General features: G+C 72.3%; 38 protein-coding genes, 1 tRNA gene and 2 pseudogenes. 25 read left to right on the top strand and 16 right to left on the bottom strand.

All coding sequences use genetic code 11. The features are described 5' to 3' along the window. Positions 1-145 precede the first annotated feature (145 nt). A complete protein-coding gene (locus tag ACIPK4_RS33090) occupies positions 146-3,427 on the bottom strand; it encodes a S41 family peptidase (protein ID WP_402319667.1) in 3,282 nt (1,093 codons plus the stop codon). 153 nt (positions 3,428-3,580) lie between these two features. On the opposite strand from ACIPK4_RS33090, the gene ACIPK4_RS33085 reads away from it, so the two are divergent. Beyond that, a complete protein-coding gene (locus ACIPK4_RS33085; protein WP_402319664.1) occupies positions 3,581-4,171 on the top strand; it encodes a TetR/AcrR family transcriptional regulator in 591 nt (196 codons plus the stop codon). A 114-nt stretch (positions 4,172-4,285) separates the two neighbouring features. Next, positions 4,286-6,487, top strand: a complete 2,202-nt coding sequence (locus tag ACIPK4_RS33080) for an MMPL family transporter (RefSeq protein WP_054226667.1) — start codon at positions 4,286-4,288, stop codon at positions 6,485-6,487. 123 nt (positions 6,488-6,610) lie between these two features. On the opposite strand, the gene ACIPK4_RS33075 is transcribed toward ACIPK4_RS33080, so the two are convergent. After that, the gene (locus ACIPK4_RS33075; protein ID WP_402319660.1) at positions 6,611-7,054 is read right to left on the bottom strand and encodes an SsgA family sporulation/cell division regulator; all 444 of its coding nucleotides are present in this window, start codon (positions 7,052-7,054) and stop codon (positions 6,611-6,613) included. Positions 7,055-7,235: 181 nt separating this feature from the next. Here ACIPK4_RS33075 and ACIPK4_RS33070 point away from each other — a divergent pair, with 181 nt between their 5' ends. From ACIPK4_RS33070 to ACIPK4_RS33055, 4 genes are all read left to right on the top strand, one after another. Further along, positions 7,236-8,339, top strand: a complete 1,104-nt coding sequence (locus tag ACIPK4_RS33070; RefSeq protein ID WP_402319657.1) for an energy-coupling factor ABC transporter permease — start codon at positions 7,236-7,238, stop codon at positions 8,337-8,339. 1 nt (position 8,340) lies between these two features. Then, positions 8,341-9,102, top strand: coding sequence for a cobalt ECF transporter T component CbiQ (cbiQ, locus tag ACIPK4_RS33065; RefSeq protein WP_402319654.1), 762 nt, complete (start codon positions 8,341-8,343; stop codon positions 9,100-9,102). Next, the gene (locus ACIPK4_RS33060) at positions 9,090-9,872 is read left to right on the top strand and encodes an energy-coupling factor ABC transporter ATP-binding protein (RefSeq protein ID WP_402319651.1); all 783 of its coding nucleotides are present in this window, start codon (positions 9,090-9,092) and stop codon (positions 9,870-9,872) included. Before cbiQ ends, ACIPK4_RS33060 begins: the two co-directional genes overlap by 13 nt. Positions 9,873-9,941: 69 nt before the next feature. Then, positions 9,942-11,111: a serine hydrolase domain-containing protein gene (locus ACIPK4_RS33055; RefSeq protein ID WP_402319648.1), complete on the top strand. Its 1,170-nt coding sequence runs from the start codon at positions 9,942-9,944 to the stop codon at positions 11,109-11,111. 233 nt (positions 11,112-11,344) lie between these two features. Here ACIPK4_RS33055 and ACIPK4_RS33050 read toward each other — a convergent pair whose 3' ends face one another. Next, entirely contained in the window at positions 11,345-12,982 is a 1,638-nt protein-coding gene (locus ACIPK4_RS33050; RefSeq protein ID WP_402319645.1) for a penicillin-binding transpeptidase domain-containing protein, read from the bottom strand. A gap of 135 nt (positions 12,983-13,117) precedes the next feature. Continuing rightward, on the bottom strand, positions 13,118-14,884 hold the full coding sequence (locus ACIPK4_RS33045) for a dolichyl-phosphate-mannose--protein mannosyltransferase (RefSeq protein WP_402319642.1): 1,767 nt from the start codon (positions 14,882-14,884) through the stop codon (positions 13,118-13,120). A 90-nt stretch (positions 14,885-14,974) separates the two neighbouring features. On the opposite strand from ACIPK4_RS33045, the gene rsmI reads away from it, so the two are divergent. From rsmI to ACIPK4_RS32980, 13 genes are all read left to right on the top strand, one after another. Beyond that, positions 14,975-15,883, top strand: coding sequence for a 16S rRNA (cytidine(1402)-2'-O)-methyltransferase (gene rsmI / locus ACIPK4_RS33040; protein ID WP_376203622.1), 909 nt, complete (start codon positions 14,975-14,977; stop codon positions 15,881-15,883). A 160-nt stretch (positions 15,884-16,043) separates the two neighbouring features. Continuing rightward, on the top strand, positions 16,044-16,562 hold the full coding sequence (locus ACIPK4_RS33035) for a hypothetical protein (RefSeq protein ID WP_402319638.1): 519 nt from the start codon (positions 16,044-16,046) through the stop codon (positions 16,560-16,562). A 9-nt stretch (positions 16,563-16,571) separates the two neighbouring features. Next, positions 16,572-17,450: a TatD family hydrolase gene (locus tag ACIPK4_RS33030; protein WP_402319635.1), complete on the top strand. Its 879-nt coding sequence runs from the start codon at positions 16,572-16,574 to the stop codon at positions 17,448-17,450. A gap of 115 nt (positions 17,451-17,565) precedes the next feature. Continuing rightward, positions 17,566-18,981 (top strand): ubiquitin-like domain-containing protein, encoded by a 1,416-nt coding sequence (locus tag ACIPK4_RS33025; RefSeq protein ID WP_402319632.1) that lies wholly within the window; start codon positions 17,566-17,568, stop codon positions 18,979-18,981. Continuing rightward, complete coding sequence (gene rsmA / locus ACIPK4_RS33020; RefSeq protein WP_402319629.1) at positions 18,978-19,889, top strand: 16S rRNA (adenine(1518)-N(6)/adenine(1519)-N(6))-dimethyltransferase RsmA; 912 nt, start codon at positions 18,978-18,980, stop codon at positions 19,887-19,889. The genes ACIPK4_RS33025 and rsmA overlap by 4 nt, the downstream gene beginning before the upstream one ends. Then, positions 19,886-20,803 carry a 4-(cytidine 5'-diphospho)-2-C-methyl-D-erythritol kinase gene (locus tag ACIPK4_RS33015; RefSeq protein WP_402319626.1) on the top strand — a complete coding sequence of 306 codons (918 nt, stop codon included), beginning with the start codon at positions 19,886-19,888 and terminating at the stop codon, positions 20,801-20,803. Before rsmA ends, ACIPK4_RS33015 begins: the two co-directional genes overlap by 4 nt. 107 nt (positions 20,804-20,910) lie before the next feature. Next, entirely contained in the window at positions 20,911-22,242 is a 1,332-nt protein-coding gene (locus ACIPK4_RS33010; protein ID WP_402319623.1) for an acyltransferase, read from the top strand. A gap of 27 nt (positions 22,243-22,269) precedes the next feature. Then, positions 22,270-24,066 carry an ABC-F family ATP-binding cassette domain-containing protein gene (locus tag ACIPK4_RS33005; protein ID WP_376203601.1) on the top strand — a complete coding sequence of 599 codons (1,797 nt, stop codon included), beginning with the start codon at positions 22,270-22,272 and terminating at the stop codon, positions 24,064-24,066. Positions 24,067-24,222: 156 nt separating this feature from the next. Further along, on the top strand, positions 24,223-25,881 hold the full coding sequence (locus ACIPK4_RS33000; RefSeq protein WP_402319620.1) for a PQQ-binding-like beta-propeller repeat protein: 1,659 nt from the start codon (positions 24,223-24,225) through the stop codon (positions 25,879-25,881). Between the two features lie 42 nt (positions 25,882-25,923). Then, positions 25,924-27,717, top strand: a complete 1,794-nt coding sequence (locus tag ACIPK4_RS32995) for a PQQ-binding-like beta-propeller repeat protein (protein WP_402319617.1) — start codon at positions 25,924-25,926, stop codon at positions 27,715-27,717. Positions 27,718-27,861: 144 nt separating this feature from the next. Then, positions 27,862-28,560 carry a response regulator transcription factor gene (locus ACIPK4_RS32990; RefSeq protein ID WP_402319614.1) on the top strand — a complete coding sequence of 233 codons (699 nt, stop codon included), beginning with the start codon at positions 27,862-27,864 and terminating at the stop codon, positions 28,558-28,560. Between the two features lie 109 nt (positions 28,561-28,669). After that, on the top strand, positions 28,670-29,617 hold the full coding sequence (gene galE / locus ACIPK4_RS32985; RefSeq protein WP_054222215.1) for a UDP-glucose 4-epimerase GalE: 948 nt from the start codon (positions 28,670-28,672) through the stop codon (positions 29,615-29,617). A gap of 496 nt (positions 29,618-30,113) precedes the next feature. After that, positions 30,114-30,881: a LuxR C-terminal-related transcriptional regulator gene (locus ACIPK4_RS32980; protein ID WP_402319611.1), complete on the top strand. Its 768-nt coding sequence runs from the start codon at positions 30,114-30,116 to the stop codon at positions 30,879-30,881. Here the strand turns inward: ACIPK4_RS32980 and ACIPK4_RS32975 are convergent. Beyond that, complete coding sequence (locus ACIPK4_RS32975; protein WP_030297045.1) at positions 30,840-31,337, bottom strand: MarR family winged helix-turn-helix transcriptional regulator; 498 nt, start codon at positions 31,335-31,337, stop codon at positions 30,840-30,842. The two genes, ACIPK4_RS32980 and ACIPK4_RS32975, sit on opposite strands and share 42 nt — an antisense overlap. A 175-nt stretch (positions 31,338-31,512) precedes the next feature. Here ACIPK4_RS32975 and ACIPK4_RS32970 point away from each other — a divergent pair, with 175 nt between their 5' ends. Next, positions 31,513-32,370, top strand: coding sequence for a trans-aconitate 2-methyltransferase (locus ACIPK4_RS32970; protein ID WP_402319609.1), 858 nt, complete (start codon positions 31,513-31,515; stop codon positions 32,368-32,370). 2 nt (positions 32,371-32,372) lie between these two features. Continuing rightward, positions 32,373-32,750: pseudogene (locus ACIPK4_RS32965) on the top strand (VOC family protein). 73 nt (positions 32,751-32,823) lie between these two features. Here the strand turns inward: ACIPK4_RS32965 and ACIPK4_RS32960 are convergent. The 3 genes from ACIPK4_RS32960 to ACIPK4_RS32950 form a co-directional block, all read right to left on the bottom strand. Next, positions 32,824-34,620, bottom strand: coding sequence for an FG-GAP repeat domain-containing protein (locus ACIPK4_RS32960; RefSeq protein ID WP_402319606.1), 1,797 nt, complete (start codon positions 34,618-34,620; stop codon positions 32,824-32,826). 195 nt (positions 34,621-34,815) lie between these two features. Beyond that, positions 34,816-35,487 (bottom strand): TetR family transcriptional regulator, encoded by a 672-nt coding sequence (locus tag ACIPK4_RS32955; RefSeq protein WP_402319677.1) that lies wholly within the window; start codon positions 35,485-35,487, stop codon positions 34,816-34,818. Further along, a complete protein-coding gene (locus tag ACIPK4_RS32950; RefSeq protein WP_402319603.1) occupies positions 35,487-36,503 on the bottom strand; it encodes an acyl-CoA desaturase in 1,017 nt (338 codons plus the stop codon). The genes ACIPK4_RS32955 and ACIPK4_RS32950 overlap by 1 nt, the downstream gene beginning before the upstream one ends. Before the next feature lie 329 nt (positions 36,504-36,832). On the opposite strand from ACIPK4_RS32950, the gene ppc reads away from it, so the two are divergent. Further along, complete coding sequence (gene ppc / locus ACIPK4_RS32945) at positions 36,833-39,580, top strand: phosphoenolpyruvate carboxylase (protein ID WP_402319600.1); 2,748 nt, start codon at positions 36,833-36,835, stop codon at positions 39,578-39,580. Positions 39,581-39,650: 70 nt separating this feature from the next. On the opposite strand, the gene pth is transcribed toward ppc, so the two are convergent. The 6 genes from pth to ACIPK4_RS32915 all read right to left on the bottom strand — a co-directional run bounded on the left by pth (position 39,651) and on the right by ACIPK4_RS32915 (position 44,799). Then, the gene (gene pth / locus ACIPK4_RS32940; protein ID WP_402319596.1) at positions 39,651-40,241 is read right to left on the bottom strand and encodes an aminoacyl-tRNA hydrolase; all 591 of its coding nucleotides are present in this window, start codon (positions 40,239-40,241) and stop codon (positions 39,651-39,653) included. Between the two features lie 90 nt (positions 40,242-40,331). Beyond that, the gene (locus tag ACIPK4_RS32935) at positions 40,332-40,919 is read right to left on the bottom strand and encodes a 50S ribosomal protein L25/general stress protein Ctc (protein WP_402319593.1); all 588 of its coding nucleotides are present in this window, start codon (positions 40,917-40,919) and stop codon (positions 40,332-40,334) included. Positions 40,920-41,132: 213 nt separating this feature from the next. Further along, positions 41,133-42,110, bottom strand: coding sequence for a ribose-phosphate diphosphokinase (locus tag ACIPK4_RS32930; protein ID WP_030297029.1), 978 nt, complete (start codon positions 42,108-42,110; stop codon positions 41,133-41,135). Between the two features lie 145 nt (positions 42,111-42,255). Further along, positions 42,256-43,701 (bottom strand): bifunctional UDP-N-acetylglucosamine diphosphorylase/glucosamine-1-phosphate N-acetyltransferase GlmU, encoded by a 1,446-nt coding sequence (gene glmU, locus ACIPK4_RS32925; RefSeq protein ID WP_402319590.1) that lies wholly within the window; start codon positions 43,699-43,701, stop codon positions 42,256-42,258. A gap of 110 nt (positions 43,702-43,811) precedes the next feature. Then, positions 43,812-43,882 (bottom strand) — tRNA-Gln (locus tag ACIPK4_RS32920). An 11-nt stretch (positions 43,883-43,893) separates the two neighbouring features. Next, the gene (locus ACIPK4_RS32915) at positions 43,894-44,799 is read right to left on the bottom strand and encodes a hypothetical protein (RefSeq protein ID WP_402319587.1); all 906 of its coding nucleotides are present in this window, start codon (positions 44,797-44,799) and stop codon (positions 43,894-43,896) included. A gap of 131 nt (positions 44,800-44,930) precedes the next feature. Here ACIPK4_RS32915 and ACIPK4_RS32910 point away from each other — a divergent pair, with 131 nt between their 5' ends. Next, positions 44,931-46,208 carry a histidine kinase gene (locus ACIPK4_RS32910; protein WP_054222218.1) on the top strand — a complete coding sequence of 426 codons (1,278 nt, stop codon included), beginning with the start codon at positions 44,931-44,933 and terminating at the stop codon, positions 46,206-46,208. A 544-nt stretch (positions 46,209-46,752) separates the two neighbouring features. Here ACIPK4_RS32910 and ACIPK4_RS32905 read toward each other — a convergent pair. Both ACIPK4_RS32905 and ACIPK4_RS32900 read right to left on the bottom strand, forming a co-directional pair. Continuing rightward, positions 46,753-47,265 carry an SUKH-3 domain-containing protein gene (locus ACIPK4_RS32905; protein WP_402319584.1) on the bottom strand — a complete coding sequence of 171 codons (513 nt, stop codon included), beginning with the start codon at positions 47,263-47,265 and terminating at the stop codon, positions 46,753-46,755. An 11-nt stretch (positions 47,266-47,276) separates the two neighbouring features. Further along, complete coding sequence (locus tag ACIPK4_RS32900) at positions 47,277-47,867, bottom strand: YwqJ-related putative deaminase (protein ID WP_082410678.1); 591 nt, start codon at positions 47,865-47,867, stop codon at positions 47,277-47,279. 230 nt (positions 47,868-48,097) lie between these two features. Here ACIPK4_RS32900 and ACIPK4_RS32895 point away from each other — a divergent pair, with 230 nt between their 5' ends. Further along, a complete protein-coding gene (locus ACIPK4_RS32895) occupies positions 48,098-49,093 on the top strand; it encodes an SMI1/KNR4 family protein (protein WP_402319582.1) in 996 nt (331 codons plus the stop codon). A gap of 7 nt (positions 49,094-49,100) precedes the next feature. After that, positions 49,101-50,122: pseudogene (locus ACIPK4_RS32890) on the top strand (hypothetical protein); the annotation flags it as partial.

The following is a 50,122-nucleotide window of genomic DNA, read 5'->3' as shown; positions in this document are numbered from 1 at the left end:
TACGCGGCGACCTGGCCCTTACATACCCCTTAGTCTGGATTAATGCCCGCACCCTACCCCCCCCCCCCCCCCCCCCCCCCCGGGGGGGGCGCCCCCCCCCCCCCCCCGGCCCCCCCCCCCTTCCGCACCACCTGTGTCCTGCGCCCTACGTCCTCGGCGGCAGCTTCGGGCGCCGCAGGTCCGGTACGTCCGCGTAACCCGGGGGCACCGCGGCCGGCTCCTGTTCCAGCAGCTCCAGGGCCAGCTCCACGGCGTCGTCCATCTGCGCGTGCCGCCCCTCCGCCCAGTCGAGCGGGGTGCGCAGGATCGCGAGGTCCGGTTCCACGCCGTGGTTCTCCACCGACCAGCCGTACTCCGGGAACCAGGCGGCGTTCATCGGCACCGTGATCACCGTGCCGTCGCCCAGGGTGTGCCGGCCGGTCATCCCGACCACGCCGCCCCAGGTGCGCTGGCCGACCACCGGGCCGAGCCCGAGCAGCTTGATGGCCGCCGTGATCATGTCGCCGTCCGAGGACGTGGCCTCGTCGGCCAGCGCCACGATCGGGCCGCGCGGCGCGTTGGAGGCGTACGACACCGGCTGGGCGTTGCGCGTCAGGTCCCAGCCGAGGATCGAGCGGGTCAGCTTCTCCACCACCAGCTCGCTGATGTGCCCGCCCGCGTTGCCGCGTACGTCCACGATCAGCGCGGGCCGGGACATCTCCATCCGCAGGTCCCGGTTGAACTGCGCCCAGCCCGAACCGCCCATGTCGGGGATGTGCAGGTAGCCGCACTTGCCGCCGCTGAGCTCCCGGACCACCGCGCGCCGCTTGGACACCCAGTCCTGGTAGCGCAGCGGCCGCTCGTCGATCAGCGGCACGATCGCGACCCGCCGGGGCCGGCCCTCGCCTTCGGCGGGTACGAAGGTCAGCTCGACCGTGGTGCCGCCGGCCGCCGCGAGCAGGGGATAGGGCCCGGCCACCGGGTCCACGGGCCGCCCGTCGATGTGGGTGAGCACGGCGCCCTCCCGGATGCCGGTGCCGGCGAGCGGGGAACGGGCCTTGGAGTCCGAGGACTCGCCGGGCAGGATCCGGGCGAGCGTCCAGCCCTCCTCGCGGTGCACGAAGTTGGCGCCGAGCAGGCCGATCGGCCGGTGGTAGTGCGGCGGTCCCTCGTTGCGGCGCGCGGGGGAGACGTACGCGTGCGAGGTGCCGAGTTCGCCGAGCACCTCGCGCAGCAGGTCCGCGAACTCGTCGGGCGAGGCGACCCGTTCGACCAGGGGGCGGTACTGGCGCAGCACCCCGTCCCAGTCGATGCCGCACATGTTCGGCTCCCAGAAGTACGCGCGGATCAGCCGCCCGGCCTCCTCGAACGCCTGGCGCCACTCTGCGGCCGGGTCCACCTCGTGCAGGATGCGCCGCAGGTCCAGGTAGACCGTGGAATCGCTGTCGCCGGACTCGGTCGCCGGGACCGCGCGCAGGTCCCCGTCGTCGTTGATCACCAGCCGGGTGCCGTCGCCGCTGACCGCGAACCAGTCGAGTCCGGAGGCCAGTTCGCTCTTGCGTGCCTTGGTGATCTCGAAGTGCTCCAGCGTGGGCTTGCCGCTGGTGTCGGTCGGGCTGGCGAACGTCTCGCCGAGCGCGCCGGAGATCGGCCAGCGCAGCCAGACCAGTCCGCCGCCGTGCACCGGGTACAGGGCCGAGTACTTCGACGCGGTCACCGGGAACGGGGTCACGCGGCTCTCCAGCCCCTCCACTTCCACCATGACCGTGCCCTCGCCCTCGGCGGCCTCGCCCTCGCCCGGGTCGAGTCCGCCCGCCGCCGGGCGCCCGTCGGGGGTGTACGCGAACGGCGAGGGGGTGGCCGAGGACAGCGGCACCAGGTACGGGCGGCAGCCCAGCGGGAACGACAGGTCGCCGGTGTGGACGTCGTACACCGGGTCGAAACCGCGCCACGAGAGGAAGGCCAGGTAGCGGCCGTCCCGGGTGAAGACCGGATTCTCGTCCTCGAAACGGCCGTTGGTGACGTCCACGATCGAGCGCGGGCCGGGGCCGGAGATCCGGGCCATCTTGATCTGGCGCAGCGAGCGCCCGATGCCCGGGTGCGACCAGGTCAGCCACGCCCCGTCGGGCGAGAACGCCAGGTCGGTGACGGGCCCGTTGATGGACCGGATCAGCTCGGTGACCTCGCCCCCCGACTCCTCGCTCGCGTCGATGAGCAGCAGCCGCCCGTCGTTGGAGGCGATGGCCAGGCGCTCCCCGTCCGGGTCGGAGAGCAGTTCCAGCACGCGGCCCAGCTCGCCGGAGGCCAGCCGGCGCGGCTCCCGGTCACCGGAGGCCCGCGGGAGGGAGGCGATCTCGATCGCGTCCTCGCCCTCCGCGTCCGTCACGTACGCGACCTGCCCGCTGCTGCCGAGCATCTCGGGCAGCCGGACCCGCACGCCCGGGGTGTCGGCGATCGTCCGGGCCGGACCGTCGCGGTGGGTGAGCCAGTACAGGCTGCCGCGGACGACGACCGCGCTGGCCCGGCCGGTGGCGTCGACCGACAGCGAGTCGACGTGGCTGGCGGCCGGCACCTGGTACGTACGGCGGCCCGCGCGGGGCCCGCCCAGGCGCACGTCGAGCCGGCGCGGGGCCGCGTCGGCGGACAGCGAGTCGACGAGCCAGAGGTCCCCGGCGCACTGGTAGACGACGCGGGTGCCGTCGCTGGAGGCGTGCCGGGCGTAGAACTCCTCGTGGTCGGTGTGCCGGCGCAGATCCGTGCCGTCGGGCAGGCACGAGTACAGGTTGCCGATGCCCTCGTGGTCGGAGAGGAAGGCGATGCGGCCGTCCACGAACATCGGGGCGTCGAGATGGCCCTCGATGTCCTCCAGCAGTTGTCGGCCGTGCAGCCAGAGCCGGCCGGTGGCGCCGCCGCGGTAGCGCTTCCACGCAGCGGGTTCGTGCGGTGGCTTGCCGGTCAGCAGCAGGGTGCGCCGCTCGCCGCCCGGCTCCTCGTGGACGGCGATGTCGGAGACCGGCCCCCAGGGGAGCTTGCCGCCGGGCGAACCGTCGGTCGGCACGCTGTAGGCCCAGGCGAAGTACGAGAAAGGCTGGCTGTGCGAGGAGACGGCGAGGATGTCGCTGCGCCCGTCCTTGTCGGGCGGGGTCCAGCCGCAGACACGGGTGTCGGTGGCGCCCCAGTAGCTGAGCTGGCGGGCCGGGCCGCCGTCGACCGGGGCCAGGTGGATCTCGGGGTCGAGGCTGCGCCAGGTCGTGAAGGCGATGTGGCGGCCGTCGGGGGAGAACCGGGGGTGGCCGACCCTGGTCCGGTCGACGGTGATCCGCCAGGCCCGGCCGGGGGCGTGGCCGTCGGGGACCAGCGGGGCGACCCAGAGATCGTCCTCGGTGGCGAAGCACAGCAGATCGTCGTGGAGGTGCGGGAAGCGGAGGTACGCGACGTCGTGACTCACCCCACAATGCTTTCCGGGCCGGAGGGGCCTGGCAACTCGTACAGGTGATCCATGCCACGCGGGCAAGCGAAACGGAACGGTTTCGTTTCGTTCGCGACCGGGGTATCGTCATTGGTGTACGAAACGGTTTCGTTCGGAAGGGAGGTGCCGGAGATGTCCGAAGAACTCTCGTCGCGGCGCAGCCGGATCACCCCCGAGCGGGAAGCCGAGCTCCACGAGGCGGTCCTCGACCTCCTCCGCGAGGTCGGCTACGAGGCGCTGACCATGGACGCGGTCGCCGCCCGTACCAGGTCCAGCAAGGCCACCCTCTACCGCCAGTGGGGGAGCAAGCCCGAGCTGGTCGCCAAGGCCCTGCGGTGCACCCAGCCGACCTCCCTGCGGGAGGTCGACACGGGCTCGCTGCGCGGCGACTTCCACCGCATGGTCGAGCTCTCCGACAACGCGCAGATGGCGAAGGACACCGCACTGCTGCGGGGCCTCGCCCACGCCGTCCACGAGAGCCCCGAACTGCACCAGGCACTGCGCAGACTGCTCATGGAGCCGGAGATCTCCGGACTCGACGAGATCCTGCGGCGGGCCGTGGAGCGGGGCGAGGTCGCCCCGGACTGCCCCGCGATCCGGTTCGTGCCGCACATGCTGATCGGCGCCTTCATCGCGTTGCCGCTGATGGAGGACCGCCCCGTGGACCAGGCGTTCCTCGCCGACTTCATCGACTCCGTGGTCTTCCCCGCCCTCGGAGTCTGAGTCCCCGCGACTCCATCCCGCTGCTCCTGACACGCCGCTCTCGTCGTCGGGCCGGCTTTCCACGCCCTGATCCATCCCGGATCCATCCCACGACCTGAACGGGAGACCGCCTCCGTGGCCACCTTCCTCTACCGACTCGGGCGGGGCGCCTTCCGGCGCCGCGGCCTCGTCGCCCTCGTCTGGGTGGCGCTGTTGTTCGCCGCCGGCTTCGGCGCGGCGACGGCGTCCGCGCCCACCTCCGGATCGTTCTCGATACCCGGCACGGAGGCCCAGAAGGCCTTCGACGTGCTGGACAAGAAGTTCCCGGGCATGGCCGCCGACGGCGCCACCGCCCGCATCGTCGTCAAGGCGCCCGCGGGCGCCTCGGTCAACGACCCGAAGTACAAGACCGAGGTCGAGAAGATCGTCTCCGGTCTGAAGGACGGCCCGGGCAAGGCCGAGGTCGCCTCGGTCACCGATCCGTACCAGGCCCACGCGGTGAGCCAGGACGGCTCCACCGCGTACGTGAGCGTCAAGTACGACGTCACCGGCATGGAGCTGAAGGACGACACGCGCGACGCGCTCAAGGACATCGGCACCGCGGCGAAGGACGCCGGGCTCACCGTCGAGATCGGCGGCGACGCGCTGATGACGGCCCCCGAGACGGGCTCCGGGGAGATCGTCGGCATCCTGATCGCGGCGATCGTCCTCGTCATCACCTTCGGTTCGCTGGTCGCGGCCGGACTGCCGCTGCTGACCGCGCTCATCGGCGTGGGCATCGGCGTCTCCTCCATCACCGCGCTCGCCAACGTGCTGGACCTCGGCTCCACCACCTCCACCCTCGCGATGATGATCGGCCTCGCGGTCGGCATCGACTACGCCCTCTTCATCGTCTCCCGCTACCGCGTGGAGCTCGCCGCGGGCCGCGAGCGGGACGAGGCCGCGGGCCGCGCCGCCGGAACCGCCGGCTCCGCCGTCGTCTTCGCCGGTCTCACCGTGGTCATCGCCCTCGTGGGCCTGGCCGTCGTCAACATCCCGATGCTGACCAAGATGGGCTTCGCGGCCGCCGGCACCGTCGTCATCGCCGTCCTCGTCGCCCTGACCCTGGTCCCGGCCATCCTGGGCTTCGCCGGCAAGAAGGTCCTGCCCGCCGGTACGAAGAGCAGGCTGTTCGGCAAGGGCAGGCCCGCCGGTGCCGAGCCCAAGCCCAACGGCGGCACCCGCTGGGCCCGCTTCGTCCTGCGCCGCCCGGTCATGGTGCTGCTCGTCGGCGTCATCGGCCTCGGCGCCATCGCGATCCCGGCGGGCAAGCTCGAGATGGGCCTGCCGGACGACGGCGCCCAGCCGGTCTCCACGACCCAGCGCAAGGCGTACGACCTGCTGTCGGAGGGCTTCGGCCCGGGCTTCAACGGCCCGCTGATGGTGGTCGTCGACGGCGACAAGAAGCTCGCCGACGCGACCGAGGCCCGGATCAAGGGCCTGGAGGGCGTGGCCGCGGTCATGCCGCCGACCCCGAACGAGGCCGGCGACGCCTCCGTGATCACCGTGATCCCGAAGGACCGCCCGTCCTCCGTGCAGACCGAGGACCTGGTCCACACGATCCGCGACGGCAGCGGCGACGACGTCCTCGTCACCGGCGCCACCGCGATGAACATCGACTTCTCGCAGAAGATGAACGACGCGCTGCTGCCCTACCTGGCGCTCGTGGTCGGTCTCGCCTTCCTGCTGCTGATGGTGGTCTTCCGCTCGATCCTGGTCCCGCTCAAGGCGGCCCTCGGCTTCCTGCTCTCGGTGGTGGCCGCCCTCGGCGCCGTCGTCGCGGTCTTCCAGTGGGGCTGGCTCGGCTCGGTCTTCGGGGTGGAGCAGACCGGTCCGATCATGAGCATGATGCCGATCTTCATGGTGGGCGTCGTCTTCGGCCTGGCCATGGACTACGAGGTCTTCCTCGTCACCCGGATGCGTGAGGCGTACGTCCACGGCGAGCGCCCGGGCCAGGCGGTCGTGACCGGCTTCCAGTACAGCGCGCGGGTGGTCGTGGCGGCCGCCGTCATCATGATCGCGGTGTTCTCCGGCTTCATCGGCGCCAGCGAGCAGATGATCAAGATGATCGGCTTCGGTCTCGCCATCGCCGTCCTCTTCGACGCGTTCGTCGTCCGCATGACGATCGTCCCGGCGGTGCTCGCACTGCTCGGGCACAAGGCCTGGTGGCTGCCCAAGTGGCTGGACCGGCTGCTGCCGAACGTCGATGTCGAGGGCGAGAGCCTGCGCAAGCACCTCGAAGGTGCCGACGGGTCCGGCCAGGGCCCGGACAAGGACCGCGAGCTCGTCAACGCCTGATCCCGTCCGTCCGTCCGTCCGCCCGGACGGCCGCCCGCCCGTCCGTCCGCCCGTCCGTCCGCCCGGACGTTCGCACCGGGAGGACCGGCCCCGCACCTGATCGTCAGGTGCGGGGCCGGTCCGTTAGGCCTGCCGGGTGACGGCGGCGTTCGCGCGGCGCAGGAAGCGGCGCAGCGCGGAGATGTCGAACTGGACCACCGCGACCCCCTCCGGGGAGTGGAACTCGACCACCGCCTGGACGCGCCCGCACGGCCAGACGCGTACGTCGCCGGTGCCGGTCGGGGCCTGGAGTCCCGCTTCGAGGAGGGCCCGGGGGAAGACCCACTCGTTGTCGGTGCCCTCGGGGGAGAGGCCGGCGGGGAAGACGATCCGTACGGCCAGCGGCTCCGCGGGGGCGAAGCGCAGGGCGACCGGGATCTTCCGGAAGAGCGGGTCGTCGCTGATCACGCGGGCGGTGACGCGGTCCTCGACGACGGCGGCGGCGACGGCGGCGGCGGTCGTGGCGACGGCGGTGGCGACGCCGGCGGCCGCTGCCGTCGTGGGGGGATTCTCGGCGGTGGCTGACACGACAAGACTCCTCTAATCGGAACATATATGTCCGTAGTGCCCCCAGCGTCGCACATTCCCACGAATCCGCGCGGCCGCATTTGTGGGGTGGACGCTCTTGCCAACCATTTGCAACTGGGCACTATTCTTGAGCGGCTAAAGATTTTGTCAGCTCAAAGACCGCAGGAAGCGGAGCACCCCCATGCATGTGCCCGACGGCTTCATCGACGCCCCCGTCTCCATCGCCGCAGGTGTCGCCGCCGCGGGCGCGGTGGCCGTCAGCCTCCGCGGCGCCCGCAGAGAACTTGGGGGTACCTCCCAGGCCGAAGGCTCTGGCGGAGAGCGGGCCGCCCCGCTCGCCGGGCTCGTCGCCGCGTTCATCTTCGCCGTCCAGATGCTGAACTTCCCCGTCGCCGCCGGCACCAGCGGACACCTGCTCGGCGGAGCCCTCGCCGCGATACTCGTGGGCCCCTATACGGGTGTCCTGTGCGTGTCCGTGGTCCTGCTGATGCAGGGCGTCCTGTTCGCCGACGGCGGCCTGACCGCCCTCGGCGTCAACGTCATGAACATGGCCGTCGTGACCGTGGTCGTCGCCTACGCCGTCTTCCGCGGGCTGCTGAAGCTCCTGCCCGACACCCGGCGCTCGGTCACCGTCGCCGCCTTCACCGGTGCACTGCTCTCGGTGCCCGGCGCGGCCGTCATGTTCACCCTCCTCTACGCCCTCGGCGGGACCACCGACGTCCCGCTCGGCAAGGTGTTCACCGCCATGGTCGGCGTGCACGTCCTCATCGGCATCGGTGAGGCCGTCATCACCGCCGCGACCGTGGGCGCCGTCCTCGCCGTACGGCCGGACCTGGTGCACGGGGCGCGCGGGCTGGCCGCGCCGCTGAAGCTGCGGGTCGGCGGCGAGCTGGTCGACGCCCCCGCCGCCGCGCCGGCCCCGGCCGCGGCACCCGCCGCCGCCCGGTCCGCGAAGCCGGTGTGGATCACCGGCCTGGTCACCGCCCTCGTACTGGCCGGCTTCGTCTCCTACTACGCCTCCTCCAGCCCGGACGGCCTGGAGAAGGTCGCCGCCGACAGGGGCATCGACCAGAAGGTGAAGGAGCACGCCGCCGCCGACTCCCCGCTCGCCGACTACAGCGTCAAGGACGTCGGCGACGCCCGTCTCTCCGGCGGCCTCGCCGGCGTCATCGGCGTCGGCGCGACCGTCGCCGTCGGCACCGGGATCTTCTGGACCGTACGCCGCCGGCGTGCGGAGGACCTCACGGCCGCCTCCGCCGCCCCGACCGCCTCCACGGCGCTCTGACATGGGCGCGGGTCACGCCCACAAGCTCTACCGGCACGGCCACTCGCCGGTCCACGCCCTGCCGCCGCACTGCAAGCTGGCCGCGGCCTTCGGCTTCGTCGTGGTCGTCGTGTCCACACCCCGCGAGGCGGTGTGGGCCTTCGGCCTGTACGCCGTCCTCGTCGCGGCGGGCACCGCAGCGGCCCGGATCCCCGCCGGCTTCCTGCTGCGGCGGCTGCTGATCGAGGTCCCGTTCGTGGCCTTCGCCGTGCTCATGCCGTTCGTGGCGCAGGGGGAGCGGGTGGAGGTGCTCGGCGTGTCGCTCAGCGTCCCGGGCCTGTGGGGCGCCTGGAACGTCCTGGCCAAGGGCACGCTCGGGGTCGCCGCGTCCGTCCTGCTCGCCTCGACCACCGAACTGCGGGCGCTGCTGCTCGGGCTCCAGCGGCTCAAGCTGCCGCCGCTGCTCGTGCAGATCGCCTCGTTCATGATCCGGTACGGCGACGTGGTCACCGACGAGCTGCGCAGGATGTCCATCGCCCGCCGCTCGCGCGGCTTCGAGGCCAGCGGCGTCCGGCACTGGGGGGTGCTGGCCAAGACCGCCGGAGCCCTGTTCATCCGCTCCTACGAGCGCGGCGAGCGGGTCCACCTCGCGATGGTCAGCCGCGGTTACGCCGGCTCGATGCCGGTGATCGACGACGTCGTGGCCACCCGCGCCCAGTGGGCGTACGCGGCCGTACTCCCGGCGGCGGCCCTCGCCGTCTGTCTGATGGGATGGACCCTGTGACTCCCTCTCCTGCCGCCCCCGCCTCTCCCGCCTCCCTAGAGGTCTCCGGCCTCGCGTACGCCTATCCGGACGGGCACCAGGCCCTCTTCGGGGTGGACCTGACCGTCGGACAGGGCGAGCGGGTGGCCCTCCTCGGGCCGAACGGCGCCGGCAAGACCACGCTCGTCCTGCACCTCAACGGCATCCTCGGCGGCGGTGTCGGCACCGTGACGGTGGCCGGGCTGCCGGTCGAGAAGCGGAACTTCGCCGAGGTCCGGCGCCGGGTCGGCATCGTCTTCCAGGACCCCGACGACCAGCTGTTCATGCCGACCGTGCGCGAGGACGTGGCCTTCGGCCCGGCCGCCGCCGGACTGCGCGGCCCCGAACTGGAGGCGCGGGTCCGCGAGGCGCTGGCCCAGGTCGGCATGGAGGCCTTCGCGGACCGGCCGCCGCACCACCTGTCCTTCGGGCAGCGCCGCCGGGTCGCGGTGGCGACCGTACTGGCCATGCGGCCCGAGATCCTGGTCCTGGACGAGCCCTCGTCCAACCTGGACCCGGCGTCACGGCGCGAGCTCGCCGACATCCTGCGGGCGCTGGACGTGACGGTGCTGATGGTCACACACGACCTGCCGTACGCGCTGGAGCTGTGCCCGCGCTCGGTGATCCTCAGCGAGGGCGTCATCGCGGCCGACGGGCGCACCCAGGACCTGCTGTGCGACGAGGAGCTGATGCGGGCCCACCGGCTGGAGCTCCCCTTCGGCTTCGACCCGCGGTCCGTGTCGGTGGCATGACGGGCGTGGCAAGCGGGCGAGCGTGGCGAGCGTCGGCATAAGTCGGACCAGGTGATTGTTGGACCGCTCGTGAACATCCAGGGTGAGGTGGCGGCGGGCTTCGAGGCCGTCCGGGACGCTTTCGTACGCAACTTCGAGGTGCTCGGGGACCGGGGCGCGGCGGTGGCCGTGTACCGGGACGGCCGGAAGGTCGTCGACCTGTGGGCGGGCCCCCGGGACGTCGACGGCGCAGCGGACGGGCCCTGGCAGGCGGGTACCGCGCAGGTGGTGCGCTCGGCCACCAAGGGCGTGGCGGCCGTCGTGCCGCTGCTGCTGCACCAGCGCGGACTGCTCGACCTGGACGCGCCGGTGGCGGCGTACTGGCCGGAGTTCAAGGCGGGCGGCAAGGAGCGGACGCTGGTCCGGGACCTGCTCGCGCACCGGGCGGGGGTGCCGGCGCTGGACGTGCCGCTGACGCCCGCCGAGGCCGCGGACGGGCTCTCCGGGGCGCGTGCGGTCGCCGAGCAGCGCGCCTTCTGGGAACCGGGTTCGGCCCACGGCTACCACGCGCAGACGTACAGCTGGCTGCTCTCGGAGCTGGTGCTGCGGGTGACCGGGGCCTCGCTGGGCCAGTGGCTCGCCCAGGAGGTCACGGGCCCCCGGGGGCTGGAGTTCTGGATCGGCCTGCCGCGGGCCGAGGCGGAGTCGGGCCGGGTGGGCCGGGTGGGTCCGGTGGATCCGCCGGAGACCGCGGGGGGTCTGCGGACCCGGCCCAAGCGCAACGTCGCGCAGGCGTACGCCGACCCGGAGTCCCTGACCCGGCGCGCGTTCGCCGCGATCACTCCGCTGCCGGACGAGAACGCCCCGGAGTACCGGGCGGCCGAACTCCCGGCGTCGGCGGGCATCGGCACGGCGCGCGGTCTGGCCGGGGTGTACGCGGCGCTGCTGGGCGACACCGAGGACGGCACGGGCCTGTTCACCCCGCAGACGCTCCGGCTGGCCGGTACGGAGCTCTCGGCCGGGCCGGACCGGGTGCTGGTCGTCAACACGCGCTTCGGCCCCGGGTACATGCTGCACAGCCCGGCGTCACCGCTGCTGTCCCCGGCGTCCTTCGGGCATCCGGGGCGCGGCGGCTCGCTGGCCTTCGCGGACGTGGAGGCGGGGATCGGCTTCGGCTACGTGACCAACGCCCACGCCAAGTCGGTCACGGCCGACCCCCGGGCCCAGGCGCTGGTCCGGGCGGTCAAGGCCTCCCTCTGAGGGCCGGGGGCGGGGCCCTGGCGGCCTCGGCTCAGGCCCGGCTTCGGCTTAGGCCCGGCCTCGGCTTAGGCCGGCCTCGGCTCAGGCCCGGCCTCGTCCACGGCCCGGCCTCGTCCCCGGGCCCCACCCCAGCCCGGCCCCTGCCCTAGCCCGGCCCCTGCCCTAGCCCGGCCCCTGCCCTAGCCTGGCGCCGGCCCCCGGCGCGGCGCCGCCTCGTCTCCGGGCCTGTTCCGTCAGGACGCGGACAGCACCGATGCCACGATCGGGCCCGCCGCGTCGCCGCCGTGGCCGCCGGCCTCGACCATCGCCGCCGCGGCCACGTCGTCGCTGTATCCGGCGAACCAGCTGTCGGGGCTGCCCGCGCCGTCGACCTCCGCCGAGCCGGTCTTGGCCCCCTTGTCGCCGCCGACCGAGGACATCGCGGCCGCAGCCGTCCCGCTGGTCGCCGTCAGCCGCATCATCGAGAGCAGCTGCCGCTGCACCGAGGCCTTCATGGGCCGCGCCGCCGTCGCGATCGTCCGGCCGTCGAGGTCCGCGGGCACCAGCAGCGGCTGGTGGAACCGGCCGCTGCGTGCTGTGGCCGTGATGGACGCGACGTTCAGCGGGTTCATGGTGACCTGGCCCTGCCCGATGTATGCGGCCGCCGCCGCGGCGCCCGAGGCCTCGGGGACCTTGCCGTCGACGGACTTGACGCCGGTCTTCCAGTCCAGGCCGATGCCGAAGACCTCCCTGGCCTCCCTGGAGAGCGCCGTGTCGTCCCTGACGTCGTCGATCTCCTTGATGAAGGCGGTGTTGCAGGACTTGGCGAAGGCGGTCGCGAAGCTCGCACCCGGCAGCTCGAAGTTGTTCAGGTTGTGGAAGGTGCGGCCGCCCCACTGGGCTTCCTTGACGCATTCCGCCGGCCGGTCGGCCGCCACGACGCCGCGGTCGAGCAGCATCGCCCCCGTCACGATCTTCATCGTCGAGCCGGGGGCCCGCGCGCCCCACATCGCCGCGTTGTAGCCGTCCGTACGGTGGTTGGCCACCGCGAGGACGTGCCCGTTGCCGGACTGGACGGCGACCACCGAGGACTGCGGGTACTTGGCGACGGCCCGCTCGGCCGCCGCCTGCACCTTGGCGTCCAGGTAGGTCTTCAGCGTGCTCGGCTCGCCCTCCGCCAGCGTCAGCAGCGTCCGCTTCGGCGCGCCCTCCGTGGCGGGCTCGATCCACAGTTCGGCGCCCGGCTTGCCGCCCGCCTTGCCGCCATACGTCTGCCGCAGCTCGTCCAGGACCGGCCGCAGCGACGGGTACTTCTCGGCGCTGAGCTCCTCGCCGTTGCGGTCCACGGCCTTGACCGGCGGGGCCGCCGGGGCGCCGGCGCGCAGCTTCTCGTCCTTCTGCAGCTGTGGGTGCAGTACCGAGGGCTGCCAGTCGACGAGCGGCTTCCCGCTGGTCGCACCGCGCACGATCGTCAGCTTCGACTCGTACGCCAGCGGCTTGGCGGCGCCCTGGTACGTGACCTCCGCGGCGACGCTGAACGGGATGGTCGTGCCCGTCTGCGTCCCCGGGGTGATCACGGCCTTGGACACGTACGCCTTGGCCCGGTAGTCGGCCACGGCGGTCTGCGCGGCCTGCACGTTGTTCGTCAGCTCCGCGGCCGCGCGCGCGTCCCCGGCCGCCCAGGCGGCGAGGAAGGCCTTCGCGGTCTGGGCGGCCTCCTTGTCGGTGACCGGCCCGCTGCCGGCCTTCGCGGCCTGGACGGTGGTGTCGCCCCTGGCCTCACCGCCGTCCCCGCCGGCGTCGTCGACCAGTGTGTACACCCCGTACCCGGCCCCGCCGACCATCGCGAGGAACACCCCGCCGACGATGGCACCCTTCGCCGCCCCGTTCACGTACTTTCCTCCCCGTGGTCCCCAGTTCTCTGAACGCGTTCAAAGAACCCCTGGTGCGGACCTTACGCTGCGCGAGGGTGACGTGTACACCTTGTTACCGGACCGGTACCCCCCGGATCCGGCCCCGGCCCGCTCCTAGACCCAGCTGTCCATCCACATCCGGCCCCGCCAGGAGTCCATCGGGAGGGACTGGCCCGTGTAGATCGGCCAGAAGTAGATGAAGTTCCAGATGATCAGCAGGACCAGCACGCCCGCCGCGATCGCGCCGAGGGCGCGCCTGCGCTCCGACGAGCCCGACGGGCCCAGCAGGGCGCCGATCATCATCGCCACCGCCAGACACAGGTACGGGACGAAGACCACCGCGTAGAAGAAGAAGATGGTCCGCTCCTGGTAGTTGAACCAGGGCAGCAGGCCCGCACCCAGCGCGCACGCGATCGCGCCCGCCCGCCAGTCGCGGCGGAAGAACCACCGCCACAGCACGTACAGCAGCGCGAAGCAGCCCGCCCACCACAGCATCGGGGTGCCCAGCGCCAGCACCTCGCGGGCGCACTTGCCCGCCTCCGTCGCCGGGCAGCCGGCCGCGCCGGGGTCGGGGGACTCGTAGAAATAGGAGACGGGCCGGCCCAGGACCAGCCAGCTCCACGGGTTCGACTCGTACGTGTGGCCCGAGGTCAGACCGACGTGGAACTTGTAGACCTCGGTCTCGTAGTGCCACAGGCTGCGCAGCCACTCCGGCAGGAACGACAGCGAACTGCCCTGGTCGTTCTTGGCGGCCCAGTCGCGGAAGTACCCGCCCTTGCCGTTGTCCGGGCTCAGGATCCAGCCCGTCCAGGAGGCCAGGTACACCGCCACCGCGACCGGCACCGTCGACAGGAAGCCCGGCAGCGCGTCGCGGCGCAGCATCGCCGCGTACGGGGCCCCCGCACCCGCCGTCCGGCGCGCGGCCGCGTCCCACAGGACCGTCAGCACCCCGAAGAAGGCCAGCACGATCAGGCCGTTCCACTTCGTGCCGAACGCCAGGCCCAGACAGACGCCCGCCAGGATCCGGTACGGTCGCCAGCCGAAGCGCAGCGTCTCGGCGACCGTGACGTCCGGGCGGGTGCGCCCCTCCTCGTCCACCGGGAGCGCGGCCGCGAGCGCGGCCCGGGCCTTGTCCCGGTCAATCAGCAGCGCCCCGAACGCCGCGAGCACGAAGAACATCAGGACCAGGTCGAGCAGCGCCGTCCGGCTCATCACCAGGTGCAGGCCGTCCACCGCGAGCAGCGCACCCGCCAGGCAGCCCAGGAACGTGGAGCGGAACAGGCGGCGCCCGATCCGGCACAGCATCAGCACCGACAGGGTGCCGAGCACGGCCGTCATGAACCGCCAGCCGAACGGCGTGAAGCCGAACATCCACTCGCCGAGCCCGATGACCCACTTGCCGACCGGCGGGTGCACGACGTAGCCGGGGTCCAGCGGAAGGGCCACCCCGTCCGGGTTGGCGAGGATCGACTTGTCGATGTCCTTGGGCCAGCTCGCCTCGTAGCCCTGCCGGATCGTGGCCCAGGCGTCCTTGGCGTAGTACGTCTCGTCGAATATCACCGCCTTCGGGCTGCCCAGGTGCACGAAGCGCAGCACCCCGGCCACCAGCGCCACCAGCACCGGCCCCGCCCACGCCAGCACCCGCTGCCAGGCCCCCGCCGCGGACGGCGGGACGCCGAGCGCCGTCCACAACTGCCCGGAGGGCCGGGCGTACGGGGGCACCAGGCGGTCCCGGACGTCCGGGCGGCGGGCGCCGGCGGGCGGCGCGTAGCCGAAGCTGCGCAGCCGGCGCAGCCAGGTGGACGGCTGTTCTTCGCGTCCCGCCGCAGGGGCGGGCGGGGCCCCCGCGGGGCTGGGCGGCGGCGTCGCGGTACTGGTCACCGGGTCATCGTAGGGAACGCAGCTGTGCGAACCCCAGTGCCGGGGACCGTCGGAGCGTGTGCCGGGTGGGACGGCTGAGAGGATGGGCGGGTGACGACTGACCAGCCCACCGGCTCCGAAACCCCCTCCTCGAACTCCTCCTCCGCGGGGGTGCTCGTGCTCGCCGGCACCCCCATCGGCGATCTCGCCGACGCCCCGCCCCGGCTCGCCGCCGAGCTGGAGCGCGCCGACGTGGTCGCCGCCGAGGACACCCGGCGGCTGCGCCGGCTGACGCAGGGGCTCGGCGTCCACACCACCGGGCGGGTCGTGTCGTACTTCGAGGGCAACGAGTCGGCCCGCACCCCGGAGCTGGTCCAGGCGCTGGAGGAGGGCAAGCGGGTGCTGCTGGTGACCGACGCCGGCATGCCGTCCGTGTCCGACCCCGGCTACCGGCTCGTCGCCGCCGCCGTCGAGAAGGACATCAAGGTCACCGCCGTGCCCGGGCCGTCCGCGGTGCTCACCGCGCTGGCCCTGTCCGGGCTGCCCGTGGACCGCTTCTGCTTCGAGGGGTTCCTGCCGCGCAAGGCGGGCGAGCGCCTGGGCCGGCTCCGCGAGGTCGAGGGCGAGCGCCGCACGCTCGTCTACTTCGAGGCCCCCCACCGGCTCGACGACACCCTCGCCGCGATGGCCGAGGTCTTCGGCGCCGACCGGCGGGCCGCCGTCTGCCGCGAGCTGACCAAGACGTACGAGGAGGTCCGGCGCGGCGGGCTCGGCGAGCTGGCGGCCTGGGCCGCGGAGGGCGTGCGCGGGGAGATCACCGTCGTCGTGGAGGGCGCCCCGGCCGCCGGGCCCGGCGACGTGGACGACGAGGAGCTGGTGCGCAGGGTGCGGGTGCGCGAGGAGGCCGGGGAGCGGCGAAAAGAGGCCATCGCGGCGGTCGCGGCCGAGGCCGGGGTACCCAAGCGGGACGTCTTCGACGCGGTCGTCGCGGCAAAGAATGCGGCTCGGAACATGCCGTAGGACGGTAAAGAGATAACCTGAAAAGCAAAGCTCAGACCGCGCACCGGGCGCTTTGTGCATGAGTCGCCCAAAGACCGTCCAACAGTAGACAGGGCCTGATGCGCTCCCGCCCGAAGAGGCGTCCACTGGCAATGGCACCAGTGGAACAAGAGGAGCTGGCATGAGTGAGATCGCAGACACCTCGATACCCGTATCCGGCCCCGTACCCGCGAGCGCGACAGCGCCCGCGGCACCCGTCACCGTGCCCCGGCCCGCTGTGCCGACCGTGCACGAGGCGTACTCCTTCGCCTGCATGAAGTGCGGGTACGCATGGGAGCAGGGCTACGAGATCGAGCACCACGTCGACGGCAAGGGCCAGCCCTTCATCATCTACACCGTCCAGGGCGAACGGGTGCCCTCCCCGCTGTCGAACCCCACCTGCCACAACTGCGGCGGCCACGTGGTGCGGATCATGCGGGAGGGCCAGGTGTCCTCGGTGCTCGGCACGATCGACAGGCTCTACCACCACCGCATCTCCCCGGGCATCGCCGGCCCGGTGCCGGCCGGAGCGAACGTCCCGCGGACCCCGAAGCAGCGCAGGACCCCGCCGCACGACGCCCCCGGACCCGTCGCGGTGGACGGGGCCACGGAGCGCGGGGGCCTGCTGTCCCGGCTGAAGAGGATCTTCCGCCGGTCATAAGATCGGCCCATGAGCACAGCCTCCAAGGACACTCCGCCGCCGCTGCCCGAGCCCCTGCGGGTGGCGGTCGCGGACTCCCACACCCATCTGGACATGCAGGGCGGCACCGTCGAGGAGGGCCTCGCCAAGGCCGCATCGGTCGGGGTGACCACCGTCGTCCAGGTCGGCTGCGACGTGAAGGGCTCCCGCTGGGCGGCCGAGACCGCCGCCGCGTACGAGAACGTCCACGCCGCCGTCGCCCTCCACCCGAACGAGGCGCCCCGCATCGTGCACGGGGACCCGGAGGGAGGATGGTCGCGGCAGGGCGCCCGGGCCGGCGGCGGCGAGGCCGCGCTCGACGAGGCGCTGGCCGAGATCGAGGAGCTCGCGCAGCTCACCCACGTGAAGGCCGTCGGCGAGACCGGCCTCGACTTCTTCCGCACCGGACCCGAGGGCATGGCCGCGCAGGAGCGTTCCTTCCGCGCCCACATCGAAATCGCCAAGCGCCGGGGCAAGGCCCTCGTCATCCACGACCGCGAGGCCCACGCAGACGTCCTGCGCATCCTGCGCGAGGAGGGCGCCCCCGAGCGGACCGTGTTCCACTGCTACTCCGGCGACGCCGCAATGGCGCGCGAGTGCGCGGCCGCCGGGTACTACATGTCGTTCGCCGGGACCGTCACCTTCAAGAACGCCCAGCCGCTGCGCGACGCCCTCGCCGTCGCCCCGCTGGAACTGGTCCTCGTCGAGACCGACGCCCCGTACCTCACCCCCGCGCCGTACCGCGGACGGCCCAACGCCCCGTACCTCATTCCGCTGACCGTGCGGGCTATGGCCGCGGTGCGCGGGATCGACGAGGACGCGATGGCCACCGCCCTGGCGGCGAACACGGCGCGCGCCTTCGACTACTGAGACCGCTCGGACCCTTCCGCCCCCGACACGCTGGGTAGCCGTCCGGCTTTGGCGGGTGACGGGCGCTCCGCTAGGGTGCCCGAACCCATGGGGCCGGACCAGTGGAGCAAGCGTCGTGAGCGAGAGTCCTTTCACCGGGTCGTACGGGAACGCGGCCGCCCCGGACACCGAGCCCGCCGCGGTGCCCGCCCCGCGCACCGCGGACCGGCGGGCCGCCCGGCGCCGCAAGGGCGCCGAGACCGCCCTCGTAACCGCCGCCCCGACCGGACGGCGCCGGGGCGCGCCCGCCGGCGGCGAGATCTTCGCGGCGCCCGCCGGACCGGGCACCGGACGGCGCCGCAGCCCCGACCCCGGCCCCGCAGCCGGTCCCGCCGCCCCGCCGGCCGCCGACCCGACCGGGCGCCGCCGCCGCAGCGCCCCCGCGGCGACGGCCGCCGGCCGCGACAGCTGGCGGCGCATCGTCCCGCAGGCGCTGGTCGTCGCCTTCCTGGCCGGCGGCACCACGGCCTTCGTCGCCGCCGACAAATCGGTTCGGCTCACCGTGGACGGCGAGCCCCGGACCCTGCACACCTTCGCCGACGACGTCGGCGAACTCCTCGCCTCCGAAGGGCTCGGCGTCGGCCCCCACGACCTCGTCGCCCCCGGCCGCAGGCAGGCCCTCGACGACGGAGACGAGATCGTCGTCCGCCACGGCCGCCCCGTCAACCTCACCCTCGACGGACAGACCCGCCGGGTGTGGACCACCGCCGCCACCGTCGAGAGCGCCCTGCGCCAGCTCGGCGTCCGCGTCGAGGGCGCCTTCCTCTCCGCCCCGCGCACCGCCCCCGTGCCCCGCGCCGGCCTCTCCCTCGCCGTCCGCACCGAACGCAGCGTCACCTTCATGGCCGACGGCCGCGAGAGCACCATCCGCACCAACGCCGCCACCGTCCAGGAGGCACTCGGCCAGGCCGGGATCACCCTCCAGGGCCAGGACACCACCTCCGTCCCGCCCGCCTCCTTCCCCCGCGACGGCCAGACCGTCACCGTCCTGCGCATCACCGGCACCCGCGAGGTCCGCGAGGAGCGCATCCCGTACGCGATCGAGCGGACCGAGGACGACGACCTGTTCGCCGGCACCGAAGTCGTCGAGCGCGCCGGCCGGCCCGGAGCCCGCAGGGTCACGTACGTCCTGCGCACCGTCAACGGGGTCCGGCAGAAGCCCCGCAAGGTCGCCGAGGAGACCGTCCGCGATCCCGTCACCCAGCTCGTCAAGGTCGGCACGAGGCCGCTGCCGGCCTCCGTCGCCGGAGCCGACGGCCTCGACTGGGCCGCGCTGGCCCAGTGCGAGTCCGGCGGACGCCCCTCCGCCACCGACGCCTCCGGCACGTACGGCGGCCTCTACCAGTTCGACGTCACCACCTGGCACAGCCTCGGCGGCAGCGGCCGCCCCCAGGACGCCCCGGGCCCGGAACAGACGTACCGGGCCAAGAAGCTCTACGTGCAGCGGGGGGCGACCCCCTGGCCGCACTGCGGCCGTACGCTTTACCGGTGAGCACCGCAGAGCAGCAGCCCGAGAGCACCACCAGCACGACCTCCGACGCCCTCCTCGGCCCGGCCGACATCCGGGAGCTGGCCGCCGTACTCGGCGTACGGCCGACGAAGCAGAAGGGCCAGAACTTCGTCATCGACGCCAACACGGTGCGCCGCATCGTGCGCACCGCCGAGGTACGCCCCGACGACGTCGTCGTCGAGGTGGGGCCCGGGCTGGGCTCGCTGACGCTCGCGCTGCTGGAGGCCGCCGACCGGGTCACCGCCGTCGAGATCGACGACATCCTGGCCGCGGCGCTGCCCGCCACCATCGAGGCGCGGATGCCGGCCCGCAAGGACCGCTTCGCGCTGGTCCACTCCGACGCGATGCTGGTCGAGGAGCTGCCGGGGCCGCCGCCGACCGCGCTCGTCGCCAACCTCCCGTACAACGTGGCCGTGCCGGTGCTGCTGACCATGCTGGACCGGTTCCCGACGATCGAGCGCACGCTGGTCATGGTGCAGGCCGAGGTCGCCGACCGGCTGGCTGCCGAGCCCGGCAACAAGGTGTACGGAGTGCCCTCGGTCAAGGCGAACTGGTACGCGCACGTCAAGCGCGCCGGATCCATCGGCCGCAAGGTCTTCTGGCCGGCCCCGAACGTGGACTCGGGCCTGGTCTCGCTGGTGCGGCGGGCCGAGCCGATCAAGACGACCGCCTCGAAGGCGGAGGTCTTCGCCGTCGTCGACGCGGCCTTCGCCCAGCGCCGCAAGACGCTGCGCGCCGCCCTGGCCGGCTGGGCCGGCTCGGCGGCCGGCGCCGAGGCGGCGCTGGTCGCCGCCGGGGTGTCCCCGCAGGCGCGCGGCGAGTCGCTGACGGTGGAGCAGTTCGCGGCGATCGCCGAGCACAAGCCCGCGGCGCCGAGGCCGGCCCTGTGAGCGCCGCCGACAGCCCCCGCTCCGTGACCGTACGGGTGCCCGCGAAGGTCAACGTCCAGCTCGCGGTGGGCGCAGCCCGGCCCGACGGCTTCCACGACCTCGCCAACGTCTTCCTCGCGGTCTCGCTGTACGACGAGGTGACGGTCACCCCGGCCGAAGCCCTCACCGTCACCTGCACCGGCCCCGACGCCGACCAGGTCCCGCTCGACCGCACCAACCTGGCGGCCCGCGCGGCGGAGCTCCTCGCCGCCCGCCACGGGCTGTCCGACGCCGTCCACATCCACATCGCGAAGAACATCCCCGTGGCCGGCGGGATGGCCGGCGGCAGCGCCGACGGGGCGGGCGCCCTGCTCGCCTGCGACGCCCTGTGGGGCCTGGACACCCCGCAGGACGAACTCCTGTCGCTGTGCGCGGAGCTCGGCAGCGACGTGCCGTTCAGCCTGCTCGGCGGGGCGGCACTGGGCACCGGGCGCGGGGAACTCCTGACCCCCGTGGAGGCGGGCGCCTTCCACTGGGTGTTCGCCGTCGCCGACGGCGGGCTGTCGACCCCGGCGGTGTTCCGCGAGTTCGACCGCCTCGCCGAGGGCCGGACGATCCCCGCCCCCGAGGCCTCCCCCGCCCTCCTCGCCGCCCTCGCCTCCGGCGAGGCCGACGCGCTCGCCGCGACCCTGGCCAACGACCTCCAGCCGGCGGCTCTGTCCCTGCGCCCGAGCCTGGCCGCGACGCTGGACGCCGGCACCTCCGCCGGAGCGCTGGCCGCACTGGTCTCCGGGTCCGGCCCCACCACGGCGTTCCTGGTCCGCGACCCGGAGTCCGCGCTCAAGGTCGCCGCGGCCCTCGAAGCCTCCGGGACCTGCCGCACCACCCGCACCGCCACCGCCCCGGCCCCGGGGGCCACGGTCCTGCCGACCTGACGGTCACGGGCACGCGACCGCCCGGCACCCGGGTACCCCGGGTACCCAGGGCGAAGTGAGTATCCGCGCTCTGTTCCCGCCCGGGCCCCGGGCGGGAACGTGCACCCATGGGATACGCCGCACACACCGCCCGGGACCTCGCCGAGGCCACCCCCGGGAGCCGAGACCGGTACGTCGACCTGCTGCGGGTCGCCTCGCTCGGGACCGTGCTCCTCGGGCACTGGCTGATGGCCGCCGTCAGCAGCGACGGCATAGGCAACCTGCTCGCCCTCGTCCCCGCGCTCCAAGTGCTCACCTGGGGCCTGCAGATCATGCCGGTGTTCTTCTTCGTCGGCGGGTTCTCGCACGCCCTGTCGTACCGGTCCCTGGCCCGGCGGGCCGGCGGGCGGCCCGTCTACGCCGCCTTCCTGCGGGCCCGGCTCCAGCGGCTGCTGCGGCCCACCCTCGCCTTCGTCCTGCTGTGGACCGCCGGGGCGCTCGCCGTACAGCTCGCCGGCGCCGGGGAGGGCAAGCTGACCGGGGCCGCCCTGCGGCTGGTCACCCAGCCGCTGTGGTTCATCGGGATCTACCTCGCCATGGTCGCCTTCACCCCGGCCCTGCTCAAGCTCCACCAGCGATGGGGCTGGGGGGCCTTCGCCCTGCTGGCCGGGTCCGCCGCCGCCGTCGACGTACTGCGCTTCGCGCTCACCGTCCCGTACGTCGAGTTCCTGAACTTCGCCCTCGTCTGGCTCGCCGTCCACCAGCTCGGCTTCCTGCGCGCCGACGGCCGGATCACCCGGCCCGGGGCGCTCGCCGCCGCCGGGCTGGCCGGCGCCGTACTGCTCGTCGCGTACGGGCCCTACCCGCTGTCCATGGTCGGGATGCCGGGCGAGAAGGTGTCCAACATGGCCCCGCCCACCCTCGCCCTGCTGGCGCACGGGATGTGGCTCGTCGGAGCCGTGGAGATGCTCAAGGCGCCCGCCGCCGCCCTGCTCGCCCGGCCCCGCGTCTGGCGCGCGGTCGTCGCCGCCAACGGGATCGCGATGACCGCCTTCCTCTGGCACCTCACCGCCATGCTCGCCGTCTACGCCGCCCAGCTCGGCCTCGGCCTGAGCCTGCCCGAGCCCGCGACCGCCGCGTGGTGGGCCCAGGTCCCGCTCCGGCTGCTCGCCGCCGCCGGGCTGACCGGTGTGCTCGTCGCGCTGTTCCGCCGCTTCGAGGCCCCCGCGCGCGGAGCCGTCGCGCCCGGCAGCGGGCCCCTCGCCGCCCTCGGCACCACCCTGTGCCTGCTCGGCGTCCTCGGCCTGTCCATGACCGGACTCGGCGGCCTGCTCGAGGGCCACAGCGCCGTCCTGATCGCCCTCCCGGTCACCGCGCCCGCCGCCATCGGCATGGCTCTGGGCGGCTGGCTCCTGGTGGAGCGCTCGACGTCCGCTCGGAGGGTTAGGCTGAGGGGCTGATCCACACCCTTCCCTGGAGCGCGTCTGATGGCCGTCAATCTGGTCAATGTCGAGGCAGTCAGCAAGGTGTACGGCACCCGTGCCCTGCTCGACGGCATCTCCCTCGGCGTGTCTGAGGGGGACCGGATCGGTGTCGTGGGCCGCAACGGCGACGGCAAGACCACCCTCATCCGCATGCTCGCCAAGCTGGAGGAGCCCGACACCGGCCGGGTCACCCAGAGCGGCGGCCTGCGCATGGGGGTCCTCACCCAGCACGACTCCCTCGACCCCGCGGCGACCATCCGCCACGAGATCATCCGGGACATGGCCGACCACGAGTGGGCCGGCAACGCCAAGATCCGCGACGTGCTCACCGGACTCTTCGGCGGTCTCGACCTCCCCGGCTTCGGCCAGGGCCTCGACACCGTCATCGGCCCGCTCTCCGGCGGCGAGCGCCGCCGCATCGCCCTCGCCAAGCTGCTCATCGCCGACCAGGACCTCCTCGTCCTCGACGAGCCCACCAACCACCTCGACGTCGAGGGCATCTCCTGGCTGGCCAAGCACCTCCAGGAACGCCGCTCCGCGCTCGTCTGCGTCACCCACGACCGCTGGTTCCTCGACCAGGTCTGCACCCGCATGTGGGACGTCCAGCGCGGCGCCGTCTTCGAGTACGAGGGCGGCTACAGCGACTACGTCTTCGCCCGCGCCGAACGCGAGCGCATCGCCGCCACCGAGGAGACCAAGCGGCAGAACCTGATGCGCAAGGAGCTGGCCTGGCTGCGCCGCGGCGCCCCCGCCCGGACCTCCAAGCCGCGCTACCGCATCGAGGCCGCCAACGAGCTCATCGCCGACGTGCCGCCGCCGCGCGACAAGTCCGAGCTGATGCGCTTCGCCAACGCCCGCCTCGGCAAGACCGTGTTCGACCTGGAGAACGTCACCGTCCAGGCCGGCCCGAAGGTCCTCCTCAAGCACCTCACCTGGCACCTGGGCCCCGGCGACCGCATCGGCCTCGTCGGCGTCAACGGCGCCGGCAAGACCTCGCTGCTGCGCGCGCTCGCGGAGGCGGCCCGCACCCAGGGCGACGTCCAGCCCGCCGCGGGCAGCGTCACCGTCGGCAAGACGGTCAAGCTCGCGTACCTCTCCCAGGAGGTCGGCGAACTCGACCCGTCCCTGCGGGTCCTGGAGGCCGTGCAGCGCGTGCGCGACCGCGTCGACCTCGGCAAGGGCCGGGAGATGACGGCCGGTCAGCTGTGTGAGCAGTTCGGCTTCACCAAGGAGAAGCAGTGGACGCCCGTCGGCGACCTCTCCGGTGGCGAGCGGCGCCGGCTGCAGATCCTGCGGCTGCTGATGGACGAGCCGAACGTGCTCTTCCTCGACGAGCCCACCAACGACCTCGACATCGAGACCCTGACCCAGCTGGAGGATCTGCTCGACGGCTGGCCCGGCTCGATGATCGTGATCTCTCACGACCGGTTCTTCATCGAGCGCACCACCGACACGGTGATGGCGCTGCTGGGCGACGCGAGCCTGCGGATGCTGCCCCGCGGCCTGGACGAGTACCTGGAGCGCCGCCAGAAGATGATCGAGGCGGCCACCCCGGCCCCGGCCCCGGCCGCCGCCAAGTCGACGTCCTCCGGCGACGCCCGCGCCGCGAAGAAGGAGCTGGCGAAGATCGAGCGCCAGCTCAACAAGATGTCGGACCGCGAGACGAACCTGCACGCGCAGATCGCCGAGAACGCCACCGATTTCGACAAGGTCGCCAAGCTCGACGCCGAGCTCCGCGAACTCATCTCAGACCGGGACGAGTTGGAGATGCGCTGGCTCGAGCTGGCCGAGGAGGCCTAGGCCTTCGGTCTCCGCGGGCGCCAACCGGCGGGATAACGGCGCTGTCACAGGCCGGTCCTCCCTTGGGAACAGGGGACGGACCGGCCCGTTGTAAGAAAGCCGTCAGTGGTAGAAAGGTCATCCCCCTACACCACCCGACGCCGAAGGTATGCGCTGATGACCGAGCCGCCACAGCCGCCGAACCAGCCGCCTGCACCTTCCGGTTACGGTCACCTCCCCGGCCCCCCGCAGCCCGGGTACGGGTACCCGCAGCAGGGCGACAACCCGTACGCGCAGCAGCCCCCGACGCAGCCCATGCACCCGGTGCAGCCCGCGCCGTACGCGCCGCAGCAGGGCCACCTCCCGCCGCCGCCCTCCGCAATGCCCACCGTCGGCATGTACCCGGGTCCCGGCGTGCCGCAGCCGCCCGCGAAGAGGAAGACGGCCGTCGTCGCCGCCGCGGTCGCCGGCGCACTCGTCCTGGGGGCCGGCGGCTGGTTCGCCTTCTTCGCCGGCGGTGACGACGACGTGAAGAAGCCCGTCGCGCAGAGCTCCGCACCCGCCGACGGCAAGCCCTCCGCCGAACCGGACAAGGGCGACGGCAGCGGCAACGGCTCCGGGGGCACGGAGGACCTCAACGCCGGCCGCAAGCAGGGCGAGGACAAGACCCTCTGGCTCAAGACCGCCAAGATCGACGGCCCCGGCATGGGCGTGGACTCCGCCGGCCAGTGGATCGTCGGGGACACCGTCGTCAAGAGCATCTGGAAGAACCTCACCGCGTACGGGATCACCGACGGCCAGGAGAAGTGGACGCTCGCGTTCCCCACTCCCATCTGCTCCGTCACCCGCCAGGCCACCGCGGAGGGCAAGACCGTCGTCATGTTCAAGGACGGCGATGGCGACTCCGCCACCTGCAACCAGATGAAGCAGGTCGACCTCAAGGCGGGCAAGGAGGGCTGGACGAAGGAGGTCCCCAAGGAGGGCCTCTTCGACATCATGACCAGCCCCACCCTGGGCATCACCGGCGACACCGTCGCCGTCAGCCGCAGCGGCACCGCCAGCGCCTTCAAGGTCAGCACCGGCGACAAGCTCTTCGGCAGCGCCACCGCCGAAGGCTGCAAGCCCGACGCGTACGTCGCGGACACGGGCAGGATGATCGCCCTCGCCACCTGTTACGACGAGGACCTGTCGAGCGAGGTCTCCGACGCCGACCCGGTCACCGGCAAGAAGACCTGGACCTTCAAACTGCCCGCCAAGTACAAGATCGGCGCCGTCTACTCGCTGGACCCGCTCGTCCTCGACATGGGCAACGAGGAGAAGAAGGAACGTGCCATCGTGGTCCTCGGACCCGACGGGAGGCAGCGCGCCACCGTCAGCGGCGAGGGCACCTTCGCCACCGAGTGCACCAACGGCCTCTTCCGGTCCGTCGAGGTCTGCAACCGCACCGCCGTCGACGGCAACACCCTCTACATGCCGACCGTCCCCGGATCCGGCAAGGCCAACGAGATCGTCGCCTTCGACCTGGCCTCCGGCAAGGCCAAGTGGCGCACCCCCGCCGGGGACGGCCGCACCATCACCCCGCTGGGTGCCGCGAACGGGCAGCTGATCGCCTACCGCAAGGCCACCACCGAACAGGGCGGCGAGGTCGTCTCCGTCCCGGCCGCCGGCGGTACGCCCACCGTGCTCCTGCGCAACCCGTCGGGAACCTCCGCTCCGATCGAGAGCTCCTTCTACGACCCGACCGTCGACTACGCGGGCGGCCGGCTCTTCGTCTCCCAGTCCCGCCTTCGCGCCCAGGGCACGGCCGAGAAGCTCCTGATGGTCTTCGGCAAGTGAACGAGTCCACCGAGTCGCCCACCGAGAGGGCAGTACACCCCGATGAGTAACCCGAGTACCCCGCCGCCCCCGCACCAGCCGCCCGCCGGCGGCTTCGGCGCGCCGCAGGACCCGCCGCCCGGCGGCTTCGGCGCGCCGCAGCAGCCGCCCGCGCCGCAGCAGCCGCCCGCGCCGCAGCAGCCGCCCGCGCCGCCCCAGGCGCCGCCGGCCCCGCCGGCCGCGCCGTCCGTGCCCCCGCAGGGCGGGCCGGCGTACGGGTATCCGCAGCAGGGCTACGGCTACCCGCAGCAGCAGCCCGCCCCCGGTGCCCCCGTCCCGCCGCCCTACGGCGCGCCCACGGCCCCGATGCAGGCGGCCCAGCCCCCGGCGCCGGCCGGTCCGGGCGGCGGCGGCAACGACAAGCGCACCCAGCTGATGATCGTCGGCGCGGCCCTGCTGGCCATCGTCCTGATCATCGCGGGAGGCTTCTGGTACGTCTCCGACGACGGCGGCGGCGTTGGCGGTGGCGGTGGCGCCGCCCCCACCGCCAACGGCGGCACCGGCACCGACAAGCCCGGCGGCGGTACCCCCGGTTCGGAGAAGGTGCCCGCCAACACCAAGTCGAAGCCGCTGTTCAACCAGCCGAACCCGACCCCCGACGAGGTCGTCACCGTCGCCGGCTCCTGGCTGACCGACTCCACCTACGTCAAGTCGGACGTGGCCAAGGTCGTCGGCTACAACACCGTCGACGGCGGCAAGAAGTGGGAGGTGCCGCTCCCGGGCGAGCTCTGCGGCGCCACCAAGCACGTCAGCGACAACAAGACGGCGATCCTGTTCCGGCCGACGAAGCCCACCCCCGACAACAAGTACCCGGCGTGCACCGAGGTCGGCGTCATCGACCTGAACGCCGGAAAGCTCCTGTGGTCGGGCAACGCCAAGGGTGCCACCACCGGCGACCGGCCCGCCTCCTACTACGAGGTCACCCTCAGCGGCCAGACCGTCGCCGCGGGCGGCACCAGCGGCGGCGCCGCCTGGAACCTCGCCGACGGCAAGTCCCTGTGGACGCCCAAGGTCGACGGCGAGGGCTGCTACGACAGCGGTTACGCCGGCGGCGAGGGCCTCGCCGTGATCCGCAAGTGCGGCCGCGGCGACAACCAGACCCTCTACGCCCAGACCCTGGACCCGGCCACCGGCGCCCAGACCGCCTCGTACAAGCTCTCCCCGGGCATCGAGTGGGCCTCCATCGTCTCCACGAAGCCCCTGATCGTCGCCGCCGACGTCGGCAAGACCGCCAAGAACGCCACCGGCGTCAGCGACCTGTTCGTCGTCGACCCCAAGGGCGAGCTCAAGGCCCGCATCTCGCTGGCCTCCGGCAACTTCGGCGGCAAGTGCGGCGGCACCGAGGTCGAGAAGTGCTCCGGCTTCGTCGTCGGCAACGGCAAGATCTACCTGCCCTCGATCGAGCACCAGGGCAAGGAGCCGGTCGGCCGCACCAACGAGCTGCTCTCCTTCGACCTGGAGACCGGCAAGCAGACCACCGACCGCGCCGACGCCGGCGAGCGGTACACCATGTTCCCGCTCCGCATGGACGGGTCGCACATCATCGCGTACAAGCAGCCCCCGTACGACAAGGGCGGCCAGATCGTCAGCATCGACGGCACGACGATGAAGGAGACCCTCCTCATGGAGAACCCGGCGGAGAAGACCAGCCGCACCGCCGAGACCGGCTTCTCGCCCGACTACTCCGAATACCGCTACCACAACGGCAAGCTCTTCATCTCCCGCACGACGGCCAGGAAGCCGTACTCGGACAAGGGCGACCCCGAGTACCTGTTCGTCTCCTTCAGCGCCAGCTGATCCCCGGCCGATCCCGGCCACCCCGCGCAGGACGCACGAGCCCCCGGAAGGTCCGCCTTCCGGGGGCTTCTGCGCGGTATCCGCCGCGCGCCGTCGAACAAGCGTGTAGCTTGCCGGGGCAGAAGGGTCGGGGGTGGGTGCGCAATGGGCGTACGGGTCATGGTGCTCGACGAGCACCGGCTGCTGGCCGAGGCGCTGGCCTCGGCCCTCAAGCTGCGCGGGCACCGGGTGCTCGCCGCGGCCGCCCCCGCCGCGGGCGCCGCCGAACTGGTCATCAGCCGGGCGCCGGAGGTGTGCCTGCTGGGCACCGCCACGCCCGCCGAGCCGGGGGTCTTCGAACCGGTCGTCCGCATCAAGCGGGAACGGCCGCAGATCGCCGTCGTCGTCCTCGGCCCGGTGCCGAGCCCCCGCGGGATCGCCGCCGCCTTCGCCGCCGGCGCGTCGGGGTACGTACGCCACGACGAGCGGATCGAAGGCGTGGAGCGGGCGCTGGCCAAGGCCCGGGCGGGGGAGGTCGCGATCTCCCCGCAGCTGCTCCAGGGGGCCTTCGCGGAACTCCTCAACCCCGCCGTCCAGCCCGACGACGAGGGCAGCCGGCTGCTGCGGCTGCTCACCCCGCGGGAGGTGGAGGTGCTGGTCCGGGTCGCCGAGGGCGAGGACACCCGGCTCATCGCCGCGGGCATGGAGATCGCGCCCAGCACCGCCCGCACGCACGTGCAGCGGGTGCTGATGAAGCTGGGCGTGGGCTCCCGGCTGGAGGCCGCCGCGCTGGCCGCCAGGACCGGTCTGCTCGACCGGGCCGGGCTCCCGCCGACGGCCGCCGATTTCCCCGCGGGCGCTTAATCGGGTAAGCCAGTGACCGGCATGTGCACGCGCCCGCGTGCATCCCCCCGCGAGAGGCAGTAGACGAGTGAGCGAGACGGCGACTCCCACAACGGCGACGTACAAGTACATGGTCACCGGCGGCGCCGGATACGTCGGCAGCGTCGTCGCGGCGCACCTCCTGGAGGCCGGGCACGAGGTCACGGTCCTCGACGACCTCTCCACCGGCTTCCGCGAGGGCGTCCCGGCGGGCGCGGCCTTCATCGAGGGCCGGATCCAGGACGCCGCCCGCCACCTGGACCCCTCCTACGACGCGGTGCTGCACTTCGCGGCGTCCTCGCAGGTCGGCGAGTCCGTGGTCAACCCGGGCAAGTACTGGGAGAACAACGTCGGCGGCACGCTCGCCCTGCTGGCCGCGATGCGCACGCACGGCGTGCGCAAGCTGGTGTTCTCCTCCACCGCCGCCACCTACGGCGAGCCCACCGAGGGCCTGCTCACCGAGGACTCGGTCACCAGGCCCACCAACCCCTACGGCGCCTCGAAGCTGGCCGTCGACCACATGATCGCCGGAGAGTGCGCGGCGCACGGCGTGGCCGCGGTCTCGCTGCGCTACTTCAACGTGGCCGGCGCGTACGGCGAGTTCGGCGAGCGCCACGACCCCGAGACCCACCTGATCCCGCTGGTGCTCCAGGTCGCCCTGGGCGAGCGCGAGTCGATCTCGGTGTTCGGCGAGGACTACCCGACCCCCGACGGCACCTGCGTGCGCGACTACATCCACGTCGCCGACCTGGCTGAGGCCCACCTGGCCGCCCTGGAGGCCGCCACCGCCGGCGAGCACCTGATCTGCAACCTGGGCAACGGCAACGGCTTCTCGGTCCGCGAGGTCGTCGAGACGGTCCGCAAGGTCACGGGCGCGGAGATCCCCGAGGTCGTCGCCCCGCGCCGGGCCGGCGACCCGGCGGTCCTCGTCGCGTCCGCGCGCGCGGCCCACGAGCGGCTCGGCTGGACGCCGGCCCGCTCGGACCTCACCGGCATCATCACGGACGCCTGGAACTTCACCCGCTCGCTGCGTTCCTGACCCCCGCGGCCGTACCCGTGCACCGCGCCCCCCGCACCCGACCGTGCGGGGGGCGCGGTTGCGTACGGGAGCGTGCGCGGGGAGCGCGTAGGGGCGGTCCGGCGCCGTGGACGGGCGCGCTGCGCGGGCGCCCGGCGTGCACACGCCGGGCGAAATGCCCTCCGTGCAACTGCCCGCGGCACGCGCCGGTCGGAAACCGTCTTCCGGACCGACCGTGTGGTCGAATTCTGGCCATGGAAAACCGGGTTCGCGCCTGCCCAGCCGGAAAATCGCTCGGAAAACTTCTGCTATTCGGCCAACCGCGAGCCGCCCCCCGCTCTACGCTGATGCGTGACACCGGTGGGGGCCGGTGTTGATTCAGGGGTCGAGACACGCCGGGTACGGCGTCCGGTCCGGGGTAGTGCAGAGATGTCTCGGCGGCGGCCGCGGCAGCTGCGGATCACCCGGTCCGGGCGCCGTACCCGCAGTCGTCCGTTCCCCGACCCTTGGGGGTTTTGTGGTTCGCATCCGGGTTCTCGTGGTCGACGATCACCGCATCTTCGCCGAATCGCTCGCCGCCGCGCTCGCGGCCGAGCCCGACGTGGACGTGTCCGCGGCCGGCAGCGGTCCCGCCGCGCTGCGCTGCCTCGAACGCGCGGTGGCCGAGGGCCGCCGCTTCGACGTCCTGCTCGTCGACGCCGACCTCGGCGCCGCCGCCGGCGGCGCCGTGCCCGCCCAGCGCGAACCGGGCTCCGGCTCGCCGCCCGCGGCGGACGGGATCGCCCTGGTCGCCGGGGTGCGGGTGTCCCACCCCGGGGTCCGCACCGTCGTCCTCGCCGAACGCGACGATCCGCGCCGGGCCGCACTCGCCCTCCAGGCGGGGGCCTCCGGCTGGGTGGCGAAGGACTGCTCGCTCTCGCGGCTGCTCGCCGTCATCCGCGGCGTCCTGCGCGAGGAGACCCACCTGCCGCCCGCGCTGCTCACCGGAGTGCTGCGCGAACTGACCGCGGCGCGCAAGCACCGTACGGACAGTGAACGGCTCGTGGAGTCCCTCACGCCGCGCGAGCACGAGGTGCTGCGCTGCATGGTGGCGGGGCTGGGCCGCAAGGACGTGGCGGCGCGGCTGTTCCTGTCCCCGCACACGGTCCGCACGCACATGCAGAACGTGCTGGGCAAGCTCGGGGTGCACTCGACGCTCGCGGCGGTGGCGCTGGCCCGGCGGGCCGGGGTGCGGCCGGCGGACCTAGCCGGGGATGTTGTCGAACGGAGCGGTCAACTGGCGTAGCAGCGCCGCGAGGTCACCGCGCTGGGCCTGGGAGAGCTGGGCCAGGATCGCCCGCTCCTGGGCCAGCAGGCCCGCCAGGGCCTGGTCGGCGCGGTCCCGGCCCTCGGGCGTCAGCCGGACCAGCACCCCGCGCCGGTCGTTGGGGTCGGGCAGCCGTTCGACGAGGCCCTTCTTGGCGAGCCGGTCGATGCGGTTGGTCATGGTGCCCGAGGTGACCAGGGTCTGCGTGAGCAGCTGGCCAGGGGAGAGCTGGTAGGGCGCGCCGGCGCGGCGCAGCGACGTCAGGACGTCGAACTCCCAGGGCTCCAGGCCGTGCTCGGAGAACGCCAGCCTGCGGGCACGGTCGAGATGGCGGGCAAGCCTGCTGACGCGGCTCAGTACTTCGAGCGGTTCCACGTCGAGGTCAGGGCGTTCCCGCCGCCATGCCGCGACCAATCGGTCGACCTCGTCCTCCATGCCGATCAGTGTAAGGGGTCTGTCGATGTGAAGTCTCTTCAAATCGAGGATCTCGGGGACTTATATCTCGATCTCATGAGTCTTGACGTCAAGATATATTTTGGGCGACGATGGGCATGGAGGGTGCCGGAACGGCTTCCGCTTCCGCCCGACCCGCCAGCAGGGAGGATCGAACATGCATTCCGATACCGCTTCGGCACGGATCCCCGCCGCCACCAGCCACGGTGCACCCACCTGGGACCCCCAGCAATACCTCCGGCACGCAGGACACCGAACCCGCCCCTTCCTCGACCTCCTGCACCGGATACCCGACCTGCCCGCCCGGCCCGCCCGCATCGCCGACCTCGGCTGCGGCCCCGGCAACGTCACCGCCCTCCTCGCCGAACGCTGGCCCGAGGCCCGCATCACCGGCTTCGACCTCTCCCCGGAGATGCTCCGGCGCGCCGACGACGAGTACGCGGGCCGGACCCCCGGCGGCGGCAGCCTCGACTTCCGCCACGCCGACCTCGCGCACTGGCTCCCCGAGGACCCCTACGACCTGATCGTCTCCAACGCCGCCCTCCAGTGGGTCCCGAGCCACCCCGGCTCCTTCCCCGCCTGGATCCACGGGCTGCGCCCCGGCGGCACCTTCGCCTTCCAGGTCCCCGGCAACCACACCGCCCCCAGCCACGCCCTGCTCGCCCGGCTCTGCGACACCCCGCGCTGGCACGACCGGCTGGCCGGCCACGGCGCCCGCTACGTACACCTCCTCGAACCCGCCGAGTACCTGGCCCGGCTCACCGGGCTGGGCTGCGCGGTCGACACCTGGGAGACGACGTACCACCAGATGCTGACCGGCCCCGATCCGGTGCTCGACTGGGTCAAGGGCACCGCCCTGCGGCCCGTCCTCACCGCCCTCGGCAACGACCGGCCGGCCGTGGACGCCTTCCTCGCCGAATACCGCGAGCTGCTGCGCGAGGCCTACCCGCCCGGGCCGCGCGGCACCGTGTTCCCGTTCCGCCGGATCTTCGCCGTCGCCCGCAAGGAGGCCTGACCGTGCTGCGCGCAGTCGACCACGTCCAACTCGCCGCGCCGCCCGGCTCGGAGGACCGGCTCCGCGCGTACTACACCCACGTACTGGGCATGACCGAGATCCCCAAGCCGCCCCTCCTCGCCGCCCGCGGCGGCTGCTGGTTCGCCGCCGGCCCCGTACAGCTGCACCTGGGCGTCGAGTAGGACTTCCGGCCCGCCCGCAAGGCGCACCCCGGGCTGCGGGTGACCGGGATCGAGGCGTACGCGCGCAGACTGCGCGAACGCGGCGCCGAGGTCGTCTGGGACCACGACCTGCCGGGACACCGCCGCTTCTACTCCGAGGACCCCGTCGGCAACCGGATCGAATTCCTGGAAGAGCACGGCCCGCAACCCCTCACCTGACGACGGCATGCGACGACGGCGCCCCGCCACCGGATCTCCGGTGACGGGGCGCCGTCGCGTGGTACCGGTCCGGTCAGCCGATGCTGCGGTAGGTCACGTTGCCCCGGAACATGACGGGCCACGTGAGGACCTCGCTGCCGAACAGGCTGTGGCCGCCTTCCATGCGGAACAGGTTGCCGTTGGCGTCGGCGAGGACCAGGTCCGCCTTGCCGTCACCGGTGAGGTCACCGGGCGACACGATGTCCTTGTAGCCGCCCAGCATTCCGAAGACGGCCCAACGGGCACCGAACGGTGCGCTCGCCTTGCCGGTGCCCGGGTGGAAGTACAGGTCCCCGGAGTTGGTGATGCCGACCACGTCCGCGTTGCCGTCACCGTTGAAGTCCCCGGCGGCGATCTGCTTGTACTGGTCCCAGCCGCCGCCGATGTTGATCGGGGCGGCGAAGGCGTTGCCGGTGCCGTTGCCCTGGTGGACGTACAGGTTGCCCCAGATGTCACGGGTCAGCAGGTCGCCCTTGCCGTCGCCGGAGACGTCGCCGCCGCCGATGACCAGGTTGGTGACGCCCCACCAGTCACCGGCGATGTTCTGGTTCGTGGTGCGGTTGGTCAGGCCCCACTGGTTGGACTGGAACTTCTGGCCCCAGTTGAGCTTGTCCATGCCCGCGGCCACGACCAGCTTGGAACCGTCGTCCGGCCAGTTGAAGTCACCGGCCTTGCGCGGGTCGAAGAGCGAGCCGTCGCTCTTGTTGTCGTACGACCAGTACTGGCCGCCCGCGTCGACCGTGCCGACGTTGTGCTTGCCGTAGACCGGCGTGATGCCGGCGCCGAGGAAGAACTCGTTGCTCTTCCAGTTCGAGCCGCAGTTGTACTGCGGGGAGAACAGGCCGTTGCCCTCGGAGAAGTGGCAGAACAGGTCACCGGTGACGGTGACGCCCATCATGTCGGCCTTGCCGTCGCCGTCGATGTCGTCGGCGGCGATGATCTGCGTGTAGCCGGTCCAGCCGCTGGCGATCTGCGTCCGCCACTCGAACGGGTTGGCGCCGTTGCCGGTGCCCTTGTGCAGGAACAGCTCACCCGTGTACGTACGGCCCAGGACGTCCGCGTCACCGTCGCCGTCGATGTCGCCGAGACCGACGATCTGGTCGTACTGGTTCCAGCCGCCGCTGACCTTGACGGCCGCGGCGAACGGGTTCGCCAGGTTGCCGGTGCTCCGGTAGTAGTACAGGTCGCCGGCGGGCGTACGGGCGATGACGTCGGGGCGGCCGTCCTTGTTCAGGTCGCCCGCCGAGATGACGCGGTTGTACATCTGCCAGCCGGTGCCGGTCCAGGTCGGCGCACCGGCGGTGCCGCCGGAGGTCTCGCGCAGCTGCAGCTTGCCGTCGAAGGTCAGCGTGAGGATCTCGGGGTTCCAGCCACCGCCGACGTTGCCGAGCGCGATGATGTCCTTGACCGTCTCCGCTTCGTCGCCCTCGATGCGGAAGTCGGTGGCGGGGCTGCCCTCGGCGGCGCTGGTCGCGAAGGCGCCGGCGAACCCGCGGGTGTTGCGGAAGACCAGCTCGCTGAAGCCGTCTCCGTCCAGGTCCAGACGCGGCTGGGAGACGTTGGCCGTGGTCGCGGCCGCGGCGACGCCCTGCGGAGCGGCCGCACGCGCGCCCTTGTCCACGGACTTCGCATTCGGCGCCAGCACACCGGGAGCCGGGCTGGCGGCATGCGGGACGGCGGCCTTCGGGCCGCTCGTCGCCTTGGCCGTGGCGGCGGCCGGACGGTCCGAGGCCTTGCCGGCAGCGGTCGCCTGGCCTACGGAGAGCAGGGTGCCCGCGGAGAGGGCGAGAGCGGTGCAGGCCGCGACGCGGCCGAAGCGCGAAGAGCGCAAGAGGTTCCCCAGTGGGTCGCAGGTGGAACCGGGTGGTCGTCACGACGGTCTGGGGCGCATGCCTAGAACGGCACAGCGCGTCGGTCGTACTTACCCCCCCGGGAAGTAGGCCTCACAGTACCGCCGCGTTTTCCGAGGTCAAAGAGGTTTCCCGTACAACCTTTCGCTTCCGGCGTGACCGGGCGACCGGGTAGATCAGCTCCTGCGGTGGCCCACCAGCCGTGGCTTCGACTCCAGCCCGTCCAGCCCGTGCCAGGCCAGGTTCACCAGGTGCGCCGCGACCTCCGCCTTCTTCGGCCGGCGCACGTCCAGCCACCACTGCCCCGTCAGGGCGACCATCCCGACCAGCGCCTGCGCATACAGCGGGGCCAGCTTCGGGTCGAAGCCCCGCGCCTTGAACTCCAGGCCCAGAATGTCCTCGACCTGCGTCGCGATATCGCTGATCAGCGACGCGAACGTGCCCGTCGACTGCGCGACCGGCGAGTCCCGCACCAGGATGCGGAACCCGTCCGTATAGGACTCGATGTAGTCCAGCAGCGCGAACGCCGCCTGCTCCAGCAGCTCCCGCGGATGCCCGGCCGTCAGCGCGCCCGTCACCCCGTCCAGCAGCTGGCGCATCTCCCGGTCCACGACGACCGCGTACAGGCCCTCCTTGCCCCCGAAGTGCTCGTACACCACCGGCTTGGACACCCCGGCCTTCGCCGCGATCTCCTCCACCGACGTGCCCTCGAAGCCCTTCTCCGCGAACAGGGTGCGGCCGACGTCCAGCAGTTGCTGACGCCGCTCGGCGCCCGTCATCCGGACCCGGCGGCCGCGCCGGGTCTTGTCGCTGCTGGAACTGCTGCCGTCGATCGCCACGTCCCCCATCATGCCGCGTTCGACGCGTTTTCCCTGCGCCGGGCATCGAGGCGGGCACCGGACGGCCAGCGCACGTCCGTCGCCCACCCCGCGAGCTCGAACCAGCGGATCAGACGGGCACTGGAGTCGACCTGGCCGCGCAGCACACCGTGCCGGGCCGACGTCGGGTCCGCGTGGTGCAGGTTGTGCCAGGACTCCCCGCACGAGAGCACCGCGAGCCACCACACGTTGCCGGAACGGTCGCGCGACTTGAACGGACGCTTGCCCACCGCGTGACAGATCGAATTGATCGACCACGTCACGTGGTGCAGCAGCGCGACGCGCACCAGCGAGCCCCAGAAGAACGCCGTGAACGCACCCCACCACGACATCGTCACCAGGCCCCCGACCAGCGGCGGGATCGCCAGCGACACGATCGTCCAGAGCACGAAGTCACGCGAGATCCGCCGGATCGCCGGATCCTTGATCAGGTCGGGGGCGTACTTCTGCTGATTGGTCTGCTCCTCGTCGAACAGCCACCCGATGTGCGCCCACCACAGGCCCTTCATCAGCGCCGGGACGGTCTCCCCGAACCGCCACGGCGAATGCGGGTCGCCCTCGTGGTCGGAGAACTTGTGGTGCTTGCGGTGATCCGCCACCCAGCGCACCAGCGGCCCCTCCACCGCCATCGAACCCATCACGGCCAGCACGATCCGCAGGGGCCGCTTCGCCTTGAAGGAACCGTGCGTGAAGTACCGGTGGAAACCGATCGTGATCCCGTGGCAGGCCAGGAAGTACATGAACACCATCAGGCCGAGATCCAGCCAGCTCACCCCCCAGCCCCAGACCAGCGGAACCGCCGCCAGCAGGGCCAGGAAGGGAACGACGATGAACAACAGCAGGGCGATCTGCTCCACGGACCGCTTGCTCTCGCCCCCCAGCGTCGCGGAGGGCACGGCGGCACCGGCACCTGCACCGGAACCGGAATCTGGATCGGAATCGGAGGCCGCCGAGGCGCCCTCGATCAGCTCGGGACTGGTGGTCATGAGGGTCCCCTGGGGGTGAGGAATCGGCAGACGCCTTGCGCCTGCCCAGGCTACGGATGCGTAACCTACGGCAACGTAAGTATGGCAAAGCCGGAGCCCACGACAAGAGGAGCACGGCCGCGCCCGAGGCGTTCTCGAGGGCGCCCGCCACCGCCCGCGCGCCGCCTGGTGAGACGTTTAGCGAGGCACCAGGCCAGGACACCTATCCTGTTGTCGTCGGACAGCGCGGTCCGCACGGGCAGCCGAGCTGCGCACCAGGTGGGGGACACCCCCGCGCATCCCGGAGCCCACCTCCCAGTAGCGCTCGAACACTGCAAGGAGCCGCACCTGTGAGCAGTGCTGACCAGGCCTCCTCCACCCCGGCCACCGCCGCCAACGCGGAACTGCGAGCGGACATCCGCCGCCTCGGGGACCTCCTCGGCGAGACCCTCGTCCGCCAGGAAGGCCAAGAACTCCTCGACCTCGTCGAACAAGTGCGCGCCCTGACCCGCACCGACGGCGAAGCCGCCGCCGCACTGCTCGGCGACACCGACCTGGAGACCGCCGCCAAGCTGGTGCGCGCCTTCTCCACCTACTTCCACCTCGCCAACGTCACCGAACAGGTCCACCGCGGCAAGGAACTGCGCGCCCACCGCGCCGCCGAAGGCGGGCTCCTCGCCCGCACCGCCGACATGCTCAAGGACGCCGACCCCGAGCACCTGCGCGAAACGGTCCGCAACCTCAACGTGCGCCCCGTCTTCACCGCGCACCCCACCGAAGCGGCCCGCCGCAGCGTCCTCAACAAGCTGCGCCGCATCGCCGCCCTGCTCGAAGAGCCCGTCTCCGGAGCCGGCGAACGCCGCCGCCACGACCTGCGCCTCGCCGAGAACATCGACCTCGTCTGGCAGACCGACGAGCTCCGCGTCGTGCGCCCCGAACCCGCCGACGAGGCCCGCAACGCCATCTACTACCTCGACGAGCTGCACGCCGGCGCCGTCGGCGACGTCCTCGAGGACCTCGCCGCCGAGCTCCAGCGCGTCGGCGTCGAGCTGCCCGCCGGCACCCGCCCCCTCACCTTCGGCACCTGGATCGGCGGCGACCGCGACGGCAACCCCAACGTCACCCCCGACGTCACCCGCGACGTACTGATCCTCCAGCACGAACACGGCATCACCGACGCCCTCGAACTCGTCGACTTCCTGCGCGGCCTGCTCTCCAACTCCATCCGCTACACCGGCGCCACCGAGGAACTCCTCTCCTCCCTCCAGGCCGACCTCGAACGCCTCCCCGAGATCAGCCCGCGCTACAAGCGGCTCAACGCCGAAGAGCCCTACCGCCTCAAGGCCACCTGCATCCGGCAGAAGCTCGTCAACACCCGCGAACGCCTCGCCAAGGGCACCCCCCACGAGGAGGGCCGCGACTACCTCGGCACCGCCGAGCTCCTCGCCGACCTCACCCTCATCCAGACCTCCCTGCGCGAACACCGCGGCGCCCTCTTCGCCGACGGCCGCATGGACCGCACCATCCGCACCCTCGCCGCGTTCGGCCTCCAGCTCGCCACCATGGACGTCCGCGAACACGCCGACGCCCACCACCACGCCCTCGGCCAGCTCTTCGACCGCCTCGGCGAGGAATCCTGGCGCTACGCCGACATGCCCCGCGACTACCGCGGCAAGCTCCTCGCCAAGGAACTCCGCTCCCGGCGCCCCCTCGCCCCCACCCCCGCACCCCTCGACGCCGCCGGCCACAAGACCCTCGGCGTCTTCTTCGCCATCAAGGACGCCTTCGAGAAGTTCGGCCCCGAAGTCATCGAGTCCTACATCATCTCGATGTGCCAGGGCGCCGACGACGTCTTCGCCGCCGCCGTCCTCGCCCGCGAAGCCGGCCTCATCGACCTCCACGCAGGCTGGGCCAAGATCGGCATCGTCCCGCTCCTGGAAACCACCGACGAGCTCCGCGCCGCCGACGTCATCCTCGACGAGATGCTCGCCGACCCCTCCTACCGGCGCCTCGTCTCCCTGCGCGGCGACGTCCAGGAGGTCATGCTCGGCTACTCCGACTCCTCCAAGTTCGGCGGCATCACCACCAGCCAGTGGGAGATCCACCGCGCCCAGCGCCGCCTGCGCGACGTCGCCCACCGCTACGGCGTACGCCTGCGCCTCTTCCACGGCCGCGGCGGCACCGTCGGCCGCGGCGGCGGCCCCTCCCACGACGCGATCCTCGCCCAGCCCTGGGGCACCCTCGAAGGCGAGATCAAGGTCACCGAACAGGGCGAGGTCATCTCCGACAAGTACCTCGTCCCCTCACTGGCCCGCGAAAACCTGGAGCTGACCGTCGCGGCCACCCTCCAGGCCTCCGCCCTGCACACCGCACCCCGCCAGTCCCACGACGACCTCGCCCGCTGGGACGCGGCCATGGACACCGTCTCCGACGCCGCCCACGCCGCCTACCGCGCCCTCGTCGAAGACCCCGACCTGCCCGCCTACTTCTTCGCCGCCACCCCCGTCGACCAGCTCGCCGACCTCCACCTCGGCTCGCGCCCCTCCCGCCGCCCCGACTCCGGGGCCGGCCTCGACGGCCTGCGCGCCATCCCCTGGGTCTTCGGCTGGACCCAGTCCCGCCAGATCGTCCCCGGCTGGTACGGCGTCGGCTCCGGCCTCAAGGCCCTGCGCGAAGCCGGCGGCGAAACCGCCCTCACCGAGATGGGCGAGCGCTGGCACTTCTTCCGCAACTTCCTCTCCAACGTCGAGATGACGCTGGCCAAGACCGACCTGCGGATCGCCCGCCACTACGTCGACACCCTCGTCCCCGACGAGCTCAAGCACGTGTTCACCCGCATCGAAGCCGAACACGAGCTCACCGTCCGCGAAGTCCTGCGCATCACCGGTGGCGAGAAGCTCCTCGACTCCCACCCCGTCCTCCAGCAGACCTTCGCCGTCCGCGACGCCTACCTCGACCCCATCTCCTACCTCCAGGTCTCCCTCCTCGCCCGCCAGCGCGCCGCCGCCGAACGCGGCGAGGACCCCGACCCGCTGCTCGCCCGAGCCCTGCTGCTCACCGTCAACGGCGTCGCCGCCGGCCTGCGCAACACCGGCTGACCCCCGCCCGCAACGCACGAGGGCCCCCGCCGTCCGGACCGGACGGCGGGGGCCCTCGTACGTCGGGCGGTCAGGAGTTGTACGCCGACTGGGCGCGCTCCAGACCCTCCGCGATCAGGCACTCCACGGAATCCGCCGCCCGGTCCACGAACCAGTCCAGCTCCTTGCGCTCCGCCGACGAGAAGTCCTTCAGCACGAAGTCCGCCACCTGCATACGGCCCGGCGGACGCCCGATCCCGCACCGCACCCGGTGGTAGTCCGCGCCCATCGACTTCGTCATCGACTTCAGGCCGTTGTGCCCGTTGTCCCCGCCGCCCAGCTTCAGCCGCAGCGTCGGATAGTCGATGTCCAGCTCGTCGTGGACCGCCACGATCCGGTCCAGCGGCACCTTGTAGAAGTCGCGCAGCGCCGTCACCGGGCCGCCCGACAGGTTCATGAACGACATGGGCTTCGCCAGCACCACCCGGCGGTTCGCCGGCCCCGGCGGACCCATCCGGCCCTCGACCACCTGCGCCCGCGCCTTGTGCGCCTTGAACTTCCCGCGCATCCGCTCCGCCAGCAGATCCACCACCATGAACCCGATGTTGTGGCGGTTGCCCGCGTACTCCGCCCCGGGATTACCGAGGCCGACGATCAGCCACGGCGCCGCATCGTCCGACATCCATGCTCCTTAACGAGGACGACCGCCGTCCCGCTCCCAGTGGAGCCGGACGGCGGTCGTTCAGCAAGTGCTGAGGTGGAAAAGCGAGGCTCAGGCCTCTTCGCCCTCGGTGGCGGCCTCGGCGGCCGGCTCCTCGGCCTGCGGGGCGACGACCTGCAGAACGGCGGTCTCGCCGTCGACGGCCAGCGTGGTGCCGGCCGGCAGGACCAGGTCGGACGCGTGGATGGTCGCGCCGGCCTCGAGGCCCTCGATGGAGACGGTGACCTCGGTCGGGATGTGGGTGGCCTCGGCCTCGACCGAAACGGTGGTCAGCAGGGTCTCCAGCATGTTCGCGCCGGGGGCCAGGTCACCCTCGGTGACGACGGGGACCTCGACGGTGACCTTCTCGCCCTTCTGGACGATCAGGAAGTCGACGTGGGTCAGCGTGCGCTTGACCGGGTGACGCTGGACGGCCTTCGGGATGACCAGCTCGGTGCCGCCGCCCTTGATGTTCAGGGAGAGCAGGACGTTCGGGGTCTTCAGGGCCATCATCAGGCCGTGACCCTCGACGTCGACGTGCTTCGGGTCGGTGCCGTGACCGTAGATGACACCGGGAACCAGACCGTCACGACGGGCCTGACGGGCAGCGCCCTTGCCGAAGTTGGTACGGGTGGCAGCGGAAAGCTTGACCTCGGACATGCTCACTCCTCGTGGGGTGATGGAAAAGGACACAGTCACCCGGCCTGAACGGCCTGCTACGAAGAGCGCGTCGATAACGGAGCACCGGCACCAACAGGTGCGGCCTCCCTCGCCGAGCAACTCGAAGAGTGTACCCGGCGCGGAAGGCCGCACCCAAAAGGATCTCTGTCCCGTACCGCTACCGCTGGTCCTGCTGCCTACTACTGCTGCTTACTACTGCTGCTCTTCGAACAGGCTCGTGACCGAACCGTCCTCGAAGACCTCGCGCACCGCACGCGCGACCATCGGCGCGATCGACAGGACCGTGATCTTGTCGAGCTCCAGGTCGGACGGGTCCGGCAGGGTGTTCGTGAAGATGAACTCGCTGACCTTCGAGTTCTTCAGACGGTCCGCGGCCGGCCCCGACAGGATGCCGTGCGTGGCCGTCACGATCACGTCCTCCGCACCGTGCGCGAACAACGCATCGGCCGCGGCGCAGATCGTGCCACCGGTGTCGATCATGTCGTCGACCAGGACGCAGACCCGGCCCCGGACCTCACCGACGACCTCGTGGACCGTCACCTGGTTCGCGACGTCCTTGTCACGGCGCTTGTGCACGATCGCCAGCGGAGCGTCCAGACGGTCACACCAGCGGTCCGCCACCCGCACACGACCGGCGTCCGGGGACACGATCGTCAGCTTCGTGCGGTCCACCTTCGCGCCCACGTAGTCCGCCAGCACCGGCAGCGCCGACAGGTGGTCCACCGGACCGTCGAAGAAGCCCTGGATCTGGTCCGTGTGCAGGTCGACCGTCAGGATGCGGTCCGCACCCGCGGTCTTCAGCAGATCGGCCACCAGACGCGCCGAGATCGGCTCCCGGCCCTTGTGCTTCTTGTCCTGACGGGCGTACCCGTAGGACGGGATGATCACGGTGATGGAGCGGGCCGACGCACGCTTCAGCGCGTCGATCATGATCAGCTGCTCCATGATCCACTTATTGATCGGAGCCGTGTGGCTCTGGATCAGGAAGCAGTCCGCGCCACGAGCCGACTCCTGGAAACGAACGTAGATCTCACCGTTCGCGAAGTCGAAAGCCTTGGTCGGCACGAGGGCGACGCCCAGCTGATGCGCAACCTCCTCGGCCAGCTCGGGGTGGGCGCGGCCGGAGAAGAGCATCAGCTTCTTCTCGCCGGTCGTCTTGATCCCGGTCACAGCACAGTCTCCTCAGACGTGTTGAAAGCTGCTCGCCCCCGTGTGCGTCCGTCCCGCACACGGTGAGCCAGCCGAATTGCGTGCACCTATCACGGTACGCCGTCCCGGGCGTACCTGTTTCCGGTCAGTTCACCTCAACGAGGCCTCAACGCGGGTCCGCGTCCTCCCGGACCGCCGACTGAGCCGCCGTCGCAGCGGCACTTCCCGGACGCTTGCGAGCCACCCAGCCCTCGATATTCCGCTGCTGACCGCGGGCCACGGCCAGCGCACCGGGCGGCACGTCCTTCGTGATCACCGAGCCGGCCGCGGTGTACGCCCCGTCCCCGATCGTGACGGGAGCCACAAACATGTTGTCCGAACCCGTCTTGCAGTGTGAGCCGACCGTGGTGTGGTGCTTGTGCTCGCCGTCGTAGTTCACGAACACGCTGGCCGCGCCGATGTTGCTGTACTCGCCGATCGTCGCGTCACCCACGTACGACAGGTGCGGCACCTTCGTGCCCTCACCGATCGTCGCGTTCTTCATCTCGACGTACGTGCCCGCCTTCGCCTTCGCGCCCAGGTTCGTCCCCGGACGCAGGTACGCGAACGGACCCACCGACGCCGACTCCCCGACCACCGCCGTGTCCGCCACCGTGTTGTCCACCCGCGCCCGCGGACCCACCCACGTGTCCTTCAGCCGCGTGTTCGGACCCACCTCGGCCCCCTCGGCCACGTGCGTCGCACCCAACAGCTGCGTACCCGGGTGGACGACCGCGTCCTGCCCGAACGTCACCGTCACGTCCACGAACGTGCTCGCCGGATCCACGACCGTCACGCCCGCGAGCATCGCCCGCTCCAGCAGACGCGCGTTGAGCAGCGCACGGGCCTCCGCGAGCTGCACGCGGTTGTTGATCCCCAGGATCTGCCGGTGGTCGCCGCCCACGGCCGCACCCACCCGGTGACCGGCCTCGCGCAGGATGCCGAGCACGTCCGTGAGGTACTCCTCGCCCTGGCTGTTGTCCGTACGGACCTTCCCGAGGGCGTCCGCGAGCAGCGCGCCGTCGAAGGCGAAGACCCCGGAGTTGATCTCCTGGATCGCACGCTGCGCGTCGGTGGCGTCCTTGTGCTCGACGATGGCCGTCACGGCCCCGTCCTCGCCGCGGATGATCCGGCCGTAGCCGGTGGAGTCCGGGACCTCGGCGGTGAGCACGGTGACGGCGTTGCCGTCGGCCTCGTGCGTCTGCACGAGCTGCCCGAGGGTCTCGCCCGTCAGCAGCGGGGTGTCGCCGCAGACGACGACGACCGTGCCGGACGGCTGCCCGCCGAGCTCTTCGAGGGCCATGCGGACGGCGTGACCGGTGCCGTTCTGCTCGTACTGGACGGCGGTGCGCACGCCGGCGTCGATGTCCGCGAGGTGCGCGGTGACCTGCTCGCGGGCGTGGCCGACGACGACCACGAGGTGCGCCGGGTCCAGCTCGCGCGAGGCGGCGACGACGTGTCCCACGAGCGAACGCCCGCAGATCTCGTGCAGAACCTTGGGAGTGGCCGACTTCATGCGGGTGCCTTCACCCGCTGCGAGTACGACGACGGCTGCCGGGCGGTTGGCGCTCACGGGGATGCCCTTCGGCTTCGGGTGGTGGACCCGTGAAGGATACCGGGGCGTTACACCCCGGGAACGAGGCCGGGTCCCGACCGTGGAGGTCAGGACCCGAACTTGCGAAGCTCCCGAGGAAGGAATCGAACCCTCATTCAATGGACCAAAACCATTTGTCCTGCCATTAGACGACTCGGGATAGTTCGCCGTTTATGTCCGATATGGCTGATCGAACTGCGATGCAGCCCCTACTATGCCGCACCACCAGCCCTCGATGCGACGGTACAGACCGGCGCTTTGGAGTACGCGAACGGCGAGGCAGCCGTAGTAGTGCTCGCCGGTGTTCTTCCGGACGGTCGTCGGATTGTGCCGCTTGAGCGTGGTCTTGAGGAACTGGCCGGGGGCGGCCCCGGTGAGCTCCGCCCAGAATCTCTCCGCGCCGGCGACGTCTGCGGTCTCGTGGATGGTGACGGCATACCGCAGGTGCTCCTCTTCGACTCCAAGCAGGCGCAGCCAAGCGAGGTAGACGCCCACCATTCCGGGATCGCTGTTCACGAAGATCACGCGTTCACGGCGGTCGTACGCCTTGTCCTTGCTGCCCTCGGACCAATAGAGGCTGACGCCGATGAGGAAGAGCTCGCGCTCCGACAAGGTGCCGACCTCGGCGGTTGCGGCTCGCTTAGTCTCGCGGCGGTCCTGCTCGCGGACCTCGAGGGTGCGCTCCCACCCCTGCCGGGCAATTGCCGAAGACTCTTCCGGTGTGCGCTGCCGATCCGGCTTGGGGAGGTCGCGGACCCAGAGGGAGATCGAGCTCTTCGAGCAGCCCAACTCGACCTGGATCTGGTCGTAGGTGAGGCCCCGGAGGCGGAGTTCTCGGGCCTTGGCGCGGAGGTCGTCCTTCGCGTGGGGGCGCTTCGTCCATTCGGGTGCCGGTTCGCCGTCCAGGAGGCGGTTGAGGATGTCGTTGTTGTGGACGTGCAGGCGGTCGCGGATCTGGCGGCGGCTGAGGCCCTCGCGGCGGAGGGCGACGGCCTGCTCGCGGAGGGCTTCGAAGGTGGTCGTTCCCGTACGGAGGCCGCCTGTGCCGTCGCCCGGGCGACGTCGGATATCGGTCATGTCGCCAATGTCGTCCGGAATGCGGGATTCAGGTCCCGCTCAGTGGACGATTCAGCCGTACGTGCGATCGCCTTCGGTTCGCCGGAAATCCGTTCGGGATTGTGCTGTGGGCGCTGCGTACGCTGGACGGCATGACCTATACGGGGGAAGAGCACGGGGCCGGGCGGGACGGGCCGCTGTGGTGGGAGCGGCGGCGCGGGGCCGTGCTGGACGTGGGGCTGGCGGCGGTGTCGGCCGTCGAGTGTGCCGTCGAGGGGGTTCCCTTCGCGCGCGAGGCCGGGATTCCGGTGGCGGTCGGGGTGCTGTTCGGGCTCCTGGTGGGGTCCACGCTGGTGCTGCGGCGGCGCTGGCCGATCGCGGTGGTGCTGGTCGGGATCGCCGTGGCGCCGGCCGCGATGGGGTTCCTGCTCGGGGTGGTCGGGCTGTACACGCTCGCCGCCTGCGAGGTGCCCCGGCGGATCACGGCGACGCTGGCCTCGATGTCGCTGGTGGCCACGTTCGTGGTGATGTACCTGCGGACCAGCGGGGACCAGGGGGCTTCGCGTTCCCTCGTCATCATCCTGTCCGTGTTCGTGGCGGTGGCGCTGACCGTGCCGCCGGTGCTGCTCGGCCTGTACATAGGGGCGCGGCGGCGGCTGATGGAGTCCTTGCAGGAGCGGGCGGACTCGTTGGAGCGGGAGCTGTCGCTGCTGGCGGACCGGGCGGAGGAGCGGGCCGAGTGGGCCCGTACGGAGGAGCGGACGCGGATCGCCCGGGAGATGCACGACGTGGTGGCGCACCGGGTGTCGCTGATGGTGGTGCACGCGGCCGCGCTGGAGGCGGTGGCGGCCAAGGATCCGGCGCGGGCGGCGAAGAACGCGGCGCTGGTGGGGGACATGGGGCGCCAGGCGTTGACGGAGCTGCGGGAGATGCTGGGGGTGCTGCGGGCGGCGGAGTCGCCGAAGCGGGCTCCGGCGGTGGTGCCGGTGGCTGCGCTGGCGGGGGGTGCGGGTTTCGAGGACGGGCCGGGGCCCACGCTGGATGAGCTGGAGGTGCTGGTCGGGCAGTCGCGGGCGGCCGGGATGGTGGTGGAGCTGGACGTCCGGGGTGTGGGGGAGGAGTATCCGGCGGAGGTGGAGCAGGCGGCGTACCGGGTGGTGCAGGAGGCGCTGACCAACTGCCATAAGCATGCGCCGGGCGCGAGGGTCGTGGTGCGGCTGGCTCATCGGGGGGATGAGGTGGCCATGCAGGTGGAGAACGGGCCGTGCGGGGCGGACGTGGTCCAGCCGGGGCTGCCGAGTGGTGGGAACGGGCTGGTCGGGATGAGGGAGCGGGTGCTGGGTCTGGGCGGGGTGTTCGTGTCCGGCCCGACGGACGAGGGCGGTTTCAAGGTCTCGGCGGTCCTCCCGCGGGGTCCTCGCCGGCCCTGACGCGGAGCGCGACGCGTCGGGGCGCGGTGCCGTGCCGGGCCGTGCCGGGCTTCGGGCGGAGCCGCGCCCCTGCCGTGCGCCGGGCCTGCCGTGCGCCGCGCCGTGCCCTTCGGGCTTCGGCGCCGCGCCGTGCACTGTCGGGCTCGGGGCGCAGCCGCGCCCTGCGCTGTGCCCCGCCGGTCCTGCCGTACGCCGAGTGCCGCGAGCGTCGTGCCCTGCCGTGCCCTGCCGCGCCGTTGCCCTGTCGGGCTCGGGCGTAGCCGCGCCCTGCGCTGGCCCCGCCGGTCCTGCCGTGCGGCGCCGCGCCGCGCCCTGCGCTGGGGCCTCCGCTGCGTCCTGCGTCGAGTGCCGCGGCGCTGTGCGCCGGGCCTGTCGGTCGGGCCCTGACGCGCCGTTTCCCTGTCGGGCTTGGGGCGGAGCTTCGCGCTGGGCCCCGCCGCGCCCTGCCGTGCGCCGCATCGTGCCGTGCCCTGGCGGGCTTGGGGCGGAGCGGCCGCACCGTTTTGCGGTGCGGGCGCCGCGGAGGGTTTCGGGGGGCGGGTGGTCAGGGGGCGGTGGTGAGGCGGGTGGGCTGGAGGCCGGTCAGCAGGAGGGTGAGGGCTTCGTCCACGCCGGCGCCGAGGTACCAGTCGCCGGTGTGGTCGATGCCGTAGACGCGGCCCTCGCAGTCGATGGCGAGGTGCGAGCCGCCGTCGGAGTCGACGCCGAGTGGGCAGAGCTGGGTGGAGAGGGCGCGGCCGAGGTCGGCGAAGGTGCGGGCCAGGTGGAGGCCGGTCAGGGGGTCCAGGTGGACGGGGACCGGTGCGGTCTGGCGGCCGGGGCCGGGGGCGGTGACGGTGAGCCCGCCGAATTCCGCCCAGGCTTCGACGGCTGCGGGGAAGACGGTGTGCCGGTGGCCGGCGGGGGTGGTGTGGTCCCGCAGGGCGTCGGCCCAGAACTCGGCCTGCTTGATGTCCCAGCGGCCGGGTTCCCAGCCGGCGGTGCGCAGGGCGGTGTCCACGGCGGTGGGGAAGCGGGTGGCCGAGGAGCGGTCGTAGGAGGCGGAGGAGGTGGTCATGGTGGCGGAGGTCAGGCCTTCTCTGACGCGGGGGTGAGGTCGACGGCGCGTACGCCGAAGTGTGCGAGGAGCGCTTCGCAGGACCGGCAGGGGGGTGCGTAGCTGCCGTGGAGCGGGTCGCCGTCCTCGCGGATGCGGCGGGCCGTGATCTTGGAGTGTTTGAGGGCGCGGCGGGCTTCGCTCGCGGTGAGGGGTTTGCGGGAGGCGCGTCTGCTGCGGGCGCCCTCGACGGCGGTGAGGTGGCGGGAGAGCAGGATGGCCTCGGGGCAGCGGCCGGTGAAGCGTTCCCGCTGGCCGCTGGTGAGCGTGTCGAGGAAGTCCTGGACGAGGGGGTGCAGGGCGGGTGCCTGGTCGGCCTTGCCGGCGGTGCCGGTGAGGGTTTCGCCGCGTACGGAGAGGGCGGCGGCGATGGTGGGGAGGATGCCGTCGCGGCGGAAGCGCAGGACGGGTGCGGCGGGCCGGCCGTCGGTGCTGCTCCAGCGCAGGCGTGGGTCGCCGGCCTGGGCGGCCGTCTGTCCCGCCGCGGGTCCGGCCGGTCCGGCCTGCGTGCCCCTTTCCGAGGCGCCGTCGGCCGTGTCTGTGCGTGTCGCCGTGTTCTGCATGGTCGCGTCTTCCCTCCCGTGGCGGCGGTGCCGGCCGCTGTCGCGCACGCCCCCGTGCTGAGGGGACAGCCTGTCAAATGTCCCCTGTCGTGTGGAAGCGGGGTCGAATATTCGTATCAATTCGGATGTTCCTGGCCGTCGTGCGGCCCCGGGGGTCACGGGCGGGTGACCCTCTTGCCGGAGCACATAGGCTGTGGTGAACCAGCCAGATCCAGCAGGGGGCTACCGCCATGACGACAGGTCGGCTCGGGCAGCAGGCCGTGCCACCCAACGCCGCGTACTCGGGGCAGGTCGTGCATTTCCCGGACCCGGTCCGGGCCGCTCGGCATCCCCACGGGGTACGGATGGACGCGGACGGGCATCCCGACTTCTCCCCGTACGCGCGTGCCGCGGTGGAGATCGCGGAGCCCCCGGAGGGCTTCGGCGTGGACGAACTGCGGCTGACGGACTACGTGTCCGCGAACGCGGCGATGCAGGCGGCCGGTCATGCGCTGTGGGACACCGTCGGCCCGGTGGCGACGCCGCACGGCTGGACCTGGCACCACGTGGCGAAGACGCGGCGGATGGAACTGGTCCCGGTCGAGGTGAAGGCGCTGCTGCGGCATCACGCGGGGCTGGCGACGGCGCCGGTCGACCACGACAAGCGCGGGACACGGCCGTTGCAGGAGGTGCGTCCGGCGCATCTGGGGCTGCCGAAGTCGGTGGTGTCGGTGTCCGAGGAGGCGGTGCAGGGTGTCGAGGAGGACCTGGGGTACCGGCTGCCGGAGGCGTACCGGGCGTTCCTGAAGGCGGCCGGAGGCTGTGCGCCGGTGGGTGCCGGGCTCGACGTGGACCTGGGTGTGCTGGTGGACCAGCCGTTCTTCACGGTGCGTGAGGAGGCGGCGGTCAACGACCTGGTGTACGTCAACAAGTGTCTGCGCGACCATCTGACGAAGGACTACCTGTGCGTGGCCTTCGCCCAGGGTGGTCTGCTCGCGGTGAAGGTGAAGGGCGCGTCGGTCGGCTCGGTGTGGTTCTCCCCGTACGACGACGCGCGTGACCGGGACGGCTGGTCGGTGCAGGAGCGCGTCGAGCGTTTGTTGCTGCCGTGCGGTGCCGATTTCGATGCCTTTCTGGAGCGGTTGGCGGGCAATCCGCCGGAGTTGGAAACGGTGGCCGGTCTGATGGTGGACGGCGGATTCGCACGCTCGGTTCCCGTGTCGGGTGCGGCACCGGTGGAGGGGTGACGGCGCGATGGTGACGTTTGCGCAGGCGCAGGAGCGCGCCGAGGAGTGGATCAACGGGGACGTGCCCGCGTACCAGCACCGGGAGGTGCGCGTACGGGAGTTCGGGCTCGGGTTCGTGGTGTGGGCGGAGGACCGTGCGGCGGGTCCGGTGTCCGGTGGTGGCCGGCAGCGGCTGGTCATCGCGCGGGACAGCGGTGAGGTGACGCTGTGGCCGGGTCTGCCGGTGGGTGAGGTGATCCGCCGGTACGAGGAGGAGTACGGGGCTGCCGCGGCGCCGGTGGCGGAGGCCTCGGTGCCGACGCCGCGGATCGACTCGGAGCAGACCTCTTTCATGCTGAGTCCGCCGGAGTGGCTGCAGGAGGCTGCGGACCGGGCGGGGATCCCGTCGGCGACGCCCGCGCCCGCTCCCGCGCCCACGTCTGCCCCTGAGCCGGCGGCTCCGGCTCCGGTTCCGGCTGCGCCGGCTCCCGCGCCCGAGCCGGGGGAGGCGGTTCCGCTGCGCCGCGAGGTGCCGTACGAGCCGTCCGCGAACGACGGGGTGCCGGTCGGGGCCACGCCGTGGGCCGGGACCGATGTGAATTCCGGTGCGGACGACGTGTCCGTACCGCTGCCCGCGACGGTGTTCGCGCCGCCGCTGTCGGGTTCGGACCTGGAGGACATGGGGCCGCCGCCCGGCGCCGCCTCGGAGGCCAAGACCACGCTGATGGCCGGGGGCAGCGGTCTCCCGAAGACCGCGATCGCCCCGGCCCTGCACCTCGGGGCCGGCGAGGGCGGGCCGGACGCCGGGTCCCTCAACGATGCGCCGACGGGCAAGGCCCAGCCCTCCGCGCCGGGGACGCCGCCCGCGACGCCGCCGACTCCGCCCGCGGCCCCCGGTGCTCCGGGTTCGCTGGGGCGTGGGCTGGATCATGCTGCGACGATGCTGGCGGGTCCTGCGGTGACGGGTCAGCCGCCGGCGCCTCCGGGGCCGCCGGGTGCGGGTCAGCCGCCTGCTCCTCCCGGTCCGCCGGGTGCTCCGGGTTCGCTGGG

This window comes from Streptomyces sp. NPDC086989 (assembly GCF_044745505.1).
In the GTDB taxonomy this organism is placed as follows: Bacteria; Actinomycetota; Actinomycetes; order Streptomycetales; family Streptomycetaceae; genus Streptomyces.
Note: the sequence above shows the minus strand (reverse complement) of the source record. Positions and strands in the feature narration are given on the sequence as shown.

Excerpts from the sequence above, each read along its gene's own strand:
- ACIPK4_RS32895 (WP_402319582.1), top strand. The coding sequence starts at position 48,098 with ATGACGACAGGTCGGCTCGGGCAGCAGGCCGTGCCACCCAACGCCGCG.
- ACIPK4_RS32910 (WP_054222218.1), top strand. The coding sequence starts at position 44,931 with ATGACCTATACGGGGGAAGAGCACGGGGCCGGGCGGGACGGGCCGCTG.
- ACIPK4_RS33000 (WP_402319620.1), top strand. The coding sequence starts at position 24,223 with ATGACCGAGCCGCCACAGCCGCCGAACCAGCCGCCTGCACCTTCCGGT.
- ACIPK4_RS33010 (WP_402319623.1), top strand. The coding sequence starts at position 20,911 with ATGGGATACGCCGCACACACCGCCCGGGACCTCGCCGAGGCCACCCCC.
- pth (WP_402319596.1), bottom strand. The coding sequence starts at position 40,241 with ATGTCGGACGATGCGGCGCCGTGGCTGATCGTCGGCCTCGGTAATCCC.
- ACIPK4_RS32955 (WP_402319677.1), bottom strand. The coding sequence starts at position 35,487 with ATGGGGGACGTGGCGATCGACGGCAGCAGTTCCAGCAGCGACAAGACC.
- ACIPK4_RS32970 (WP_402319609.1), top strand. The coding sequence starts at position 31,513 with ATGCATTCCGATACCGCTTCGGCACGGATCCCCGCCGCCACCAGCCAC.
- ACIPK4_RS32935 (WP_402319593.1), bottom strand. The coding sequence starts at position 40,919 with ATGTCCGAGGTCAAGCTTTCCGCTGCCACCCGTACCAACTTCGGCAAG.
- ACIPK4_RS33085 (WP_402319664.1), top strand. The coding sequence starts at position 3,581 with ATGTCCGAAGAACTCTCGTCGCGGCGCAGCCGGATCACCCCCGAGCGG.
- ACIPK4_RS32950 (WP_402319603.1), bottom strand. The coding sequence starts at position 36,503 with ATGACCACCAGTCCCGAGCTGATCGAGGGCGCCTCGGCGGCCTCCGAT.
- ACIPK4_RS33035 (WP_402319638.1), top strand. The coding sequence starts at position 16,044 with ATGAGTGAGATCGCAGACACCTCGATACCCGTATCCGGCCCCGTACCC.
- ACIPK4_RS33005 (WP_376203601.1), top strand. The coding sequence starts at position 22,270 with ATGGCCGTCAATCTGGTCAATGTCGAGGCAGTCAGCAAGGTGTACGGC.
- galE (WP_054222215.1), top strand. The coding sequence starts at position 28,670 with ATGGTCACCGGCGGCGCCGGATACGTCGGCAGCGTCGTCGCGGCGCAC.
- ACIPK4_RS32995 (WP_402319617.1), top strand. The coding sequence starts at position 25,924 with ATGAGTAACCCGAGTACCCCGCCGCCCCCGCACCAGCCGCCCGCCGGC.
- ACIPK4_RS32900 (WP_082410678.1), bottom strand. The coding sequence starts at position 47,867 with ATGCAGAACACGGCGACACGCACAGACACGGCCGACGGCGCCTCGGAA.
- cbiQ (WP_402319654.1), top strand. The coding sequence starts at position 8,341 with ATGGGCGCGGGTCACGCCCACAAGCTCTACCGGCACGGCCACTCGCCG.
- ACIPK4_RS32990 (WP_402319614.1), top strand. The coding sequence starts at position 27,862 with ATGGGCGTACGGGTCATGGTGCTCGACGAGCACCGGCTGCTGGCCGAG.
- ACIPK4_RS32975 (WP_030297045.1), bottom strand. The coding sequence starts at position 31,337 with ATGGAGGACGAGGTCGACCGATTGGTCGCGGCATGGCGGCGGGAACGC.
- ACIPK4_RS33070 (WP_402319657.1), top strand. The coding sequence starts at position 7,236 with ATGCATGTGCCCGACGGCTTCATCGACGCCCCCGTCTCCATCGCCGCA.
- ACIPK4_RS32915 (WP_402319587.1), bottom strand. The coding sequence starts at position 44,799 with ATGACCGATATCCGACGTCGCCCGGGCGACGGCACAGGCGGCCTCCGT.
- ACIPK4_RS33060 (WP_402319651.1), top strand. The coding sequence starts at position 9,090 with ATGGACCCTGTGACTCCCTCTCCTGCCGCCCCCGCCTCTCCCGCCTCC.
- ACIPK4_RS32905 (WP_402319584.1), bottom strand. The coding sequence starts at position 47,265 with ATGACCACCTCCTCCGCCTCCTACGACCGCTCCTCGGCCACCCGCTTC.
- ACIPK4_RS33030 (WP_402319635.1), top strand. The coding sequence starts at position 16,572 with ATGAGCACAGCCTCCAAGGACACTCCGCCGCCGCTGCCCGAGCCCCTG.